The sequence below is a fragment of the Leptotrichia hongkongensis genome, from assembly GCF_041538065.1.
In the GTDB taxonomy this organism is placed as follows: Bacteria; Fusobacteriota; Fusobacteriia; order Fusobacteriales; family Leptotrichiaceae; genus Leptotrichia; species Leptotrichia hongkongensis.
Genome location: NZ_JBGORW010000008.1, coordinates 57,672 through 115,342 on the forward strand (window position 1 = coordinate 57,672; position 57,671 = coordinate 115,342).

The 57,671-nt window shown below is 30.3% G+C and carries 50 protein-coding genes (2 of these 50 cut by a window edge); 14 read left to right on the forward strand and 36 right to left on the reverse strand.

The features are described from left to right. Nucleotides 1-602: the 3' portion of a prolipoprotein diacylglyceryl transferase gene (gene lgt / locus ACEG17_RS07265; protein ID WP_147004979.1), read on the forward strand. Its footprint begins 307 nt before the window's first position; only the last 602 of its 909 coding nucleotides appear in the window; its start codon lies beyond the left edge, outside the window; the stop codon is at nt 600-602. Nucleotides 603-671: 69 nt separating this feature from the next. On the opposite strand, the gene ACEG17_RS07270 is transcribed toward lgt, so the two are convergent. After that, entirely contained in the window at nt 672-1,229 is a 558-nt protein-coding gene (locus ACEG17_RS07270; protein WP_372583172.1) for a helix-turn-helix domain-containing protein, read from the reverse strand. A gap of 126 nt (nt 1,230-1,355) precedes the next feature. Further along, nucleotides 1,356-2,036, reverse strand: a complete 681-nt coding sequence (gene trhA / locus ACEG17_RS07275; RefSeq protein WP_372583173.1) for a PAQR family membrane homeostasis protein TrhA — start codon at nt 2,034-2,036, stop codon at nt 1,356-1,358. A gap of 666 nt (nt 2,037-2,702) precedes the next feature. Between trhA and ACEG17_RS07280 the strand changes: the two genes are divergently transcribed. Continuing rightward, nucleotides 2,703-2,897, forward strand: a complete 195-nt coding sequence (locus ACEG17_RS07280) for a hypothetical protein (protein ID WP_372583174.1) — start codon at nt 2,703-2,705, stop codon at nt 2,895-2,897. A 618-nt stretch (nt 2,898-3,515) separates the two neighbouring features. Here ACEG17_RS07280 and ACEG17_RS07285 read toward each other — a convergent pair. From ACEG17_RS07285 to ACEG17_RS07330, 10 genes are all read right to left on the reverse strand, one after another. Next, nucleotides 3,516-5,864: an LptA/OstA family protein gene (locus ACEG17_RS07285; RefSeq protein ID WP_372583175.1), complete on the reverse strand. Its 2,349-nt coding sequence runs from the start codon at nt 5,862-5,864 to the stop codon at nt 3,516-3,518. 25 nt (nt 5,865-5,889) lie between these two features. After that, nucleotides 5,890-8,577 (reverse strand): DNA mismatch repair protein MutS, encoded by a 2,688-nt coding sequence (gene mutS / locus ACEG17_RS07290; protein ID WP_372583176.1) that lies wholly within the window; start codon nt 8,575-8,577, stop codon nt 5,890-5,892. A gap of 609 nt (nt 8,578-9,186) precedes the next feature. Next, nucleotides 9,187-10,380: a CDP-glycerol glycerophosphotransferase family protein gene (locus tag ACEG17_RS07295; RefSeq protein WP_372583177.1), complete on the reverse strand. Its 1,194-nt coding sequence runs from the start codon at nt 10,378-10,380 to the stop codon at nt 9,187-9,189. Nucleotides 10,381-10,396: 16 nt separating this feature from the next. Next, complete coding sequence (locus tag ACEG17_RS07300; RefSeq protein ID WP_372583178.1) at nt 10,397-11,230, reverse strand: glycosyltransferase family 2 protein; 834 nt, start codon at nt 11,228-11,230, stop codon at nt 10,397-10,399. A gap of 21 nt (nt 11,231-11,251) precedes the next feature. Continuing rightward, entirely contained in the window at nt 11,252-12,025 is a 774-nt protein-coding gene (locus tag ACEG17_RS07305) for an endonuclease/exonuclease/phosphatase family protein (RefSeq protein ID WP_372583179.1), read from the reverse strand. Between the two features lie 164 nt (nt 12,026-12,189). Next, nucleotides 12,190-12,957 (reverse strand): glycosyltransferase, encoded by a 768-nt coding sequence (locus ACEG17_RS07310; protein ID WP_372583180.1) that lies wholly within the window; start codon nt 12,955-12,957, stop codon nt 12,190-12,192. A gap of 9 nt (nt 12,958-12,966) precedes the next feature. Continuing rightward, entirely contained in the window at nt 12,967-13,440 is a 474-nt protein-coding gene (locus tag ACEG17_RS07315) for a GNAT family N-acetyltransferase (RefSeq protein WP_372583181.1), read from the reverse strand. A gap of 21 nt (nt 13,441-13,461) precedes the next feature. Beyond that, on the reverse strand, nt 13,462-14,403 hold the full coding sequence (locus ACEG17_RS07320) for a hypothetical protein (protein WP_372583182.1): 942 nt from the start codon (nt 14,401-14,403) through the stop codon (nt 13,462-13,464). 16 nt (nt 14,404-14,419) lie between these two features. Further along, nucleotides 14,420-15,814 carry an O-antigen polysaccharide polymerase Wzy gene (gene wzy / locus ACEG17_RS07325; RefSeq protein ID WP_372583183.1) on the reverse strand — a complete coding sequence of 465 codons (1,395 nt, stop codon included), beginning with the start codon at nt 15,812-15,814 and terminating at the stop codon, nt 14,420-14,422. Between the two features lie 306 nt (nt 15,815-16,120). Next, the gene (locus ACEG17_RS07330) at nt 16,121-16,459 is read right to left on the reverse strand and encodes an AbrB family transcriptional regulator (protein ID WP_372583184.1); all 339 of its coding nucleotides are present in this window, start codon (nt 16,457-16,459) and stop codon (nt 16,121-16,123) included. A gap of 392 nt (nt 16,460-16,851) precedes the next feature. Between ACEG17_RS07330 and ACEG17_RS07335 the strand changes: the two genes are divergently transcribed. The 4 genes from ACEG17_RS07335 (at nt 16,852) to ACEG17_RS07350 (ending at nt 21,831) form a co-directional block, all read left to right on the forward strand. Further along, on the forward strand, nt 16,852-18,849 hold the full coding sequence (locus tag ACEG17_RS07335) for an elongation factor G (protein WP_372583185.1): 1,998 nt from the start codon (nt 16,852-16,854) through the stop codon (nt 18,847-18,849). Between the two features lie 97 nt (nt 18,850-18,946). Beyond that, entirely contained in the window at nt 18,947-19,534 is a 588-nt protein-coding gene (gene cobU / locus ACEG17_RS07340; protein WP_372583186.1) for a bifunctional adenosylcobinamide kinase/adenosylcobinamide-phosphate guanylyltransferase, read from the forward strand. 39 nt (nt 19,535-19,573) lie between these two features. Further along, nucleotides 19,574-20,155: a 5-formyltetrahydrofolate cyclo-ligase gene (locus tag ACEG17_RS07345; protein ID WP_372583187.1), complete on the forward strand. Its 582-nt coding sequence runs from the start codon at nt 19,574-19,576 to the stop codon at nt 20,153-20,155. Nucleotides 20,156-20,463: 308 nt separating this feature from the next. Further along, on the forward strand, nt 20,464-21,831 hold the full coding sequence (locus ACEG17_RS07350) for a spherulation-specific family 4 protein (protein WP_372583188.1): 1,368 nt from the start codon (nt 20,464-20,466) through the stop codon (nt 21,829-21,831). A gap of 642 nt (nt 21,832-22,473) precedes the next feature. Here the strand turns inward: ACEG17_RS07350 and sufU are convergent. The 5 genes from sufU to sufC all read right to left on the reverse strand — a co-directional run bounded on the left by sufU (nt 22,474) and on the right by sufC (nt 27,607). Further along, entirely contained in the window at nt 22,474-22,914 is a 441-nt protein-coding gene (sufU, locus tag ACEG17_RS07355) for a Fe-S cluster assembly sulfur transfer protein SufU (RefSeq protein WP_026746833.1), read from the reverse strand. Between the two features lie 42 nt (nt 22,915-22,956). After that, a complete protein-coding gene (locus tag ACEG17_RS07360) occupies nt 22,957-24,162 on the reverse strand; it encodes a SufS family cysteine desulfurase (protein ID WP_372583189.1) in 1,206 nt (401 codons plus the stop codon). 88 nt (nt 24,163-24,250) lie between these two features. Further along, entirely contained in the window at nt 24,251-25,378 is a 1,128-nt protein-coding gene (gene sufD / locus ACEG17_RS07365) for a Fe-S cluster assembly protein SufD (protein ID WP_372583190.1), read from the reverse strand. Nucleotides 25,379-25,419: 41 nt separating this feature from the next. Beyond that, a complete protein-coding gene (gene sufB / locus ACEG17_RS07370) occupies nt 25,420-26,832 on the reverse strand; it encodes a Fe-S cluster assembly protein SufB (RefSeq protein ID WP_026746830.1) in 1,413 nt (470 codons plus the stop codon). 28 nt (nt 26,833-26,860) lie between these two features. After that, on the reverse strand, nt 26,861-27,607 hold the full coding sequence (sufC, locus tag ACEG17_RS07375) for a Fe-S cluster assembly ATPase SufC (RefSeq protein ID WP_021744694.1): 747 nt from the start codon (nt 27,605-27,607) through the stop codon (nt 26,861-26,863). 498 nt (nt 27,608-28,105) lie between these two features. Between sufC and adhE the strand changes: the two genes are divergently transcribed. Further along, complete coding sequence (adhE, locus tag ACEG17_RS07380; protein ID WP_147004961.1) at nt 28,106-30,733, forward strand: bifunctional acetaldehyde-CoA/alcohol dehydrogenase; 2,628 nt, start codon at nt 28,106-28,108, stop codon at nt 30,731-30,733. Between the two features lie 71 nt (nt 30,734-30,804). Here adhE and ACEG17_RS07385 read toward each other — a convergent pair whose 3' ends face one another. From ACEG17_RS07385 to ppc, 5 genes are all read right to left on the reverse strand, one after another. Next, complete coding sequence (locus ACEG17_RS07385; RefSeq protein ID WP_372583191.1) at nt 30,805-32,112, reverse strand: sensor histidine kinase; 1,308 nt, start codon at nt 32,110-32,112, stop codon at nt 30,805-30,807. A gap of 98 nt (nt 32,113-32,210) precedes the next feature. Continuing rightward, nucleotides 32,211-32,882, reverse strand: a complete 672-nt coding sequence (locus ACEG17_RS07390) for a response regulator transcription factor (protein ID WP_372583192.1) — start codon at nt 32,880-32,882, stop codon at nt 32,211-32,213. Nucleotides 32,883-33,169: 287 nt separating this feature from the next. Further along, entirely contained in the window at nt 33,170-33,487 is a 318-nt protein-coding gene (locus tag ACEG17_RS07395) for a PepSY domain-containing protein (RefSeq protein WP_006805921.1), read from the reverse strand. 78 nt (nt 33,488-33,565) lie between these two features. Next, a complete protein-coding gene (locus ACEG17_RS07400) occupies nt 33,566-34,141 on the reverse strand; it encodes a PepSY domain-containing protein (protein WP_372583193.1) in 576 nt (191 codons plus the stop codon). A 157-nt stretch (nt 34,142-34,298) separates the two neighbouring features. Then, complete coding sequence (gene ppc / locus ACEG17_RS07405) at nt 34,299-37,100, reverse strand: phosphoenolpyruvate carboxylase (protein WP_372583194.1); 2,802 nt, start codon at nt 37,098-37,100, stop codon at nt 34,299-34,301. A gap of 755 nt (nt 37,101-37,855) precedes the next feature. Here ppc and ACEG17_RS07410 point away from each other — a divergent pair. From ACEG17_RS07410 to ACEG17_RS07440, 7 genes are all read left to right on the forward strand, one after another. After that, nucleotides 37,856-40,195, forward strand: coding sequence for an endonuclease MutS2 (locus ACEG17_RS07410; RefSeq protein WP_372583195.1), 2,340 nt, complete (start codon nt 37,856-37,858; stop codon nt 40,193-40,195). A 146-nt stretch (nt 40,196-40,341) separates the two neighbouring features. Beyond that, nucleotides 40,342-40,836, forward strand: a complete 495-nt coding sequence (locus ACEG17_RS07415) for a hypothetical protein (protein ID WP_372583196.1) — start codon at nt 40,342-40,344, stop codon at nt 40,834-40,836. Between the two features lie 57 nt (nt 40,837-40,893). Next, the gene (gene cysS / locus ACEG17_RS07420; protein WP_372583197.1) at nt 40,894-42,345 is read left to right on the forward strand and encodes a cysteine--tRNA ligase; all 1,452 of its coding nucleotides are present in this window, start codon (nt 40,894-40,896) and stop codon (nt 42,343-42,345) included. Between the two features lie 24 nt (nt 42,346-42,369). Then, nucleotides 42,370-43,575, forward strand: a complete 1,206-nt coding sequence (gene coaBC, locus ACEG17_RS07425) for a bifunctional phosphopantothenoylcysteine decarboxylase/phosphopantothenate--cysteine ligase CoaBC (RefSeq protein WP_372583198.1) — start codon at nt 42,370-42,372, stop codon at nt 43,573-43,575. A gap of 68 nt (nt 43,576-43,643) precedes the next feature. After that, nucleotides 43,644-43,877 (forward strand): DUF7336 domain-containing protein, encoded by a 234-nt coding sequence (locus ACEG17_RS07430; protein ID WP_372583199.1) that lies wholly within the window; start codon nt 43,644-43,646, stop codon nt 43,875-43,877. A 12-nt stretch (nt 43,878-43,889) separates the two neighbouring features. Beyond that, nucleotides 43,890-44,360, forward strand: a complete 471-nt coding sequence (locus tag ACEG17_RS07435) for a hypothetical protein (RefSeq protein ID WP_372583200.1) — start codon at nt 43,890-43,892, stop codon at nt 44,358-44,360. Between the two features lie 39 nt (nt 44,361-44,399). Continuing rightward, complete coding sequence (locus ACEG17_RS07440) at nt 44,400-45,335, forward strand: M23 family metallopeptidase (protein WP_372583201.1); 936 nt, start codon at nt 44,400-44,402, stop codon at nt 45,333-45,335. 88 nt (nt 45,336-45,423) lie between these two features. On the opposite strand, the gene aroC is transcribed toward ACEG17_RS07440, so the two are convergent. The 14 genes from aroC to ACEG17_RS07510 form a co-directional block, all read right to left on the reverse strand. Further along, the gene (gene aroC / locus ACEG17_RS07445; RefSeq protein ID WP_372583202.1) at nt 45,424-46,521 is read right to left on the reverse strand and encodes a chorismate synthase; all 1,098 of its coding nucleotides are present in this window, start codon (nt 46,519-46,521) and stop codon (nt 45,424-45,426) included. 27 nt (nt 46,522-46,548) lie between these two features. Beyond that, a complete protein-coding gene (locus tag ACEG17_RS07450) occupies nt 46,549-47,169 on the reverse strand; it encodes a Type 1 glutamine amidotransferase-like domain-containing protein (RefSeq protein ID WP_372583203.1) in 621 nt (206 codons plus the stop codon). 136 nt (nt 47,170-47,305) lie between these two features. After that, nucleotides 47,306-48,598, reverse strand: a complete 1,293-nt coding sequence (aroA, locus tag ACEG17_RS07455) for a 3-phosphoshikimate 1-carboxyvinyltransferase (RefSeq protein WP_372583204.1) — start codon at nt 48,596-48,598, stop codon at nt 47,306-47,308. 39 nt (nt 48,599-48,637) lie between these two features. Beyond that, nucleotides 48,638-49,168, reverse strand: coding sequence for a DUF2262 domain-containing protein (locus ACEG17_RS07460; protein WP_372583205.1), 531 nt, complete (start codon nt 49,166-49,168; stop codon nt 48,638-48,640). 43 nt (nt 49,169-49,211) lie between these two features. Continuing rightward, nucleotides 49,212-49,739, reverse strand: coding sequence for a DUF2262 domain-containing protein (locus ACEG17_RS07465; protein ID WP_372583206.1), 528 nt, complete (start codon nt 49,737-49,739; stop codon nt 49,212-49,214). Between the two features lie 103 nt (nt 49,740-49,842). Continuing rightward, nucleotides 49,843-50,379: a hypothetical protein gene (locus ACEG17_RS07470; protein ID WP_372583207.1), complete on the reverse strand. Its 537-nt coding sequence runs from the start codon at nt 50,377-50,379 to the stop codon at nt 49,843-49,845. Nucleotides 50,380-50,395: 16 nt separating this feature from the next. Then, complete coding sequence (locus ACEG17_RS07475; protein WP_372583208.1) at nt 50,396-51,172, reverse strand: hypothetical protein; 777 nt, start codon at nt 51,170-51,172, stop codon at nt 50,396-50,398. A gap of 94 nt (nt 51,173-51,266) precedes the next feature. Then, on the reverse strand, nt 51,267-52,358 hold the full coding sequence (aroB, locus tag ACEG17_RS07480; RefSeq protein ID WP_372583209.1) for a 3-dehydroquinate synthase: 1,092 nt from the start codon (nt 52,356-52,358) through the stop codon (nt 51,267-51,269). A 92-nt stretch (nt 52,359-52,450) separates the two neighbouring features. After that, nucleotides 52,451-53,053 (reverse strand): GNAT family N-acetyltransferase, encoded by a 603-nt coding sequence (locus tag ACEG17_RS07485; protein WP_372583210.1) that lies wholly within the window; start codon nt 53,051-53,053, stop codon nt 52,451-52,453. A gap of 25 nt (nt 53,054-53,078) precedes the next feature. Continuing rightward, nucleotides 53,079-53,942: a prephenate dehydrogenase gene (locus ACEG17_RS07490; protein ID WP_299573532.1), complete on the reverse strand. Its 864-nt coding sequence runs from the start codon at nt 53,940-53,942 to the stop codon at nt 53,079-53,081. A gap of 79 nt (nt 53,943-54,021) precedes the next feature. Continuing rightward, nucleotides 54,022-55,023, reverse strand: a complete 1,002-nt coding sequence (locus ACEG17_RS07495; RefSeq protein ID WP_372583211.1) for a tetratricopeptide repeat protein — start codon at nt 55,021-55,023, stop codon at nt 54,022-54,024. Between the two features lie 22 nt (nt 55,024-55,045). Beyond that, nucleotides 55,046-56,065 (reverse strand): 3-deoxy-7-phosphoheptulonate synthase, encoded by a 1,020-nt coding sequence (gene aroF, locus ACEG17_RS07500; protein WP_299571387.1) that lies wholly within the window; start codon nt 56,063-56,065, stop codon nt 55,046-55,048. An 896-nt stretch (nt 56,066-56,961) separates the two neighbouring features. Next, on the reverse strand, nt 56,962-57,201 hold the full coding sequence (locus ACEG17_RS07505; protein WP_006806019.1) for a type B 50S ribosomal protein L31: 240 nt from the start codon (nt 57,199-57,201) through the stop codon (nt 56,962-56,964). A gap of 210 nt (nt 57,202-57,411) precedes the next feature. Further along, a protein-coding gene (locus ACEG17_RS07510) for a hypothetical protein (RefSeq protein ID WP_372583212.1) crosses the window boundary here: on the reverse strand, nt 57,412-57,671 show its end. The gene runs 307 nt beyond the window's last position; the window shows 260 of its 567 coding nt (coding positions 308-567); the start codon falls outside the window, past its right edge; the stop codon is at nt 57,412-57,414.

Here is a 57,671-nt window from a genome sequence, read left to right on the forward strand (position 1 = left end):
CATGTTACTATGCCAAAAAAAATAAAATGAACTTATGGGTTCTTACAGATATGGCTGTTGGCCCTTTACTGTTTGGACAGTTTCTAGGAAGATTTGGAAACTTGGCAAATGGGGAAGTTCATGGAGTACCTACGTTTACTCCACTTAGCGTAATTTTTTCAGGAAAGTTCAATGAATGGTGGGCAAAATACCAGTCATTAAGTGCCACTGCACAAGCTCAGTTTAAACAGCTTGTTCCTTGGGGACTAAGTTTTCCATTAGACACTCCTGCTGGATCAGAATTTCCAAATTTACCGCTGCACCCCGCTATGCTTTATGAAGCGTTCCTGAATTTAATTGGATTTATAATTCTTTGGTTCTATTTTAGAAAAAAAGAATACAATCCAGGAATATTATCAATGATTTATTTAATCATGTATGCAATTATAAGAATGTTTGTAAGTACATTTAGAGCAGAAGATTTATTAATTTTTGGAATAAGACTTCCATATTTGATAAGTATAGTTATGATTATTGTTGCTATTATTGGAATAAAAATTTTTAGCAGTCCAGAAAGAAAATTTGTGCCTGTCAAAAAAGAAGAAGAAACTCAAAAAAATTAATACTAAAAAAACTGTCATTTCTCTAAAAAGATTTGACAGTTTTTTTATTACCATTAAAATTAAATTTTATTATTTTTTGTTTTCTGTTCGTCTTTTTCCACGGTTATCTACCAATGCGTCAATTCCACCTTTTTCAAATTTTTTCACCCAAGAATAAATTTGCTGGTATGAAATACCGTATTTTTTGATAGCCAGATTATAATCATAATCATTTTTTTGACAAAAACGCACGGCTTCAACTTTAGCATCTATAGATTTTCTTACGTGTTTTTTTAATAATGAAAAGTTTCCATTTACATCTATACTTCTTCTATAATCTCTAATCCAGTAATTTAATACACTTACAGATGCAATTTCATATTTTTTACAAATTTCAAATAAAGAACCTTCATTATTTAGATAGCTTTGAACAGCTTTTTCTTTAACTTCACGAGGATAATGCCTATTTTTATCTTCAACCATTATACTTTCTTCACCAATCTCCAGATACTTTTTCTTCCAAGTCATTAATGAAGATTTTGCAATACCATATTCCTTTGCTAATCCTTGAATAGTTCCTTTCCCTTCCAGTATTTTCTTTACAAGCTCAATTTTTAATTCATTAGATATTTTCGATTTTCTTCCCATTAAATTACCCTTTCTAAACAAAATATATTCTTTATTTTTTTAATTTTTATTATTGAAAATTTTTTCAGAAATATAAAACCTAAAATAAAACTAGATTTTATATAATCTGAGATATATTTATATTTTTTATACTAAATAATACACAGCGAAAAAATGCGAGATACTTCCCATAATTACAAAGATATGCCAAATCATATGATTAAATTTGCAAATTTTCCATGAATAAAATATTGTTCCAAGTGAATAGAGAACTCCACCCAAAACTAAATAAATTAATGAAACTCGGTTTATATTATTTATCAAATCATTCCAGGCAAATACAATCATCCATCCCATTATTAAATAAAGCAAGGTAGAAAACAGTTTAAACTTTCCTGTGAAAAATGCTTTAAATAAAATTCCTAAAAAACATACTATCCATTGAATTGCTAATATAACCTTATTCATTGGCGAATTGACAACTAAATATAAAAACGGAGTATAAGAAGCAGCTATCAAAATGTAAATTGCTGAGTGATCAAAAATTTCAAATACCATTTTAGCTGTTCCAGGTTTTAGTCCGTGATATATAGATGACATTGTATAAAGAACAATTAATCCAAAGCCAAATGCCATAAAGGATATTATTGTTCCCACATCACGCACCCAGCTCGCACGTATTGTTAAAATTATAAAAGCTAATATTGATAATCCAGCTCCTACAGTATGACTTACAAAATTAGCAATTTCTTCTCCACGTGAAAACTTTTCTGCTTGTTCGTGTATATCATTTAGTAAATTATTACTTTTCTTAGTTTTTTTAGTCATATCTTTCCTTTCAGATACAAAGATACTTTTTATATTTAAACATGTAACCTTGATTAAAATCATTGCTTAAATACCTTGTTTTTAGGTCATTTAACATACAAAATCAAATTTAAAATAACAACGTTATATTATAAATTCTACCATATAAATTTTAGCAAAATATTTAATTTTACTTATAAATCAATTGGTTTGTTTTGTGTGATTAAATGTATTTAATTTTTTTTAGAAGTATATCACCTGTTATAATACTTTGTTCTATTATAACAGATGTTTTAATTTTATTCAACCCAAAATAAAATTTTTTTTGTATTTTAGTAAAAATTTATACTAAACTCTGTTTAAAAATAGGAATAATTTTTATAATAAGGCTATTTGATAACTAATTTATAATCTTTCAACTAAAATATTTTTTATTACTTTTTAAATATTTTGAATAATAAATATTTTTTCTTTTTTATTTTCGTAGAATTGCTCATCGCTATCCTACAACCTATGGATAGACTCACTTTTCTTTATTCATCAGTCATCAAATAGTCACAGTTGAACCCATCGATTTATGCTCAAACCTATATTAATTTAAACTGCTAAAATTATTATTTTATCTTTCTATCTAAATACTCTACGTTCAAATATATTATACTATGCAAAATTATAAAAAATATAACCATGAAAGTATTAATAAATTCCCCAGCAATTACGCCAAAATTAGAAACCAAGAGTAGCAAGTTAATACCTAGCTCTTCAAAAAGTGAAACTATTGGAAGTAAAAAAATAAATATTGCTGAAAAAGAAAAAATAAGGCAAAGAATACCAGGAAATACCATTTTTAATTTATTTCCTTTAATTAAATGCAAATTATAATCCCAAGATTCTCTTAAATCAAATGGTCTTGCAGAAAATAACGGTATGAAGTAAAATAAGTAAATCCAAAAAATTACTAGCACCACCAAAGACACTGTTCCAAAAACTAAATTAAATTCATCAAAAAACAAAGGGAAAGGCAAATATCGAAATATATAACTAATTATGTAATATATCAAATATAAAAGGAAAAATTTTGAGGCTGATTTATCTAATCTTGAATAATTTTTCTCTTCTATTTTAAAAATTATTTTTTGATAAAACAGAAAAAATGCCAAATAATAACAAAATTTAAAAATTTGAAGTATATTTGTAAATGATGAAATTCCAGTACTCACACTGATAAATCCTATAGTAATTTTGACACAAGATATAAAAAAGAAAAAAAGTATCCACCACACATCATTCCTGTCAAATATAAATTTCCCTAATACAAAAAAAGTATACCTTATTTGTTGAAAAATATTTAAATTCTTTTCTGTTAATTTCTCCTGTAATTCCTTCATATCCATAATTTTTTATAATCCCTTTCTTTTTTAGTTTTATTTAATAAAATCTTAAGTACATATTTAAAGAAAAGTGAGTATTCTCTACCCACTTTTTCCATATTACATATTATTAAAATTGTTTCTGATAAGATGCACCGCCATATCTTAATGTCGCCACATTTCTATCTCCATTTTTACTCCAAGAAATTGGTACATCTATTGTTCCTTTATTTACATTTACTCTTACTGATGAAGGTAAATTTTCGCCATCTTCTGGAACATAAATATTTCTTGCAGCTCTAACAAGCATTTCATGAGCTGATTCGGTAGGAACACTTACATTAAATGTTCTTTCTGCTGTATCTACACCAGCTTTAGCTGTTGCAGTTAAAGTTACTCCTTTACTTCCACCACCATAAAATTGCTTATTAATTCTTCCAGATACTGAAAACAGGCTAGAATTCGAGGAACGCCATCTTATTGCAACTGGAACTCCATTTGAGGCAGTCATTGATTTTGGCAAGTTAATTCCGCCTCTTGTGCTTACTTCTCCTTCAGGAATTGACAATTTTCCAATTACTTCTTGAGTTGCTGCCGCATTTTTAGGGTCTGACTTCCCTTGTTCCTCGTTATTCTGAACTTCATATTGCATTTGGATATTACCTTCATTTTCAAGGATTCTTCTATCTATGTCGTAAATTGCACTTTTAGATGAAATTTGTGTTTTTCCTTGATAAGTTACTACATTTCCATTTAATTTTATTCTTTTATCTTTCAAATAAATTGTAGCCTTGTCGGCACTTGTATTAATCGTTCTGAACTGTGGCAATGTACTTACGATTTTTACATTGTTTCTGGCATACCCTTCCTGCTTATTCATATCCATATAAAGATAATTTGCTGTCATTTTTGTATTATTTTTAAAGTCTACCATAACTTTGTCTCTTGCAAGAATAAGGTTCCTTCCAGAGTCCATCTCATTATATTGAGAATCAAGTGTAATATCCTTATAAGTCATATGCACATTTTCTTTGATTTCACTACGTGTAATACTCATATTACTTCCATTTTTATGTGAAACGAAATAAACTTTGGCAGTATTTCCTATGAAGTTTACTGCTTCTGATTCTACAAGCGGTCTTGGGTCATTTACAAGATCTTTTACATTTCCACGGATTTTACCTTTAACATGCCCATCAAACCTAAATTCCTTTTTCTCAAAACTTCCATGACCTGTATCAGATGTAATTCTATCTCCCTGAACACTTGTCATTTCCATTTTATTGGCAAAAATATCTTTTGAAATTGTGTTCATTGTTCCATTTGCACCATGTACATTAAAGTTTTGCTTTTTCACGTTAAACGGGCCATTCATTCTGGCATCTCCAGTTGGGAACACATATATAAGCCCTGTTCCATCCATTTTATAGTCATCATAATTTGCAGTATAGTAATCATTTGTTGTAAGTGTTTCTGTCTTTAAGTCATAAACTCCACTTCTATATGTTCCAGTAGTTTTTCTTGGTAAATAGTTATAAGTTCCATTTCCATCACCATTTAATATTTTTGCAATTTCATCGTAAAATACATGATCTCCTGTTACTATTAGAGTTGGACTTGTATATTTTACATGTCCTCTTCCATCAACCTGCTTTTTCTTTACAAAATATGATGCAGCATCTGCTGAAATCACACTATTTTTACCAGTGTAAACTACGTTTCCCTGTCCATCTACACGCTCATCCTTCATATAATAATCAACTTTATTTCCAGTCAGTTTATTTTCAGGATCTGTATAAATCACATTTCCTTCTGCATTTCCAATTTTATTTATATCATCGTAACGCATTGTATTGGCACGCAGTTCTCTTTTTGTCTGTTCTTCCTTATAAATTACATGCCCTTCTGCAAACGATACTTTTGTTGGATCATTGTATGTAATCTTGTCTGCTGTTAATGTCTTTTTATCTTTTTTATTATTGTAGCTTGCATTTCCAATTGCTACAATTGTTTCAAATTTTGTTGTCGTTTCAACCCTATCCGCTTCAGAAACCGTGTCATCAACAGTGTTTATTAACTTTGTTCTCACTGGTGAAATTAACGTATCTCCCTGTTTCTTGTATTCCACACGTTCTGTATAAATTTCCCATTTCTTGTCCTTCGTTGTTCCAACAACTTTTTTCATTAATGTAACATCAGATGTCTTAGTGTTGACTTCCCCCTCTTTTCCAGAAATTAACATTTTTTTCTTTATCAGATCTACAATTACATTTTTAAACCTGATAACTTCGTCTCCTTCAGATCCAATCTGTTCATCCGCATAAATGATAGCATCATCTTTTAGCCTATACATAACTTTTTTGGCTTTCATATCTTTTTGCATCTGTTCAAGCGGTGTCGGAATTTTTTTAAAAAATACTGCATATATAAAATATATCAGTAGTAATATAAGTCCTCCATAACCTAGTTTTTTCCACATTATTTTTCTCCTAATTTTACTAATTTTACTTTCTATTTTTCATATTTTCCTTTAATTCAAACAAAAATTTCATTGCATCCATCGGTGTAATATTATTTATGTCATATTTATCTATTTTGCTCACAATTTCTGATAATTTTTCATTTTCTTCCTGAATTTCTACTAATTTTTCTTCATAAATCTGAGTTTTTTCATTGATTTCAAAATCACTTGTAAAATTAGTATCTTCAACTTCTTCAAAATCGTTTTCAAACTCTGAATTTCCTCCAAAAAGTGATAACTGGTGAACATCTACGGTTCTTTCAATCAATTCCTTTTTCTGCTCCAGCCGTTTCAATATTTTCTTGCTTTCAGTCAATATTTCCTTTGGAAGCCCAGCCAATTTCGCCACTTCAATACCATAGGACTTGTCTGCTCCACCTTTTACAATATTTCGTAAAAACATTACTTTTCCCTGCTTTTCATCCACTTCTATACGATAATTTACAATGTGTGCAAATTTATTTTCTAAATCAGTAAGTTCGTGATAATGTGTTGCAAAAACTGTCTTAGCACCAATTTTATCGTGAATATACATTGAAATGGCAGTCGCAATGGAAACACCGTCGGTTGTGGAAGTTCCACGTCCAACTTCATCAAGTATTATCAGGCTTTTTTCAGTCGCATTGTTTAGAATATTGGAAACTTCACTCATTTCCACCATAAATGTACTTTGCCCAGTCAAAATATCATCAGAAGCCCCAATCCGTGTCAAATATTTGTCTATAATTGATAAATTTGCTTTTTTCGCAGGGACAAAAGAACCAATCTGAGCCATTATGGAAATTAATGCGATTTGCTTCATATACGTTGATTTTCCCGACATATTAGGTCCTGTTAGCACAACAAAACTTTCCTTTTCAGTAAAGACTGTATCATTTGAAACATAATCCGTCCTTCCAATCAGCTTTTCCACAACTGGATGCCTTCCGCCCTCAATTTCAAAGGAATACTCCTCATTCATTTCAGGTTTTGCGTAATCATTTTCAATGGCACTTACAGCAAAAGATACCATTACATCAATGTATGCCAGTCTTTCTGCAAGTTCTGACAAAATTTTGCGATGTTCCTTGAGTTTTTCGCTGATTTCCTTGAACAAATGGTATTCCAAATCTTCGATTTTTGCTTTGGAATTTATTATTGTGTCCTCATATTTTTTCAGTTCAGGCGTAATGTATCTCTCTGAATTTGAAAGAGTCTGTTTTCTTATGTAATGTTCTGGCACCATATCCAGATTTGCTTTTGTAATTTCAATAAAGTAACCAAAAACCTTGTTAAACTTTATTTTCATATTTCGAATTCCAGTTGCTTCCCTTTCCCGCTGTTCAATATCCAGCAAAAAGTCCTTCCCAGAATTCATAATATTTCTAATTTCATCCAGTTCCGCATTGTATCCAGATTTTATAATTCCGCCTTCACGTACTGAAAATGGTGCATCTTCTTTTATACTGTCATCAATTATTTTATAACATTCAAATAAAATATTCGCATCAATATCCTTAAAAAAATCAGTATTTCCCAAAATTCTCATTATTTCAACAGCAGATTTTATCGTTTTTTTCAATGCTGTCAAATCTTTTCCATTTTCACTTCCAAAGATTATTTTCCCCAAAAGCCGCTCCAAATCGTAAATATCCTCAAGTTTTTCCCTCAAATCCTCACGAATCAAGATATTATCAATAAAATACTGTACATCTTCCTGTCTTTTCCGTATTTTTTCAATATTTAAAAGTGGATTGTTTATGAATCTTTTTAAAAGCCGTGTTCCCATCGAAGTTTTACACTCGTCCAATACCCACAAAAGCGAGCCATAAACAGTTTTTTCCCTCTGATTTTTCAAAAGTTCCAGATTTCTGCTTGTAATCGCATTTATTTCAGCATAATTGGAAATATTCACAAACTCAATCTTTTCCACAGTCAGCTCATGCTCAACCTGCATAGTAACTGCATAATCAAGTGCCATAGCTGCAGCTCCAATTATCGCCTTTTTATCCTTAATTCCATAACTTTCCAGCGACACAATCTCAAAATAATCCATAAGATACTTTGCACTGTCCCGAACTTTACTCACAAAAGTCACAACTGAATCATTCTTTTGTAAAAAATCATCTAACTTTTCCTTTATTTCTCCATAAAAATCCTCTGTAACAAGCACTTCCTTAGGCTCAATCTTATTAATCTCATTAAATAATTTTACAAAATCATCATCCTTTTCAACTTCCGTTACCTTAAACTCTCCAGTCGTTATATCAATATACGCAATTCCAAATTTATTCTCAATTTTCAAAATACTCATCAAGTAATTATTGCTCTTGGCATCAAGTGCCTCCACATCCACAACTGTCCCCGGCGTTATAATCTTCACAACTTCCCGTTTCACAATTCCTTTTGTTATCTTCGGATCTTCTGTCTGCTCACAAATCGCAACTTTATACCCTTTTGAAACAAGTTTTGTTATATATGAATCTGCCGAATGAAACGGAACTCCCGCAAGCGGTATATCGACATTCTTCTCTTTATTTCTCGAAGTAAGCGTAAGTCCCAGCTCCCGTGACGCTTTCACCGCATCCTCAAAAAACATTTCATAAAAATCACCCAATCTAAAAAACAATATAGAGTCCTCAAAATTTGATTTTATCTCCTTATATTGTTTCATAAGCGGTGTATCTGCCATCTTTATTTTACCTCTGTTCTCTTTATTTTTTTATCTTTAAATTTTATCATAGTTTATTTTCTTTTTCAATTTTTTAAAAAATTAATAAAAATTTTTTCTTTTCCATTTTTATATCAATTTTTTTATTTAATAATTATTGTTATTTACACACTTTATAATCTTTTTTAACGCAGAGGTATCAAACGCCATACCTCTGCACTCCCGCTCTTGAATTTTAATTTTACAGCAAAAGACAAAACTCGCTTTTAATAAAAGTTATTTTAATCTCATGAAGTTGTTCTCAATTCAAATAAAATAGAAAAACTCAAACAAGTTGTCTTTTACCGAAAAATTAAAATCTCAGAAATTTATAATAAATATTTTTTCTTTAACAAAATAAATTTTTTAGTTTAAAAACCGACGGAGCTTTTATTTGACCAACTACGACTGTTTGACGACGAAAGGAGGAGTTTCGGAGTTGGGCAAATAAAAGTCGGAGTCTAGCCATAGGTGCAGGATTTGCGGCAATGAGCAATCCTGCGAAAATAAGTAAAGAAAAAACTTAATAATACAAAGAAAATATTTATTAATAACAACATATGTTATAAATCCTTAGTAAAAAATCAAGTTTTAATTTATTCTTTTTAAAATTTCATTGTAAACTCTTTCACAATTCCCCTTATCCACATACTTCAAAAACTTTTCTCTCAACTTATCAGACTTTTGCTTCATTTCCTTATCATAATGAAAATTATTTTTGGAGATTTCAATGATTTCTTCAACGCATTTTTCTACAGTTTTGGCTTGTTTTCCAAACAAGTCTTTGTCTAAGTCCACATAAGAGCCGACTTTTTCTTCGTATTCACGTTTATCGAACTGGAAGAAGATAATTGGCTTGTTTAGATAGTAAAAATCGTAGGCTACGCTTGAATAATCTGTTATTAATAATTTTGATTTTTGCAGTTCTTCGGTTATGTTTACTTCTTTTGGGAGTATTTTTATATTTTTTCCAAGTTTTATATTTCCAAAGTTTTTTAGATAATCTTGCATTAACTGATGAATGTAAATGTTTAATTTAATATCATTTTTTTCCAAATAGTTATTTAATTTCTTGTCTGTAATTAAATTTGCAATATTTTGAAAATATTTTGTATCTTCAAATTTTTGATTTTCTGAGTTTTCTGACTTTAGCCAGTTTCGCCATGTCGGCATAAAGAATATTTGTTTTTCCATAATTTTTAAATTGTATAATTTATCGTATCTTGGGTAGCCTGTTATAACTGCTGTTTCCTTTGGAACTTCCCACCAAGTTTCTGTTTTTATTTTTTTTTCAAATTCTGAATCGCAAATATTTAAATCATAGGATTTTACAAGTGCTTCTGCTACTTTTGCAGTTTTTGGATTCATTGCCTGTCGAACTTTAAAGCCTACTGTTCCATGATTCAGGAATACTTTGAATACTTTTTTATGAAATTTATTTATTAATGGCACTACAAACAGGTATGGGACAATGTCCGCAGAAATTGAGTGGGAAAATAATGCAACTTTTGCATTCATAAAATACAGATAGCTTTTTACACTTCCTTTTATCAGCTTTTCTCCTGGAATTTTTTTTGCAATTTTGGCATTTCTGTTTATTACCCAGTACACTTCCTCCTGCTGTCTTGACCGTAAATACTCGTACATCGCACGTCCATTATCCACAAAAAGTTCTCCTGCATTTCCGCCCACAAGCCATATATTTCTATTTTTGAATTTTCCTTTATTAAATGGATAAATGAGATAAGCTATTATCATATTTATCAAGCATTTTACCTTATCCATATTTTTCTCCTAATTTTTAAATTTTATATTTTGTATATCCAATTTTTCTACCCTTCATCATAACTCTATGATATGCCCTGTTTCTTGTAACAATCATTCCAGCAAAACTTCTAAATTGCCTCTTCCAGTATTTCAGAATATAAAATCTGTTTTTTCTGCCCTTTACTTCCTTTTTTACCAATGCTCCAAATCCCAATGCATATTTATAAGCACGTTCCAGATCGTTATAATTTCCCTTTTTTGCTGGGTGATAAATTATATCGTTTGCAAAGTATCTTCCCTTATAGCCTTTGTGAAGTAGTGTCAATACATAGTCTGTTTCCTCCCCACTTCCAAAAGTTGCACCAACGCCTAGATTTTCATCAAACAAGACGATATCATCCTTACCATAATTTACAAAAAAAGTTATGGATTTCACAGTTGTATCCACATTATCCTTCGTTATTTCCATGTCCTTTTTCTCCATAACGCCTGTTCCATAGTCTTTTCCTCGTTCAAGTGTACGACACGAATAAATCTGATAATTTTTCTTTCTTTCAAAAAATTCTGCAACTTTTTCAAGTGTATCAGGCTGATATTCACAATCATCATCAGGAAATCCGACAACTTCACCTTTCATCAAGATAAGTCCTCTATTTCTATTCAAGCTTAGCCCTTTTTCATCACTTCTTACATATTTTATCTTAAATTCCTCTTCATAATCTTTCACAATTTCAAAAACTTCATTTCCTTCATTCTGATCCACCACAATCAGCTCAAAATCCTTATAAGTCTGTGCCTTTAGGCTTTTTAGGAATAAATCAAGTTCAGTTGTAACATTAATTGTCGGCATTACAAGGGAAATTTTCATACTCTATGTCTCCTTTTTCTTTTATTTTATATCTAAAATTGTCATATATGGAAGATGATCTGACAATTTTGTCCAGTCCTGCGTTGCATCATTAATAAAATAACTTGATTTTACCTTCCATTTTTTTGACTGGCTTCCAAAAATATAGTCAATACGTGGATCTGAAAGCGTTCTTACACCACCAACATTAGATTCCATGTAAGTATCTCTCCAGCCTTTTGTTATTTCTCCGTAATATTTTGTCGTTGGTAAAAAATTAAAATCTCCACTCAAAAACTTTATATCATCTTTATCAAAAAATTTTGTAAGCAAGTCCAGTGACTCCATTTCTTCAGGCTTTATCTGTTGCTTAAAGTCCAAATGCGTATTCATTACCAGCACCTTTTTCCCAAAAGTCTTTTTAGAAAGCTCCGCAACTATAAGCTGTCTTTTTTCAACCCCTTCCGATGGTAATTCATAAGTATATATTTTCTCAAGGGGATATTTTGAAATAAATGAAATCCCATATTCCCCACCATCATAATCTCTTGATTTCTTAAAGAAATAATAGTCATAACCAAGAACTTTTGCAATATCAGAAGTTATATCACGAAAATTACTTCTTTTCGTAAACTTGTCAACTTCCTGAAGTGATACAAAATCAGGCTCATACGGCTTAATGCTTTCACCTAGTTTTTGACCATTTGTAAGTCTTCCCCCATAAATATTATATGTCATTATCTTAAATTCTTTCGCCCAGCTAACAGTTGCCCCACAAATCATAAGCGACAACAATATTTTTTTTAAATTACTCATTTTTCCAATATTTCTCCTAATCCTTCTTTATTTTCTCAAAATAACAGTCTCTCTAATAAAAATTTATCTGTTATTCCAAATTTTTCATTCAATTATATCACTTTTTTTAGTATCTACCAAACCTTTTTATTTTTACTTTTTTATTTCTATCTAAATACTCCTTATTATCTCTTTTCCTTCAAATAAAACCTCGCAATTATTCTTATCTTTTTAATCATTTTTTTTACTCCTGACAAATGCTTCGTTTCCAAAAACAATCTAGCCTTCAAACTGCTCCAGCTGTCATTCCACCAATGAATTCCGTATGTTTCAGGTTTTATGCAATCATCAGAATAAACTTCCTTAAATCCATAAGGATAAAAATATTCTTTCGGAAAAATAACTATTTCTCCGTTTTTTAAAGTATTTCCCCTTTTCTCGCTCAAATTATATTTTTTCTCAAAAGTATAGGTAAAAATCTTAGGAATCGTCCAAATTGGCTTTTTCCAAATGTCATTCTCGTAAAAATCTTTAATGTCCTTTAACACTTCATTATGCTTCGTTGTCCCAAAAATCCCAACACTTATGTGTTTTTCATCTTCATAGCCAATAAAAAAATTCATCTTCCCATTTTTAGAAAATTCATCTTTTCCTTCCAAAATTGGAGTCAAATCCTTAATTATTTCCATGTCTGTATCCACATAAATTCCAGAATTTTCATACATAAAATGTACTCTCATATAATCTGAAACATATGCCCAAAGCCTTCTTTCGTAACATTCACGAAAAAATCTATTTTTCGCAAGGTGTTTTTCCATATCAAAATTTTTCTCATTTATCTCTATTATTTCAAAATCAGGCAGATTTTTCTTCCACGATTCTAGACATTTATAAAAAATATCTGGCTTTTTGGCGTTTCCAATCCAGACATAATATATTTTTTTTTCTATCATTATTTTCTCCTATTTTTCATCTTTTTTCATAATCATCATATACTTTTTCATCGGATTTTCAGTAACATTCACAACTTTAAATCCAACTTTCTCATACAATTTCTTTGCCCCCGCATTATAATCGAACACATTTAACGTAATTGAATTCACGTTCTCATCTTGAAAAATTAAATTTATAAACTCTATCAAAGCCTTTTTTCCAAGCCCTCTTCCAGTAAGTTCAGGATTAATCAAAAATCTTCCAATATGGATATTATCTATTTCTTTTCGTATTTTCTGAATAACTCCTATAAACTCATTTTTACAAAAAATCGAATAAATATCCTTCAAATCATCAATCTGACTTTCTGTAAGTGGAAAATCAAGACTTGCTCCAGCCCATTGTTCAAGGAAATCTTTTCCTTTTTCATTAGTCCATTTGACTATATTATTTTTATTATTGTCATTTATTCCGTCTATTATTTTTATATTTTCTACTTCCATCAATATTAAACTCCTATTTTTCTACATCAACTCATATTCAATCTCATTTTTAATACAAAATTTCACTATTTCTTCATAAAGACTTTCATAATTTTCATAAATCATATCTTTTCTGAAATTTTTAAATTCAGAATTTGGACAAGCTCCCAATGTGAATATTCTTTTTCCAAATTTTCCTGTTATTTTTAATCTTCTGGTTTTAAAAAGCGTTGTTAAAGTAACTATGTCTGAATTAGTAACTTTAATTTCTTTTATATCAGATTTGTTGTATTCTACATTATCAATAATAATCACATCTTTTATAATTTTTATAGTTCTAGGTGTAAGTTTATTTAATTTTATTAGAGAAAATACATTTAAACCAACAATGACCAAATAAGCAATTAAAAAGAATGCTCTATTATTTATATTAGCTGCTGCCAATATTAACAATAAAAATGTAACGATTGTATCAACAATAAAATTTCCAAATTTTTCTTTAATTAATCTTTCCCTAGGAATTGTAAATAATCTGTTTTTTATTACTGTGTTATTTTTTTTATATTGAATTTCATATATTGCTTTCTCAAGTTCTATACTAGCTTTAAGTCCAAGGGAATAAATAGGGATTTCAAATTTATTTATCGACATATACTTACATTTGTACCTGCTTCTATAAGCTCTTTTTTCCTTATAGTACGTTTTGATATTGCTTCCAGTTATCTTTGCACGATGGCATTCTCTTCCATCTTCATAATAAACTAAAATATCTTTTAAAATTACTACTTTCCGATTAAACTCAAAATTTACCTTTAACAAAACTACTACACCAACCAATAATATTATCAAAAAAAGCTGGTCAAATATCTCACTTCCTTTAAATAAAAAAACTATTAATCCTATCAAAAAAATTGCTATTCCAAGCTTTATCAATTTTTCACTCCACAGCATTTTAAACTCTTGAATTTTCTCATTCAATCCCATTCAACTCCCTAAAAAATCAAATTAATTCCTTCTTTTCCGCAATTTTCCTATACATGTAGTCAAAACTGAAAATTATCACATAAACTGCTATTAACATTGCCATATTTTTTATTAGACCTTCCCCGAAGAATGAGCCTCTTGGGATATAAAATAAATTTGGTATGAAGTAATAGCTTGTTAGTAATAAAAATCTATTTTTTACAACATATTTTTCATATTTTATAATAAAAATTCCAAGCAGAATTGAGATTATAATTAACCAGAAGTAGCCTAAATCATACATTTCTGCAATATAGTTTGAGCCGATTCCTTCTCCTTTCAAATAAGCACCTGAATTTAGGTAATATGTTAATTTATCCGCAATGGAGTTGGTTGTGGCAAGTGTTTCAAGCGACTGTGGCTTAAAGCCGAACATTCCCTGCAAGATGTAGGGATAACTTCCGTTCCCAACAATGCTGTGCTTAAAATTGATTGTGTAGCCAAGCACAAGATAACTTACTCCTTGAGAAAATAGAAAATTAAAAATTGTGTTTACCAAATCCAGACTGAATATTTTTTTACTTCGCACAGATACCAGAATTTGTGAAAAAATCACGGTAAAGCCTACTAATTTTACCATTGTCTTGGCTTTTATCCTGATTCCATAGACTTTTGCGTAATACCACATTATAAAAAGCAGCTGTGTCAAAAATATTGCTCTTGCCCCCTTGAACGAATCCAGCAGTTTTACCATAAGATAAAGTGAAGAAATTGTCAAAAATTTTCTTTTGGATGGAATTGAAATTAAAAATATCAAAAATCCAATTGTCATAACTGTACCAGAGCCTTTTGTAAATGCAGGATAATCAACCCCTTTTAAAATTCCAGTATAATAAGCCTCGTATCCAGCCCGCAAAATAACCCTTAGCTGAATAAACATCTTGTAGGCTAAAGCTGGCAATGAAATTATAAACAGAGCCATTCCGACATTCGTAAACAGCCTTCTGCTTTCAAGCATAACACTGCTTCTAATCTCATTAATCTTCTCATTTGAAATCGCAATGAAAAATCCTAGATGCGTAAACAGTAATACTAGCAGAAAAACATTTATTATCTCATTTCTCACATCATAAAAAAAATAAAAATTAGCAAACTTCGTAGCCCATCCAAACTCCCTATAATTCACAATATCCAAAAATATCCTTGTAAAATTAAACAAAAACAGCGTATACAAAAAAATCATATACGAATTTAGCCACTCCAAATAAATTTTCGCCGTAAAAAACGTATAAATATAAACACCCATAAGCAGACATTCCAAAAATTTCATCTCCAGCGCCTCATTCTGAAAAGTAACTACATTTTTCAAAAACAGCACAAACGCAATAAAAAATATATGAAATATCAAAAACCCAATTTTATCTTTTTTCATCAATTTACCTCTATTTTTCAAAATTTTTTCTTATATTATTTTCTTCTAAAATTTTATCATATCGGTATTAAAACTTCAATCAGAAATGTTGTATTTTAATATAAAATCTATCTTTTAGATTATTTAATTTTTTTACTTTAAAATAGTTTGATGAATAATAGTTCACATTTACTAAATAAAAAAAATCAAATCTTTCACAAATTAATTGAAAAACTTGACTTTTTTCTTACTCTATTTTATTGTGACTTTAAATATTTTTTTTAAGTTTTGCCGCACCAGTGGATATAATCACTTCCGTTTCCATTATTAATCCTCCCCAAATACATCCTCATAACTTACTCCGTTTTTTTCTGTGTCTGATATTAATTTCTGAATTGCAGGCTTGACATTATTTTTTCTTACTTTAAATTCTTTTAGAAGTTCTTCTCCTGAATATCCTTCCTTTATCAAGTCCTCCAAAATCAAATCTGAAAATTCCATATCTTCATTTTCTTTTACAGGCGTTACAATCAAAGAGCCTTTGCTAACCTTTATTTTTGCCTCTTTTGTAAAACCTAGATATTCCATAACTTTTTTAGGAATTGTAATCTGATTTTTAGAAGAAATCGAGATTGTCTTATTTATTTCCAAAATATTACTTTCCATAAAAATCTCCTTTTTTGGTTTCTTTGTTTCTTGGTAAAATTATAAACCTAATTTCAGATTTTGTCAATTTAAATTTCAGATCAAAAATATCAATCAAATATTTATAATTAGTCTATGTTGAGTAAATTAAAGTATCGGTCTAATCATAAGTATTGTAAAATAATTTTAATTATCAGGATAAAGATTTAAAGTAATGAGTAAATCCGTAAAAAAATATAATAAAATAGTAAAAGCTGCCACTAAACAAAACAGTCTGATGCTAAACCCAATTATATAATGAAAATACATTTTAAATATAAAGAAAATTAACTTGATTTTTTCTAATTTCAAGTTAAAATTTAATATAGGATAGAATTTCTTAAAAATGGAAATATATATAGGGAGGAAATGTTATGAGAATATATGACAGCAGTAACATTAGAAACATTGGTATTTTGGGACATAGCGGTTCTGGAAAAAGTAATATGGTGGAAGGTCTTGAATTTACAGCAGGGCTTGCCAGCCGTATTACAGGTAATGAAAATGATACTAAAATTACAAGTTCTCTCAGCCTTCATACCATAGAATATCAAGGGACAAAATATAATTTTGTAGATATTCCAGGCTATAGTGATTTTTTTGGAGAAGTTGAATCTGGACTTGCGGCAGTTGATGGAGCTATTATTATTGTTGATGGGACTACTGATTTGACAGTTGGGACTGAAACGGCTCTTGAACTTACAGACAGCAGAAATATTCCACGATTTATCTTTGTAAACAAAATTGACAATGAAAAGGCAGACTATGAAAAGATTCTTTCACAATTAAGAGAAAAATATGGAAAACGAATTGCTCCATTTCATGTGGCTTGGGGAAAAGGAAATGGATTTAGAGGTCATATTAATGTAGTTGATATGTTTGCAAGAGAGTTTGATAAAGGAAAAAATGAGTGCAAGACTGTAGATATGCCAGCTGATATGGACAATCAGATAAATCCTGTTCGTGAAATGCTGTTAGAGGCTGTTGCAGAAACAGATGAGGAATTAATGGATAAATATTTTAATGGGATTGAATTTACAACAGCTGAAATTCATCGTGGACTTAGACAGGGAGTGCTTGACTGTTCAGTAATTCCTGTTATTTGTGGTTCAACTTTAAAAAATATCGGACTTCATACAGCTTTTGATATTGTAAAGGACTTTTTGCCATCGCCTTCTGATAATCAAAAGATACAGCCTGAAAAAAATGAGTTCGTTTGCCAGATTTTCAAGACAACTATAGATTCTTTCCTTGGAAAAGTTTCTTATGCCAAAATTTATTCTGGTGAAATCAAGCAAGATAGCGATGTTTTTAACATTAATAAAAAAACGAAAGAAAAAATTGGGAAAATAAATACATTTGTAACAAATAAAATGGAAGAAATTCAAAAAGGAATTGCAGGAGACATTGTCGTATTCTCAAAATTTAACAGCACAGGTACTTCTGATACATTATCAGCAAGTGAGAAGGAAACTTCATTAAAGGATATAACTTTTCCAAAACCGCAGTTATTTGTGGCAATAGAGCCTATAAATAAAAATGATGATGAAAAAATGTCATTAGGACTCAATCGTCTAATGGAAGAAGATCCAGCATTCAGATGGCACAGAAACCTTGAAACAAACCAGACAATTCTCGGAGTACAAGGAGAGCTGCATTGTGCCACAGTTATCGAAAAATTAAAAGCAAAATTCGGAATAACAATAAAAACTGTAGAATTAAAAGTTCCGTACAGGGAAACAATTAAAGGTACTTCTGATGTTCAGGGAAAACATAAGAAACAGTCTGGAGGGCATGGACAATATGGAGATGTATTAATTAAATTTTCACATATCAACGATGAAGATTTTGTCTTTGAAGAAACAATCACAGGAGGAAGCGTTCCAAAATCATATATTCCAGCGGTAGAAAAAGGATTAAGGGAATCTCTTAAGGAAGGGGTGCTGGCAGGATATCCTGTAACGAATATAAAAGCAGTTTTATACGACGGATCGTATCACGATGTTGATTCTTCTGAACTAGCCTTCAAAATTGCAGCAAACTTGGCTTTCAAGAAAGGAATGCTTGAGGCAAAACCTATATTGCTCGAACCAATTATGGAGCTTACAATCATCGTTCCAGAAGAATATATTGGAGATATAATAGGAGATATTAACAAAAAACGTGGAAAAGTAATGGGAATGGAGGCTCACAAAGGAACAAAACAAAAAATTACTGCCGAAGCTCCAATGTCTGAAACTTTCAAATATGCCAACGAATTAAAGGCAATCACGCAGGGACGGGGATACTTTGAAATGAAACTCATAAGATACGAAGAATTAATGGGAGATTTGGCACAAAAAGTAATTGAAAGCAGAAAAAATAGAAACTAACTAAAATTTTTTCAGAAAAAGAGAGAAATTAAACAATATATTTTTCTCTTTTTTTGAATATCAAACTACTAAATTATTAATACGAAAAGGAGAAAAAATGGGATTAATTTTTGTTACTGGCGGAGCTAAAAGCGGAAAGAGCAAGTTTGCAGAAGAAATGCTGTTAAAATTAAATAATGGAAAACAAAAAAATGTATATTTAGCTACTTCAATTGTCTTTGATGAGGAAATGAAGGAAAAGGTGAGACTACACAAAGAAAGACGTGAAAACAATTGGGTTACCGTCGAAACTTACAAAAATTTTGAAATTTCATTAAATGATTTTTTTAAAAATAATAATGAAATACAGCACAACATGCTTGTAGACTGCCTTACAAATATGGTTACTAATATAATTTTTGAAGAAAGAGATATTGACTGGGATAATTTTGATAAAAATTTATATGTTCAAATTGTGGAAAAATTAAATAAAAATGTGGAAAATTCAGTAAATGAACTTCTTAAAGTCAGTCAAAATTTTGAAAATGTAATAATTGTATCAAATGAACTGGGAATGGGGCTTGTTCCTAGTTATCCTCTTGGAAGGTATTTTCGTGAAATTGCTGGAAAAATGAATCAGATTGTTGCAGAAAAGGCAGATGAGGTATATTTTGTAGTTTCTGGAATTCCAATGAAAATAAAATAATTTAATAATAGGCGGGATTTTATAAAGGAGAATTTCCATATGAAAAAAACAAAAACAGATTTACAGATAAAAAAAGATAAAATTAGAAAAGAAATTCTGGCAAAAAGGAATATTCTTTCTGATAAAGATATTAATGAAAAAAGTGATTTAATCATAAAAAATTTGGCTTCATATATTGAGAATGTTCAAAATATAATGATTTTTATGGATATGAAAACCGAAGTGAAAATCACAAAGCTACTAGAACTTTATCCCAAGAAAAATTTTTTTATTTCTAAAATTACAAATAGCAAGAATAGAGAAATGAAAATCAATAAATATAATAAAAATGAACTTATTTTACACAAATTTGGATATTATGAATCTTCTTCCAACGATTTTTATGATGAAGAAATATTGGATGTTGTCATCGTTCCTGCTCTTGCCTTTGATTCTAAGAAAAATCGGATTGGGTTTGGTGGAGGATATTATGACACTTTTTTGGAAAAAGTCAGACAGAAAAATAATAAAGCTCTATTTATTGGAGTTTGTTATGATTTTCAGATAATTGATAACATTCCAACTGAAAAACATGATGTAACTTTAGATTTTGTAGTTAGTGAAAATAAAATTATAATCTAACTCTGTTCTCGTTTTAAAATAGAATTGCTATATATAATTTTTGAAAAAAATATAAAAAAATAAATTTTTTTCCTTGAAATTATAAAAAAAAAATGATACTATATATTGCTAAAAAATGAAAAGATTTGAATAGTGTAACATTAAAATATAAACTCTATTAGATAAGTTGGATACATTTAAGGATTAGAGCATATTTCAATTCGGACTACAACTAAAACTGAATCAGTCCGAATTTATTATTTTAAAATTTTTTATTGGTCATAAAAAAGTCTTTTAAGAAGGCTAAAATTTTAGAAAGGAGAGTTATTATGAAAAAAAAGTTGAAAAATAATAATTTTTTGATTCCATCCTTTTTAGCAGGCATAACGGGCTTGGGCTTTGGAAAAGCAGTAAACTCGAATAATAATCCATCCATAAATATTTCAAGCGGCAATTCATTTTCAAATAAACAAAACTTGTTGAATAACGAAAATATTGAATTTTCAAAAAATGAAGAAATTTACGATATTATAAAAAGTAATTTAAAAAATGAAAACGAATTTAAAGTGGATTTTGGCTATACAGATGGTTTTCATAAAAGCAAGGATGATGATAAAAAAAATAATCATATTATAGATAATGACTTTGCAGAAAATGAAGCAACGATTCCTTACGTCATTATCAATCCTGCAAATGGTCCTTCTGACAAGGCTGATTATGACTATGTTGTTCAAATTAAAAAAAACAAGGAGCTTGGAATTAAAAATCTTGGATATGTAACCACAAATGAATATACTAAAAGTATCAAAAAAGTATGTTCTGAAATTGACAAATATATACATTTTTATGGCTCTGATAATATTTCTGGAATTTTCCTTGATGAAGTTTCATCAGGTACAAATCCATTAGAAATCGATTACATGGCACAAATATATAATTATATAAAAAATAAGTATCCCGACTCAATCATAGTCGCAAATCCTGGAGGAACAGTAACAGATGAAATGTCCAAATATTCTGATTTATGGCTAACGAGTGAAGTATCTGCAAATAACTATATCAATCATTGGACTCCAAGAACTTACAATTTTGAAAATAATCCTGAAAATGCAAGCCGTATTGTCCATGTTGTTCACTCTGCAGCACCAGAACAATATGAAACATTACTAAAATTGTCAAAAGAACGAAATGCAGGATTTTTGATGATTACAACCGATGTTCCAAACGTTCCTTATGAAAATTTGCCACAAAATTTTGAAAACTTAATATTATCAATAAACAATCCTGAACTTGAAAATCTTTCAAATATAAGAAATGATTTAACTGAAACATCAATATTAGATAATTCATACATAAAATCCGAATCTATTGATTCAAAAAATTCTACATCCGAACAAATTGTGAATAATACCCAAACAGAAAGCTACAATCATAATTCAGACCAGTTTGTATCTTCTGGAAAATACAGTATCGCTGGAAATCTTGAAATATCGAGCCTTGATTTTTGGAAACTTTTGGATTTTCATTATAAAGACAACGTAAAAAACTTCTCCAAAAATGTATTCAATCCCCATTTTAACTTTGGATACAATATTTTAGAAGAATTTATCATAAATGCTTCAAATAAAATAAGTGAATCTGGAGATTTTGAAATTGATACTAAACTCTATTTAAAAAATAGCAATAAAATTATATAATAGTTAATTTGATAGATTTGTTAAAAAAATCAACTCTAATTTTTAAGTATTCGTATAAAAGATTTTTGTTTAGACTTTGAAAAACTGTTTATTATTAATAAATATTTTTTCATAATCATATGTTTTTTCTTTTTATATATACAAGGGAAATCAGTCGCCATTTCCCTTGCATCCCTGGCTTGTCTAAGCATTTTTTTAGAATAAAAACGAAACTCGCTACGCTCAAACAGTCGTTTTTATTCTAAAAAAATCACGACATTCTGCATTAAATCATAAAGATTATATATTTAAGCTCTTAAATTGAGAAAATATTAAACAAGCAAAATTTCGTTAAAGGAAAAATAACTGTCCGAGCGTAGTTTTTACGAAGCGAGTTTTATTTTTTCTTTATAAGAAAGTTTTGCGTTAAGCGGGGTTGTAAGGGCATGGCGTTTGATGCCCTTACGTTAAAAAACATATAAATAAAATAAGAAAAAATATTCATTAGTTATAATATTTATAAATAAAATTACAAAAGGCTTTAATTACATAAATTTTCTGATTTCTACCATTATAGTATAACTTTAAAGAGTAATGTAGTATTTAATAAAAAAAATTAGCTGTTTCATAAATATCATGATACAGCTTTTTTATATTATTATTCTACTTTTCACTCTTATCCACAATTACTTTTAATGAATGCCAGCTAAGTGTCGCACATTTTACTCTTGCAGGCATTTGAGCCACATATTCCATAAGAACAGCATCTCCTAATTTTTTACTTTCTTCACTTGTCAATTTTTCTTCCTGCTTCATCATTTTGAAAAACAAATTTACTTTTTCCTTTGCTTCTTCCATTGTCTTCCCTTTTACCAAGTCAATCAGCATAGCCATAGAAGCCGTTGAAATGGCACATCCGCTTCCAATAAAAGCGGCATCTGTTATTACTCCGTTTTCATCAGTTTTTATTTCAAGTGTCAAGTCATCACCACAGTTTGGATTATGCCCACGTTCTGCAAATGTGGGATTTTCAATTTCACGGTTTAGTTCCTTACGTCTGCTGTATTCCAATATTGTCTGCTGATATATTTTTTCTAAATTCATATTAAACCTCCTTTTCAAATTTTTTTCTTTTATTTATTTTTCCTATAATTCAAAAACTTCCTTCACTTTTAAAAGCCCTTCTATCAGTTTATCAATATCCTCTTCATTGTTGTAAATGCTAAAACTTGCACGGCAGCACGAAGGCACTCCTAAATACTTCATTAAAGGCTGTGCACAATGATGTCCTGAACGAACTGCCACATTATACGAGTCAAGTATAAATGCCACATCGTGAGAATGCACATTTTTTACATTAAAGGCAATAATTCCAGCACGCTCAACATCTTTTGTAAAATATGTTTCTACAAAATCTAACTTTTTCAATTTTTCTAAAGCAATTTCCGTAAGAGAGTTTTCAATTTCATTAATTTTCTCATAACTAATTTCTTCAATAAAATTAATTGCCTCTTCCAGAGTTACTGCCCCTTCCACATTCTGAGTCCCGCCTTCAAATTTATTTGGAAGTGGTGCAAACGTTGATTCCTGTTCTGTTACAAATTCAATCATATCTCCACCGTATAAGAAAGGCGGCATTTCGTCAAGAATATCCTTTTTCCCGTACATAACTCCAATTCCCATTGGTGTAAATAATTTATGTCCTGAAAATACAAGAAAATCTGTATCCAATTTTTGAACATCGTGTTTAAAATGCAGCATCGACTGTGCAGCATCCACAAGAATGCGTATATTTTTATTTTTGTTTCGTGCAATTTCAATAATTTCCTTTATTGGCTGAATAACTCCTGTAACATTTACCACAGCAGAAACAGCTATAAATTTTGTTTTATCTGACAATTTATTTTTAAAATCTTCAATATCAAATTGCCCATTTTCAGTGAGATAAACAAATTTTATCTTAGCATTTTTCTTTTTAGCTACAAACTGCCAAGGGACAATATTTGCGTGATGATTTGAAATTCCTAGAATTATTTCATCATTTTCGTTTATAAATTCCATTCCGTAAGAATAGGCTATCAAATTGATTGATTCTGTCGTACTTTTTGTAAAAATCACTTCTTCAGGATATTTTGCATTGATAAACTTCTGTACAGTTTTACGTGCATTTGCCATCAAGTTTGAGGCTTCCATTGATAAAGTATGCGAACCACGCCCTGGATTACCGTTATATTTTTCATAATATTCCATAATTTTATCCAGCACTCTTTTAGGCTTTTGTGAAGTTGCCGCTGTATCAAGATAGTGATTATTTCTATTCTTAAATATTGGAAATTCTTTTCTGTAGTCCATTTTTCCCTCCCTATACAAATTTTACCCACAAGCAATACAAAAATTATATCACTTAGTGGGTATTTTTTCAAATTCATATTCTATTCTTTTAGATTCTTCTTTCCAGCTCTTCAAATAATTTTTCTCTTAACTTTTCGTCATCGATGTTATCCATTATTGGACGGAATGAAGATTCTACTATTAATTTTTTGGCTCTTCCTTCAGAAAGTCCACGGCTCATTAGATAAAATAATTTTGATTCATCAACTTTTCCGACAGAAGCAGCGTGTTCTCCGATAACATCATCTTCACTACAGAATAATGTTGGAATAGAGTCAGCCTTTATTTTATCATTTAATAATATAGCAAATTCTCCTTCACGACCTTCAGACTTGCTCGAACCTTGCTTAAAGTATAGGTTTCCACGAAATACTTTTTTAGCTGTATCTTTTACAGCTCCTCTTCCTTGAAGCTCACCAACTGTTCTACGTCCACGGAATACTACTGAATACTCCAAGTCCAGCTTTCTGTCCTCATCAGCAAGGTATGCAGGCCATACATAAACTTCTGCTGAATCTTCCTCAAGATAAGATTTATGACTTATTGCATTAATCTTTCCACCTAGTTCAACGCTGTAATATTGAGTTTTTCCTTGACCCAAAGTTTCAATTTTTGATGACTCAAAATTAGAACTTTTTGTATTTAAAGTTTGTATTTTTATAATTTTTACTTCTGCATTTCTCCCAGTGAACACTTTTATAATTCCATTGTGATAAACTGGTGTGTCGTCTTCTGAATCGTAAGTAATAATTACCGTAACTTTTGCAAAGTCTTCTACTTCAATAACATTGTAGTCAACTAGAAAATTATTTTCTTTATTTGCACGATAATTTAAGTAAATTGGCTTTTCAATTTTTTTTCTTTCAGCAATTTTTAGGTACTTCCCTTCATTACAAAAAGCAAGATTCTGTGTCTTAAAAAAGTCTCCTAGTCCATATTCATTATCATTTTTTAATCTTTCCAGCTCATCTATTGAGTCACTAATATTTTTTATAGCAACTCCTTCCTGATTTCCATGCTTTATTTCCAGATTATTAAATTTCTTAAATGTTTCAGGCTCTTCGTATTGATAGCCTACTCTTGTCCAATTAACTTTTTCAAGCTTTTTATATTGTTCAAACTTTTCCAGTCTGTATTCACTATTTTCAAGATTTTGTATGCTTGATTTTTCTAACATTTTTGCTCCTTCCATTTTTCAGCAATTTGAGTTTTGCCTATTTATCCGATTGTTCCTTCCAGTTCCAGCTCTATCAATTTATTAAGCTCTACAGCATATTCAAGCGGCAGTTCCTTAGAAATTGGCTCAACAAATCCTCTTACAATCATCGCCTTTGCTTCATCTTCGCTTATACCTCTTGACATAAGATAAAATATTGCCTCGTCACTTATTCTTCCGATTTTTGCTTCATGTCCAATATCTACGCTATCGTTATTTATATCAATTATTGGTATAGTATCTGATGTTGATTCATTATCTAGCATCAGTGATTCACATTCTACAGTTGATCTTGCTCCAGTTGCTTCCGGCAATACTTTTAAAAGCCCTCTATAAAATGCTGTTCCTCCATTTTTGGAAATTGATTTTGAATGAACTGTCGAACTTGTCTGTTTTCCTTGATGAATAATTTTACATCCTGTATCCAAATATTGTCCAGCCGCTGCAAATGTAACTCCTGTAAATTCACATCTTGAACGATCACCTTTCAGAATACTCATTGGGTAAAGCATCGAAACTCTTGATCCAAATGATCCAGAAATCCACTCAACTACTCCATCATCTTCCACTATTGCTCTTTTTGTATTAAGATTGTACATATTTCTTGACCAGTTCTCAATTGTTGAATATCTTAATCTTGCCCCTTTTCTTACAAATAATTCAACCGCTCCTGCATGCAATGCATTTTTTTGATATTTTGGAGCAGAACATCCCTCGATATAATGCAAATCAGCTCCTTCGTCCACAATAATAAGCGTATGCTCAAATTGTCCTGCTTCAGGTGCATTCAATCTAAAATATGATTGTAAAGGCATATTTACCTTTACTCCTTTTGGAACGTAGATAAACGATCCTCCAGACCATACTGCCCCATGTAATGCCGCAAATTTGTGATCATTAACTGTAATTAATGTCATAAAATATTCCTTTAGCATATCTTCATATTCTACCATTGCAGTTTCAATATCTGTATAAATTACACCTTGTTCTTTCAATTCTTTATGAATGCTGTGATAAACTACTTCCGAATCATATTGTGCTCCTACTCCTGCAAGTGACTGCTTTTCAGCCTCAGGAATCCCAAGTCTGTCAAATGTATCTCTTATATAACTTGGTACATCATCCCAGTTTTCATTCATTGGTGCCGAATCAGGTTCCAAATAATGCACAATATCATTTACATCAAGATCTGATAAATCTGGACCCCAGTCAGTCATAGGTTTTGAATTGTAAACTTCTAATGCCTTTAATCTAAATTCTTTCATCCACTCAGGCTCATTTTTTCTTTCTGAAATTTTTTTGATAATTTCAGGAGTAAGTCCCTTTTCAGCCTTATATTTATAACGTCCTTCGTCTTTTATATCATAGACACCACGTTCAATGTCTGCAACATATGTTTTTTTTCTATTTTCCATTATTCCCACACTTTCTATTCTGTATTAATTATAATCCTAATTCTTCCTTCATTTTAGCATAACCATCTTTTTCAATGCTTTCAACTAATTCCTGCCCACCTGTCTTAACAATTTTTCCATTCATCAAAATATGAACAAAATCAGGCTTTAAATAATCCAGCACTTTATCATAGTGTGTAATTATAAGTAAAGCTGTATCTTTAGTCTTTAATTTTTGAACACCTTCAAATACAACTTTTGTAGCGTCAATATCAAGTCCAGAATCAGTTTCATCCAGAATAGCCAATTTTGGCTCTAAAACTGCCATCTGTAAAATTTCATTCTTTTTCTTTTCTCCACCAGAAAACCCGACATTTAAATGTCTATCTGCATATTCAGGATTAATGTGAAGCTTTTCCATTTTTTCCACTAATTCATTATGAAATTGCATCAAATATTGCTTTTCCCCAGTAACAGCCTCTTTTGCCGTTCTCAAAAAGTCCTCTACAGTAAGCCCTGGTATTTCTTCAGGATATTGAAATGATAGGAAAATTCCTTTTTTGGCTCTTTCATCCACAGCATCTTCATTAATATTCTCTCCATCCAAAATAATTTCTCCATCAACTAATTCGTGTTTTGGATGTCCCACAAGAATACTTGCAAGCGTAGATTTTCCAGCTCCATTAGGCCCCATAATTACATGAACTTCTCCTTTGTTTATAGTCAAGTTCAATCCTTTTAGAATCTCTTTCCCTTCTACTTCAGATTTTACATTTTTCAATTCTAACAAACTCATGTTAATTTTACCTCCAAAATATTTTATATATAAATTTATTTGTTTTACAAATTAAATTACACTTTATATTCTATCAAAAATTTGTAATAAAATCAATTATGAAAATTTTACTATTCTCAAATTACAATACTTTATTACACAAATATAATGCTAAAATTTCATCTAATTATTATAAATTTTTCAATCCAAATACAAAAATCTAATATTTTCAAATATTTAAAATATAATTTCAGCAAATCAATGAAGTTTTTATACAGCTACAAGTATCCAAAATTTATTAAACATTCAATATTTAACTCACAAACAAAATAAATTATAGCCAATTAACTTAAAATTTGAATCATATATATAAAAGTCAACGAAATTTCTTTTCATTTTATACTGAAATTACCATAAAATAAGAAAGTGAAAAAAAACACTTGAGTTTTTTGATAAAATAGAGTATTATATAAATTGTAAAGAATGTAACAAAATATATGCTTTATTTTAGGAGGAAAAATGGCAGTAGTTAAGGATTTAGAAAGTTTAAAGGAACTTATTCAAAGAGTTAGAAAAGCTCAAGAAGAATTTGCAACATTTGATCAGGAAAGAGTCGACAAAATTTTTAGAAAAGTGGCTCAAAAAATGAATGACGAAAGAATTACTCTGGCAAATTTGGCAGTAGCAGAAACTGGAATGGGAATTGTGGAAGATAAAGTTATAAAAAATCACTTTGCTTCTGAATATATTTACAATAAATACAAAGACGAAAAAACTTGTGGAGTGCTGGAAGACGACAGATCTTACGGAGTTAAGAAAATTGCAACTCCAATAGGGATTATTGCAGGTATTGTACCAACAACAAACCCGACTTCAACAGCAATGTTCAAAACATTAATATCATTAAAAACAAGAAATGCAATAATATTTTCACCGCACCCAAGAGCAAAGCAGGCGACTATTGAAACAGCTAAAATTGCTTTGGAAACAGCAGTAAAATACGGAGCGCCAAAAGATATAATCGGATGGATTGACGAACCAAGCGTAGAACTATCAAGAGAACTTATGGCAAGTGCTGACTTAATACTTGCGACAGGTGGACCGGGAATGGTTAAATCTGCTTATTCATCAGGAACTCCTGCAATTGGAGTTGGAGCCGGAAATACGCCAGTTGTAATTGACAAATCGGCAGATATAAAAATGACTGTAAACTATATTTTAATGTCTAAAACATTTGATAACGGAGTAATCTGTGCAACAGAGCAATCTGTAATTATAGACAAAGAAATTTATGACAAAGTTAAAGCCGAATTTTTGAACAGAGGAGCCTATATCCTTAACGACGAAGAACTAAATAAAGTAAGAGAAGTATTATTTATAAATGGAAATCTAAACGCTGATATAGTTGGAAAAAGTGCGTATGTTATTGCAGGTATGGCGGGATTTGAAATTCCAAAAAGTTCAAAAGTGTTAATTGGGGAAGTTGAGTCTACTGGAATTGAGGAACCATTTGCACACGAAAAATTATCGCCAGTGCTTGCAATGTATAAATCAGAAGATTTTGAAGATGGACTAAAAAAAGCTGATGAATTAGTAAAACTTGGTGGATTGGGACATACATCTTCATTATATATTAATTTAGCTGAAAAAGAAAAAATAGATAAATTCGGAAGATTGATGAAAACAGGACGTACATTAATCAATATGCCAGCATCACTTGGAGCAATCGGAGATGTATTCAACTTTAAATTAGAGCCGTCATTAACACTTGGATGCGGTTCATGGGGAGGAAATTCTGTGTCAGAAAATGTAGGAGTAAAACACTTATTAAACGTAAAAACAATTGCAGAAAGAAGAGAAAATATGTTATGGTTCAAAGTTCCTGAAAAAATTTATTTCAAATACGGATCACTTCCGACAGCTTTAGAAGAATTGAAAGGAAACCACAAAAAAGCATTTATCGTAACGGATAAAGTATTGGCTGAACTAGGATATACAGAACATATTACAAAAGTGCTTGACAGCATACATATCGATTATAGAATATTCTCAGAAGTAAAAGAGGATCCAACATTAAGTTCAGCTCAGGCTGGAGCAAAAGCAATGCTTGAATATAACCCTGACATTGTTATCGCTCTTGGTGGAGGTTCTGCAATGGACGCCGCTAAAATTATGTGGGTATTGTATGAACATCCAGAACTTCGATTTAGAGATTTGGCAATGAGATTTATGGATATTAGAAAGAGAATTGTTGAATTCCCTGAAATGGGTAAAAAAGCTAAATTTGTTGCAGTAGCAACATCGGCTGGAACTGGTTCGGAAGTAACTCCATTTTCTGTAATTACAGATGATGAAACTGGAATCAAATACCCTCTTGCAGATTATGCATTGACACCGAACGTAGCAATTAACGATCCTGAACTTATGCTTACAATGCCAAAAGGTCTTACAGTAGCTTCTGGAATTGACGTATTTACACATGCTCTTGAATCTTATGTTTCAGTTATGGCGACAGAATACACAAAACCTTATTCAAAAGAAGCAGCTAGACTTGTATTCAAATACTTGCCAGAATCAGTAGAATTAGGTTCAAAAGCAATTAAAGCAAAAGAAAAAATGGCAAATGCTTCATGTCTTGCAGGAATGGCTTTCGCAAATGCATTCTTAGGAATAAATCACTCGCTTGCACACAAACTTGGAGGAAAATTCCACGTTCCACACGGTATCGCAAATGCTATGCTTCTTGAAGAGGTTATCCGTTTCAATGCAGCTGAGGCTCCAACAAAGATGGGATTATTCCCTCAATACAGATATCCTGATGCAATGCAAAGATACGCTGAAATGAATGATTATCTAGGATTTGGCGGAAATACTAAAGAAGAAAAAGTAGAAAATTTAATTAAAGGAATTAATGAATTAAATAAAAAAATAGGAATCCCAGCAAGCATTAAAGAATGGGGAGTACCTGAAAAGGACTTCTTGGAAGCTGTAGACGAAATGTCGCTAGACGCTTTCGATGATCAATGTACTCCAGCTAACCCAAGATACCCGCTAATGGATGAATTAAGAGAAATTTACTTGAAAGCTTACTACGGAAAAGAATGGGAAAATGAAAAAGAAAGAGTTGGAAAAATTTTAGGGTTCTAATCTATGTTTATGAAAAAAATAAAGTAAAAAAATAAGGGATTTTCTCAAAATAGAGATTATCCCTTTTTAAATTATTCAGATTTCATAAATTTAGCAATAAATCTTGTTCCTTGGTTCAACTCACTTTCAACATCAATACTTGCATTATGCTGCTCAATAATTTTTGCAACTAATGAAAGTCCTAATCCAAAACCTTTATTTACTTTTTTGTTTCGTGAGTCATTTACTTGGTAAAATCTATCCCAAATAAGCTTTTTATCCTCTTCTGGTATTCCAATTCCATTGTCTTCAATTTCCATAACACAATTTTCATTTTCCGAATATAATTTTACATTTATTTTATCTTTTGTAAATTTCATTGCATTATTAAGTAAATTGTCAAGCAATCTTTCAATCATTACTTTATCTGCGTTTATAAATATATTTTGTTCAATATCTTTTGAAACTTTTATATTTTTCTCGCTTAAAAGATTTTTATAATCTTCTAATATTTTTTCCATTGTTTCTGAAAAATTTATTTTTTGCAATTCAATAACAGTCTGCTTTTCTATTTTGGAAAGTTCCATTATTTGATTTATCAGTTCTGACATTCTTTTTGCCTGACGCTGAATCACAGAAAAGGAATCCTTTGCTTCTTCCACAGTGTCTGCATATTCCAGCGAATACTGGCTTTCTGTAAGTATAACGCTCACAGGTGTCCGAAGTTCGTGCGAAACATCTGAACTGAACTGTTTTTCACGTGTATAGGAATTTTCAAGCGAATTTAGCATTTCATTAAAGGTACCTGCCATCCTGTGTATTTCATCTTTTCCTTCATCAATTTTGATTCTTTTGGAAAAATCACCGTTTTTTTGAATTTCTGAAGCTGTATCTGATATTTTGGCTACAGGATTTAGAGCTTTTTTTACAATTCTGTATCCGCCATAAACTATTATTAGTAATAATAGTGGACTTAAAATTAAAATTATAATAAGCAGTTTGCTTACTTCATCAGATAGCTGATTTACTGGAACAATCCCTCTAACCCATTCTCCTTCAGAATTGTCTATTTTTTTATCGAAATAATAATATTTTTCTCCATTCTTTTCATAAGTTCTGACAGTGTTTTCTTTATATTTTAATGTCAAATCAAATCCTCGTGGCGACATTCCGCCCATTTCTATTCCTTCGCTATTGTACTTAACAAAGTAAATCCCGTCATCAAATTCGTCAAACTCATTAGGATTTGAAACCATTTCAACAGTCATTTCAATCACAGCCTCCATCAATTCTCGATGGTTCAAGTCTCCTGTCATCTTATTTGCAACGGTAAATGATACTGTTAGCATAATCGAAATTAAGATTACCACAAAAACAGTATACCAAAGAGTTACCTTCACAGTAATTGGAAAGTCCCCCCAAATTTTATTTAATTTATTTTTCAAAACTCAATTATTCCTTTCTTTTCAAAAAATTCCTAATAATTAATTTATTTGAACTAATCCTCTTTTATAACATATCCAAGTCCTCTTTTTGTATAAATTATCTGTTTTCCATTTTCTATATCTATTTTTTTCCTAATATTTTTTATCAAAACGTCAATTATATTAGAATCTCCTTCATAATCAAAGTCCCACACATGCTCCTTAATCTGATCTCTGCTTAAAATCCGATTTTTGCTTTGCATGAGATATTCCAAAACTTCGTATTCTTTTCCTGTTAATTCTATCTGCTTTCCAGCTCTTGTTACTGATTTTTCTGAAGTATCCAAAATCAAATCTCCTATCACAAGCTTATTTGAACTATTTCCATATTTTCTTCTCACGACTGCCCTAATTCTTGCCAAAAGCTCATTAAAGTCAAATGGTTTTACAATATAATCATCAGCTCCCAAATCAAGCCCTTTTACTTTATCATCTGCACTATCCCTTGCAGTAAGCATAAGAACAGAAGTATGATTTCTTTTATCCCTAAGTTTTTTTATAACTTCAAATCCATCTACTTTTGGCATCATAATATCCAGAATTACTAAATCGTATTCACTATATTCCAGATAATCTAACGCTTCTTCCCCGTCTAGCACGCTATCTACACTATATCCATTTTTTTTTAGATACCTAGTTACAACATTATTCAAATCTACTTCATCTTCTGCCAGCAAAATTTTCATATTTAATTCTCTCCTGTATTATTTTTAGCAAATGCTAAAATCTTAAGTTTCTATTATTCTAATATATACTCAAACCTATTTAAAATCAAACTACTAAAAATTATATAAATTTAGGGTTTGAGTAAAATAGTCATAACTTTTGAGTTTTGTTTTAAAGCAGTTTTACTATAAAAACTATAGAAATTTTACTATAATATATCACAAATTCCAAAAAATAAAAAGAGAGCAAACTGAAAACAGTAAATTTTCAATTAACCCTCTGCAAGAATATTTTTTAATTTATTTTATTAATCTCTTTCTGCTTTCCATTTTACAATGGCTCCAGTTACTGCGTCAATATCAAATTCGTATTCCCATCCATTGTGGTAGATTTCTCCTTCATAGACCATTCTTCCATTTTCTCTATCCAAATGGATTTCTTTTACGTGAGAACTGTTCGCTCCTGGCACTTTTTTCAATGCAATGTTCATTGCCCTGTTTACTCCAATGTAGCTGTTTGAAGAAACGTTTCTGTTATATTTGTGTTTGCTTTTTGCGTTTGCAGTCACTGATACTCCTAATACCATGATTCCTAATAATGCGATACTTAAAATTTTCTTTTTCATAATTTTTCTCCTTCTTTTTCATTTAATTTTGTTTTTTGATTTAAAAATTTTTACAAGATTTTTTATTTATATTGTATTTTAATAATTTTTATTATAATGCTTTACTTCAGTTCCAATGATTTCTCCTGTTGAAGCGTCTATATCAAATTCGTATTTTGAATTATTGTAAAATATTTCGATTTCATAAACTGCTCTTCCATGATCATGATCTAATTCTATTTTTCCAAAATGGCTTTGATTAGCTCCTGGCACTTGTGCAAGTGCAATTGATTTTGCTTTTTCCATTGTTATAGTTTGCGAATTGTTCACATTATTCTTAATGTAACCAGAATTATTTGAAATTTCATCTACTTTCCATTTTACAACATCGCCAGTTACAGCATCAATATCAAATTCATATTCCTGTCCGTTATAATAAATTTCCCCTTCGTAAACCATTCTTCCATTTTCTCTGTCTAAATTGATTTTTTTCACGTGAGAATTGCTTGCTCCTGGTACTTTTTTCAATGCAATGTTCATTGCTCTGTTTATTCCAATGTAATTATTTGAAGAAACATTTCTGTTGTATTTATTTCTGCTCTTTGCATTTACAGCTACTGATACTCCTAATACCAGGATTCCTAATAATGTAATACTTAAAATTTTCTTTTTCATCTTTCTTTCTCCTTTAATATTCATTTATTTTTTTACTTTTCTCTCTTATCTTGAATACATTATAAAACAGTTTTATGAATATAAAATGAATGGAAAAAAATTTTTATAAAAAAAGGAACAGTCCTAATTTTAATTAGAAATATTCCTTTTATTTGTATTATCCACTATTACGAAGTCCTGTTGCAAGTCCATTTATTGAAATGTGAATGGCTTTTCTCAGTTCTTCTGAATCGTCTCCAGCTCTTGAACGTTTTATTAATTCAATTTGTAAATAATTCATCGAATCAAAATATGGCAGACGATTTCTTAGACTGCTTACTAACTCTGGATTATCTGCCAGTAAAACATCATTTCCTGTAATTTTTTTCAAGATATCAATTGTTAAAATCCACTCTTTTTCTATTTCCTTAAAAATTTTTTGTGCTGTTTCCTGATCACTTGCCAGTTTTACATATTCTGCGAAAATTGATAAATCTGTTTTTGATAGAACCATGTCAACATTTGAAATTGTTGAACGGAAGAATGGCCATTCCTTATACATTTTCTGCAAAATTTCCAATTTTTTATCATCATTGTCAATCCATTTTGTAAACGCTGTTCCAACACCGTACCATCCTGGAAGCATTATTCTTGCTTGCGACCAAGAGAATACCCATGGGATTGCTCTTAGGCTGTCTAGTGATTGTGTTTTTTTACGTGAAGACGGTCTTGAACCAATATTCAGCCCTGAAATAAAGTTTATTGGCGTAACTTCAAAGAAAAAGTCTGAAAATCCGTCTGTATTGTAAACTAAGTCACGGTAAGCATAGTAACTTAATTCTGAAACATTTTCTATTATTTTTTCATATTCTTCCCAGTCCGCATCTTCCTCTGTCAATGCACTTGATTCAAGCGCTGCTGAAACCAATGCCTCCAGATTTTTTAATCCTAAATCAGGATTTCCGTATTTGGCACCAATTACTTCTCCCTGTTCTGTAAGTCTGATTGTTCCGTCTGTACTTCCTTCAGGCTGTGCTAAAATGGCTTCGTAACTTGGACCTCCACCACGTCCTACTGTTCCTCCACGTCCATGAAAGAATGAGATTTCCACATCAAATTCACGTCCGATTGCAGTCAGCTCTTTTTGCGCCTTGTATAAAGACCAGCTTGAACTTAGGTATCCACCATCTTTGTTACTATCTGAATATCCTAGCATAACTTCCTGTTTTCGACCTTTTTTATCCATCCATTTTTTGACTAACGGCAAATTAAACCATTTTCTCAAAATATCAGGAGCCGCAATTAAATCTTCCACTGTTTCAAAAAGCGGAACAATTTGTAAATCGCAAAATTCATTTCCTTCATTTCCTTTTGCAAGGTTAGCTTCTTTTAGTAAAATAGCTATCTCTAGCATATCTGAAACACTTGTTGCATGAGAAATCAGATTTTTTTCAATAATTTTACTTCCAAAACGTTCTCTCAAAGATTTTGCCTTTCTGTAAATTGCAAGTTCTGAGGCCAGTATTTCACTTTGTGGAATTGTCGGATCACTTAAAATTCTAGGATCGTGTTCCAATTCCCGCAGTAAAATTTCACATCTTGCGTCTTCTGACAGGCTCAAGTAATCTCCTAAAATATTTGCACTTTTCAAAAGTTCGGCAACACATATTTCATGAACGCTGGAATCTTGTCTTAAGTCAATTGTTGCAAGGTGAAATCCAAATATTTTCGTAGCACTGATTAGATTGTTTAATTTTCCTTGCGTTAAAAATTCACTATTATTCTTTTTAAGTGATTCTGCCACAATCACCAAATCGTTTGTAAATTCATTAGCTGACTTGTAAGGAAGATCAATTCCATTTTTTCTTTTTGGCGGTAATAAGTCACGGTTGTAATCACACAATTTGTAGGCTGTTGCAAGCAGTCTGTCTGTTATTGTTGTCAATGCACGACGATATGGCTCGTGTGTTCGATGCGGCGAAACTTGTCCTGAAGCCTCTGCCAAGTTTTGCAGTTCTTCAGTTACATTTGTCATTGAAATAGACATTGATAGATCTCTGTAAATTTCACGAACTACATCCAGATAATGCTGGAACAATTTTATAGCCTGCTCTTGTGCCGACTGCTCCAGTGTATTTACTGTAACATAAGGATTTCCGTCTCTATCTCCACCAATCCACATTCCCATAGTAAGTGGAAGCAGAGCTTGAGATTTTACTTCAGAATTTCCTAATGTTTTTGAAATTTCCTGAAATTTATTCATAAGCCTTGGAATTTCATTAAAAAATGTAATGTTGTAATAACTTAGAGCATTGCTTATTTCATCTGTTACACGTAATTTACTAGCTCTCAACATTGCAGTTTGCCACCAGATTTGAATACCACGGTTTAGGTCATTAAGCCATTCATTTTCATCAATTTGATGAGATTTTACATTTTCATATTTATCCAGAATATCAGTTAATTTTTTTGTCAAATCCAAAATACTTTTTCTTTGAACTTGCGTTGGATGTGCTGTTAAAACTGGAACAATTGAGACCTTTTCCATAGCCTTCAATATTTTATCTTGACTGATTCCCTTTTTCTTCAAATTTTTTAGTGATTTTTCAAGAGATCCAATTTGTGGCTTGTTGGAAATTTTTGCATATCGCTGTTCATGAGTCTGATACACATCTTCAGCAATATTCGCAAGTGCCGAAAAAATCGAAAAACCTCTTATTACACGCAAAATTTCCGCATCAGTAAGATCCGAACAAAAAGACGATAAATTTTTTCTAGCTTCCTGTTTTTGTGTTTTATAATATTTACTGGAAGCTTCTTTCAATTTTTCAGTAACCTCATAAATATGTAAACCCGCATATCTAAAAATCGTTTCACCTAGAAGAGTTGCAAAAAGTTCGTTATGAATGAGCAAATCCTCCTGATGCTTATCAAGTTTTACTGACGGTAAAGGAGTTATCGGTAAATTTTTTAAATCCATTTATTTCACACTCTCTTTCTTTTTTAACAATTATATATTTATCATTTATTCTCCAATTTTTTAAATATTTCATCTGTTAAATTATACCATAAAAAAGCCTTAGATTAAATAGCGATTTCAAATTATTACAAAATGTGATATAATTTTAACAAAATAAGACAAGGCAAGGGGGAACAATCGCCATTCCCCTTGCATCCCCGAATTGTCTAAGTATTTTTTTGAAATATTCCCAAATTTTATTTGGGAAAGTAGTCTAAACATTTATTATTTGAATAAACCTGGATTACTACGAAATTGAAACTCCCTTTTTAACAAAGGTTATTACAATTCCTTAAACCAATTATAGTCTAAAAATTTTGAAAAAGCTCAGACAGTCAATTTCATTAAAAAAAAATCACGACGTTTTTAGTTTGATTATAATAATTAATTTGATTAAAACAAATGTGAAAAAATTAAAAAATTGTTATAAATTTCCGAGATTTTAATTTTTCAGTAAAAGACAACTTGTTTGAGCTTTTCTAATGTACTTAAATTGATAATAACTTTATGAGATGAAAATAACTTTTGTTAAAAGCGAGTTTTGTCTTTTGCTGTAAAATTGAAATTCGAGAAGCCGGAGTGCAGAGGTATGGCGACTGATACCTCTGCTTAAAATAAACTTTAATATAAATAAAAAAGAAAAAATTATAGAGTATTTTATTGAAAAACTATAAGGATAGGATTTAAAAATAGGAAAGAAAGAAAAGAGGAAGAAAATGAAAAAAAATTATGATGTATTAGAATTTTATAAAATAATTAATGAACTTATTAATTTATCAAGATTGGAGAAAACGAAAGAAAAGTTTCTGGATATTGATATTATAAAGGAAAAATCAGTTTTAGATAAGGAACTTATGCTTATGATGGAGATGATTGACTTTTATAAGTATGATGACGGACTGGAACTTGCAGGGCTTGCAGATATTACTAAGATGATGAATTCTATTGATATTATTGGGTCTTATTTGAGTGCTGAGGATTTGGCAGTTCTGAAGAAGAATTTGACGATTTTTAGAATTTCTAAAAGCAGGGCTAAGAATGTCAGGGATAAATATAGAACGATTTGGAATCTGTTTAGTGATGTTGAGGAAGTTAAAGATATTGAGAACTTTATTTCAGAAGCAATTAATGATGAAGGAGTATTAAAGGATGAGGCTTCGATTGGACTTCGTGATGTGAGAAGGCAGAAGCAGAATATTAATGCGAATATTAAAGAAAAATTTGATGAGCTGATTTCTAATAAAAGTACGCAAAATGCGATTCAGGAAAGAATAATAACACAAAGAAACGACAGATACGTAATTGCTGTAAAGACAGATTTTAAAGGGCTTATTAAAGGAATAGAACACGATAGGTCTGCAACAGGAAGCACAGTTTACATCGAGCCTTTAAATATTGTTTCATTAAATAATAAATTGCGTGAATATGAGGCTCGCGAGCGTGAGGAAATTAGAAAAATACTGCTTAGAATTACAGAACTTGTAAAAACTAAAAAGGAAGAAATTCTGGAAATTAAAGAAATTTTGGAAAGACTGGACTTTATTGATGCAAAAACAACTTATTCAGTTAATAAGAAATGTATTGTTCCGAAAATTATTAACAAGGAATATTTGAAACTGGTTGAAGCAAGACATCCGCTAATTGATGAAAATACAGTTGTACCAATTAATTTTGAACTTGGAAATCCTGAAAATATAATGCTTATTACAGGGCCTAATACTGGAGGGAAGACAGTAACATTGAAAGTGGCTGGACTTCTTACAATTATGGCATTGTCTGGTATCCCAATTCCTGCGAATGAAAAAACTGAAATTGGATATTTTCACAATGTACTGGCTGACATTGGGGACGAACAAAGTCTTGAGCAAAATTTATCCTCATTTTCAGGGCATGTGAGCAAAATAAAAGATATAATTGAAAATGCAAACAGTAAATCACTTGTATTAATGGATGAATTGGGAAGTGGAACTGATCCAATGGAAGGGGCAGCTTTTGCAATGGCAATCATTGATTACTTGAACAAAAAACACGTAACTTCAATAATCACAACCCATTACAGCGAAGTAAAAGCATACGCCTTTAACACAACAGGAATTAAAAGTGCCTCAATGGAATTTGATGTGGAAACATTGTCTCCAACGTACAGACTGCTGGAAGGAATACCGGGAGAAAGTAATGCCCTTATAATTGCAAGAAAATACGGAATTAGTGAAGAAGTAATTGAAAATGCAAAAAGTTACATAAGTGAAGACAATCAGCGTGTCGAAGAAATGCTAAAATCAATAAAGGAAAAAAATGATGAGCTGGAAACAATGCAGGCACAATTAGAAGCAACAAGAACTGAACTTGACAAGCAAAAAAGCATTTATGAGCAAAATATGATAAAACTTGAAAATGAAAAAAATGAAATTATAAAACATGCCTATGAGGAAGCTGACAATTACTTGAAAAACATGCAGGCAAAAGCCAAAAACCTAATTGACAAAATTAACAGCGAGGAATCTAAAAAAGAAGATGCCAAAAATGCTCAAAGAAGCCTGAATATGCTACGTGAATCATTCATTACAGATAAAAAGAAAAATGTAAAAGAAAAGAAAGTTGTTACTCAAAACGTAGATTTTGCTGTTGGGGAAGAAGTGCTTGTAAAAACAATGAACCAAAATGGAAAGATTTTAAAAATAATGCCAAACAACCGTATTCAAGTGCAAACTGGAATATTAAAGCTGGTTGTATCAACTGACGACATTGTAAAAATTCAAAAGAAAAAAACAAACAAATTCAAAAACTTCGCCTCATTAAAACGAACTTCCCAAGTACGAGGAGAAATCGACTTGCGTGGAATGAATGCCGATGAAGCAATCGCTGAACTAGAAACATACATGGACAGAGCAATGCTCACAGGCTATCACGAAATCTACATAATTCATGGAAAAGGAACAATGGTACTAAGAAAAAAAATCCACGAATACCTAAGAACTTCAAAATATGTAACAGAATTTAAGGATGCCAATCAGAATGAAGGTGGAATTGGGTGTACAGTGGCTACTTTGAAGTAGGACATTTGATTTAAAGAACTTTGGCTATGAAAATGTTATTACAGGATGTCTTAATATTGAGAGAAATATCTGAAGATTTTGATTTTCCAACATTGAGAAATTTTTTAGTTGAGAGTTTTAAATAATGTAAAAATCGAGGTTTAATTATGGGAAAAGTAACTATAATATTTTTATTATTTGGAACATTGCTTTTTTCAGAAAATTATCCAAAAGAAAAAATAATACAAATTATTGAAAAAAATGAAAAATATGAATGTATTCCTGATAAAAAAGTAAGAAAAATTGGATGGGAATTAAATGGACAATCTTTTATTGGGCATTTAGATGAAAAGGATGAACAATATGGAGAGTTTAGGGAAGCAGATGATGATACTCTTAGAGAATGCCGTTTAGAAGATGAATATATTAATTATTATAAAAATCGATATTTTTATAAGGAAAATAAAAAAATATCATTAATTATCAGTTATGGTGAGAAAAAAGATAACATTCAGTTAATATTAAAAAATGAAAAAAATATAAGAAAAGTATATTTTTTTGAGCGAAAAGGCAAGAAATATAAAAAGAAAAATTTGATAATAACATTTGATCCAGCTATTATCTTTTATCCTAATGATTTAATAAAAGAAAAATTGGAATAACTAAAATTAAATGAACCTAAATAAATTAAAAGTTTTCAAAAGTAGGGAGAATAAAAAATGAAACTTTACAACACAATGACGAATAAAATTGAAGAATTTAAGACAATAGAAGAAAATAAGGTAAAAATGTATGTTTGCGGGCCTACTGTCTATAATTACATACATTTGGGGAATGCGCGTCCGATTGTGGTTTTTGATACGTTGGCACGGTATTTTGAGCATAAGGGGATGGAAATTGAGTTTGTGCAGAATTTTACGGATGTGGATGATAAAATTATAAATAAGTCTATGGAAGAAGGTACTTCTGCGAGTGAGGTTTCAGAAAAATATATAAAATATTTTTTTGAGGATATTAGCAAGCTGAATATTCTTGAGAGCGTGAAAAGACCTAAGGTTACTGAGAATATGGCGGAAATTATTGAGATTATTCAAAAATTAATTGATAATGGGTTTGCTTATGAGAAAGATGGGGATGTTTATTTTGAAGTGAAAAAGTATAAGGATTATGGGAAATTGTCGAATCAGAAAATTGAGGAGCTGGAACTTGGGGCTAGGATTGATGTCTCAGAAATTAAGAAAAATCCAGTAGACTTTGCACTTTGGAAGAAAAAGAAGGATGGGGAGCCATTTTGGGAATCGCCTTGGGGACAGGGACGTCCTGGATGGCATATAGAATGTAGTGCGATGGCAAAAAAATATCTAGGGGATACATTTGATATTCACGGTGGCGGACAAGATTTAGTTTTTCCGCATCACGAAAATGAGATTGCTCAAAGCAAGTGTGCTTATGACGGAAATTTTGCAAATTATTGGCTTCACAACGGATTTATTCAGATAAATGGCGACAAGATGTCAAAATCGCTAGGAAATTTCTTTTTGCTTCGTGAAATACTTGAAAAATTTTCTGGAAATGTAGTAAGACTTTTTATTCTTAGCACTCATTACAGAAAGCCAATTAACTTTTCATTCGAGAATATGGAGGATACAAAAAAAGCCTTGCAAAATATTGTAAAATCAATGAATAAATTTGAAAATATTGTTGAAGAATATAAGAATGAAAAAATAGAAAGTGTTAAAAATTCAGAGTTTTCTCAAAAAATTGATGAATTTGATAAAAAATTTGAAGATGCGATGGATGAGGATATGAACACACCGCAGGCATTAGCGACTATTTTTGACCAAATTAGGGAAACAAATAAACTTATTTCCACAAATGAAAGTGAGTTTTCCACAATTTATTATGAAATAAAAAAATCTTACGATTCTTTGAAGAAGAAAATAAAAAATGTATTTGGAATAGCACTTGAAGCGGAAAATGCTGTGAAGGAAGAAGATGGAGAAAATATGGAATTGACAAAAAAATTAATTGAATTGCTGATAAAATTACGAAGTGAGGCAAGAAGTGAGAAAAATTTCAAGTTATCTGATGAAATTCGGGATGAGTTGAAGAAACTTGGCGTGGAAATTAAGGATAATAAGGATGGAAGTACAGATTATAATTTATTGTAATTTTTGATTTAAAAAGAGGGAAAAATGAAAAATATTTTAGTAGGAGTTACAGGAGGAATTGCAGCATACAAATCGGCTGGAATTGTATCGCTTTTGAAAAAGAAAGGATATAATGTGAAAGTTGTGATGACTGAAAATGCTACAAAAATCATTGGACCTTTGACTCTTGAAACTTTATCAAGAAATAGGATTTATGTGGATATGTGGGACAGCAATCCGCATTATGAAGTGGAGCATATTTCACTTGCAGATTGGGCAGATATGGTTTTGATTGCACCTGCGACTTATAATATAATTGGAAAAGTTTCAAACGGGATTGCAGATGATATGCTTACGACAATCCTTTCTGCTGTTTCGGTAAGAAAGCCAGTATTTTTTGCCTTGGCAATGAATGTGAATATGTACGAAAATCCGATTTTAAAAGAAAATATTGATAAACTCTCATCTTTTGGGTATAGGTTTATTGATGCAGAAGAAGGTTTGCTTGCCTGCAATTATAGTGCAAAGGGGAGAATGAGCGAGCCAGAAGATATTGTCGATGAAATAGAAAGATACAGTATTTTTTCAAAAATAGAAAATTTTGATACTGCACTAAAAGGCAAAAAAATTCTTATAACAAGCGGACGAACAAAGGAAAATGTTGATCCAATCAGATATTTGTCAAATAATTCAAGCGGAAAAATGGGATATTCACTTGCTCAGGCAGCTATTGATATGGGAGCAGAAGTAACATTAGTTAGTGGGCCTACGGACTTAAAAATTCCAAATGACCTTAAAAATTTTATTTCTGTGGAATCGGCGTTGGAAATGTATGAGAAAGTGGATGAGTATTTTAAAAATACTGACATTTTCATAGCTTGTGCGGCAGTTGCAGATTACAGACCAAAGGAATACAAAAAGGAAAAAATAAAGAAATCTGATTCAGATTTGGTTATGGAATTGGTTAGAAATCCTGATATTTTGCTAGAGATGAGCAAGAAAAAAGAAAAACAGCTATTAGTTGGATTTGCCGCAGAAACTAATGATATAAGGGAAAATGCATTAAAAAAGCTGGAAAAGAAAAATTTGGATATTATAGTGGCAAATAATGCGTCTGTAATGGGCAGCGATGAAAATGTGATTGAGATTATTAAAAAAGATAGGACTTCGGTGGAAATTAGTCAGAAAAGTAAGATGGAGCTGGCTTATGATATTTTGAGTGAAGTTATTTTTGAGTTGAAAAAGAGATAAAGTTTTTTGAAATTATGAATGTGTAGATTTTTATAAGTTCATTGATTTTGTAAAAGGGAGAATAAATTATGAAATCTGAAAAACAAAAGATAAAAAAAGTGTACATGTTGTATCATAGAGATGAAAAGGATGTCGATAAATTAATAGGATTTTTTTCAACAAAGGAAAAGGCATTGGAAATTGTTGATAAATGGAAAGAAATGAAAGGTTTTAGGGATTTTCCTGAAGGATTTAAAATTAAAACCATGATAATTGGGAAAGATTACTACACAAAAGGGTTTAAATCTAAAAGCCTTAAATAATTAGGAGAAACTATGGAAATATGGATTTTATCACATGGATATGATTATGGAGATGTCTATGATAAATATAAGTGGAATGACGAAGCAAGGTTTTTAGGTGCCTATTATACAAAGGAAGAGGGATTGAAGGCACTGGAAAAATATAAAAAAATCAAAGGATTTTGTTCACATTTGGATGGGTTCTGGCTAGAAAAATGTCATTTGGATAAATACGCTGGATGGGAAGGCGGTTATGTTACTTATTATAAAGAAGATGAGGTAAAAATTGATAATTCAAAAAATCAAAAATTATATGTACTTTCTCATTTTTATTATACTGATAAAGATAAAATAAAAGAAAAACATCGAATTTTATCAGTATGTTTGTCAAAATTAGAAGCTAGGAAGAAAATAAAGGAATATCAGAAAATAGAAGGATTTTCTTCACATATTTCTAATTTTTACATTGAAGAATATATTTTGGATGAAGAAAAAAATAAATAAAAGAAGGAGAGGCTATAAAAATTTAGCAAATTAAATGTTATGGATAATGAAAATAAGAATTTAGACAATAAAATTGAAGAAAAGCATGAAGTGAAAAATTCAAAATTTAGCAAGAAAAAAGGGATAATTTGGGGAATAATAGCTTTATTAATTTTAGGGATTATTGTTTTCGGAATGATGTTTAGCAGAAAAAATATTAGTTCTGGGAAAAATATTGTGAATGAAGAGGAAGATGACAAAATTTTTAGGATTAATCCAGTAAAAAATCCGCAAGTTACCTATTATAATTTTCGTGGTGAAGTTTATCCTGACTGGGCTAAATTTGGACTTACTCGAAGTAACGGAGCGAGAGGACATCAAGGAATTGATATTTTTGCATTGCCAGGGTCAGATGTTTATGCTGTGCTGGATGGTAAAATTGTGGATATGTATGTGGATAAAACTGGATATGGATTAAATTTCTACTTGGAAGTCGATCCAAAGGAACTTGAAAAAATAAAAAGAAAAAATTATAAACCTAAAGAAAGTGCAAGAGAATGGGCATACAGCCCAAATTATGATCCTAATACAATGCAAGTAAAATACATTAGATATTGCCATTTAAGTGAAGTGAATATAAAAATCGGAGATACAGTAAAGGCTGGGCAAGTGATTGCCAAAACAGGTACAACTGGAAATGCAAGTGGAACACACGCTCCTCATCTGCATTTTGAGATAGCCTTTGAAATGAGAGGAAAAGGACTTATAAACAGAGTTGATCCAGAAATGTACTTTAAAATAAAAAATGGAGACAAAATGACAAAACAAGAGATAAATGTCCAGACTGAAGCAGCTAAAACAGAATGGTTTGAAACAAAGGGCTATGATACTGGATTTAGAGATAAAAGTATATTTTTAGAAAATAAAAGTACTCTTGAAAATGATAAAAAAACAATTATTAAACATAAAATAAAACAAAGAAAAAAATTTAAGTAAAAAATTAAAGCAAGTGGCTAATATTCTAACCTCTTGCTTATTTTTTATTTTCTACGATAATTCAATATCAATTTTTTTAATAATATTTTTACAATCCTCTCTTTTTCCCTTCCAAAATTCTATCCAAAATTACAATTGCCGTAGCCGCCTCCAGTACTGGCACTACTCTCGGTACTATTATTGGATCATGTCTTCCTCGTACTTCTAAAATATCATTTTGCTTTGTTTCAAGATTTACAGTTTTTTGTGCTTTTTCTATTGAAGCTGTGGGTTTTATTGCCACCTTGAATGATATTGGCATTCCAGTCGTTATTCCACCTATGATTCCACCGTTATTATTTGTAAATGATTTTATATTTCCTTTTTCATCGTAAAACATCTCATCATTTGCTTCGTACCCTGTCATTTCTGTAATTCCAAAGCCTGCTCCAAATTCTATTCCCTTTGTAGCTGGCACCGAGAAAATCATTCTCGAAAGTTCGCTTTCCATTGATTCAAAATATGGATCTCCTATTCCCGCAGTAAGTCCTGTAACCATAAGTTCTACAATTCCACCAAGTGAATTCTTTTCTTCCCTAGTTTTTTCTACAGCCTTTTCAATTTTTTCTACAATTTCCTCATTCAAGACAGGTAAAGTCATATTTCTGAGTTTATTAATATTTTCTTCTGTAATATCGCTTTCCACAAAATCTCTATCTTCAATATCCTTTACCGATTTGATGTGTGCTGCAATTAAAATCCCCTGCTCCTTCAAAATTTGTTTTGCAATTGCTCCAGCAAATACCAATGAAGCTGTTATTCTCCCAGAAAAATGTCCGCTTCCACGAATATCATTAAATCCGTTATATCTGTTAAATCCGCTCCAGTCTGCATGTCCCGGTCTTGGCTTTCTTTTTAATTCACTGTAATCCTTTGAACGCTGGTTTGAATTTCTAATAATCATCGCAAGTGGCGTTCCTGTAGTTTTTCCATCAAAAAATCCGCTCAAAATCTCAAATTCATCCTTTTCCACTCTAGGTGTTGTCAATTTTGATCTTCCTGGCGCTCTTCTTCTCATTTCCTGCGAAATAAATTCCAAATTTAGCTCCGTTCCTGCCGGAATTCCGTCAATATTTACTCCCAATGCACTACCATGTGATTCACCAAAAATTGATATTTTATAATTTTTTCCAAAATTTGCTGCCATTTTTTTTCTTTCTATTTTCCCACATTTTTATTTATCATCATTTTTTACAACAAAATCTTTTCCATTTACAAAAACTGCCTCACTATTGCTTATTGGAAGTAAATTTAATTTACTTCCATAAATTTTTATAGTTTCTTTTGTACTTTCGACAAATGGAAATTCATTATTATGTGGCACAATATAAAAATCTGTAATATTCATTGCTTCATAATTATCCAAATCAGGAGCAATTTCCTTATTATCCATTATCTGAGTGTATTCTATATTTTTAGAAGGAATAATCGCTCCAGCCGATTCTCCTATATAAAGCATTCCATTTGATATTTTGTCTTTGATAGTATCTAAAATTTTTTTACGTTTTAGTTCCTGCAATAGATAAAATATATTTCCACCTGATACATACAAAATTTTTGTATCTTTCAATATATTTTCTATTTTTTGTTTTTCTGTTTTTGAAATATCTAAAATATTTATTGAAAATCCCAATTTCAAAAATGCTTGCTTAGCTTCGTCTACATATCCTTTATAATCTTCAGGGTTTGAAGCAGTAGGAACAAACGTAATTTCTTTTTCTGGTACATCTTTTAAAAATTCTTTCACTAAATTTTTCGTTCCTGCTAAATATGATGTCAAAAATAATTTACTCATATAAATTCCTTTCCTAACGGTCTCAATAAAATTTAATTAAATTTTACATCCGCATATTCTATTAATTTTCTATCTCATTAATTTAGATTTTACCATTTTTAACTTATTTATCAATTATAAATAAATTTTATCTTTCTTAGCAATCTTTCTCTATTTCTCCACCCATTTTCACAAAATCATCCCAAAAATGCGGATAAGATTTTCTAACACTTTCAGCCTCTTCCAGAATTATTTCCTTTTCACATCTTGTCGAAGCAATCGCAAGCGACATTGCAATTCTATGGTCATTCCATGCATTTACTGTAACTCCACCTTTAAATCCTTCTACACCTTGAATTATTAAACTGTCCCCTTCCTCAGCTACATTCGCTCCGAGTTTATTCAGTTCTGTCTTTATTGAAGTTATTCTATCTGACTCCTTTATTCTAAGTCTTTCCCCATTAATAATTCTAGTTTCCCCTTCACTCAAGGCTCCTAATACTGTCAAAATTGGCCCAATATCAGGACATTGCGAAATATCAATTACTGTTCCTTTAGTTTTAGAAGGTCTCACAAGTACATAATTATCGAAAATCTCGATATTTGCTCCCATTCTTTTAACAATTTCTATTATTTCCCTGTCGCCTTGTAGCGAATTCTTATTCACATGCAGACATTTCACTTCATTATCCTTATTTGCAGAAATTATTCCAGCCACAATCCAAAACGCCACTTGCGAGTAATCCCCCTCAACAGTATAATCAAACGGCCTATAAATTTGATTTCCCTTTATATCAAAACTCTTATAGTTATTGTTCACAATCTCAATTCCTGCCAGTTTCAATATTTCCAATGTCAAATCAATATATCCCTTAGACTCCAAATTCTTATTAATAGTCAGCTTTGAATCTCCGTCCAAGAGTGGCAAGGCATACAAAAGTCCAGTAATAAACTGTGAACTTATATTTCCATCAATTTCATAATTCCCTGCCTTCAATTTTCCATTTACTGTAAGAGGCAATTTTCCATTCTCATTTTTATAAAAAATTCCCTGCTTATCAAAAATCCTATAATACGAGTCAAGCGGTCTGTCTACTAGTTTCCCTTTTCCATCAAAAATCAGTTCATTTTCATCTGTAATCCCAATCGGTATCAAAAACCTGATTGTAGATCCCGATTCATTACATTGCACATACTTATCCTTTGGAATGACTTTTCCGCCATTTCCAATAATTTCAAGAGAACTTTCCTCTTGATTGATTTTCGCTCCCCAGTTTTCCATAATATCCGTTGTTGTTGTAATATCCACCGAGAACTTCAAATTATCAATCTTTGACTTCTTCCCGCCTTCAGCTAATGCAGCCGCAATCACCGCTCTGTGCGAATAACTTTTAGATGGTGGAATTTCTATTTTTCCATTTAATATGCTTGGTTTTATTTTTATTTTCATAAATTTTTTCTCCTTTTTATTCATTCTACTTTAAAAATTTTATCCTACTTCACCATCACAATTCAACTCTCCATTAATATTTCCACTTAACATAATAGCATGTCCAAGAAAAAATATGTCATTGTCATAATAAAATGCTGTAAAATCTCCATCAGCAGTTACCCATAAACCTTGCAAATAAATACAACTTCTAAATACTCTTTCAGGAACTATTTCTCTCTTCAATTCTTCAATTTCTTCCTCTGATAATTCAATCTCTGAATTTTCATGAATATTCTCAATAAATTCTTCCAATTCTTCTTCATCGTCAACACAAAGCCAATCCATAACTCCGTCTTTCCCATAATCACTTACCAAATCTTTCATTTTTGTGTCCCATTCTTTTTGATTGAGATACATAATTTTAAATTGTTCAACCGCCTCTTTAACTTCCTCTACTTTTTTCTCTTCATTCCAATCACTCTCAATTCCACCATCAAAACTCACACTTATTTTTCTCCCAAGCCACTCAACTTCAGTTTCAAAATTTTTTATTTCTCCAAAAATTTCATCTATAATTGCTTTACACACACTAATCCTCCACTTTATTATTTTTTTATTTCATAAAATTATCCTACAATTTCGCTTTATATTTAAACTCCCCACTAATATTTCCCATTAATTCAATCCCATGGCCTGCAAAAAACACTTCATTATCATAATAGTACACCGAAAAATCTCCATTAGAAGTTATACGCACCCCTTCAAGATAAATCCCATTTTTAAAAACTTCTTTTGAAACTTTCAGTTCTTTTAACTCTTCCTTTTCTTTTTTCGTAAATTTAGAATTTGAATTTTTTTCAAGTATTTCTATCATTTCATCAACATCTTCCTCATCTACTGAAGAAAACCAATCTTCCGCTAACCAATGCAAATCTTCCACAATTCTATCCCTTATTCTCTCATCCCGTTCTTTTTGATTGAGATACATAATTTTAAATTGTTCAATTGCCCCTTTAACTTCTTCTACTTTTTTCTCTTCACTCCAATTATGCCCAATTCCATCATCAAAACTCACACCTATTTTTCTCCCAAGCCACTCAACTTCAGTTTCAAAATTTTTTATTTCTCCAAAAACTTCATCTTTTATAGCATCACTCATATTAGTCCTCCATTTTATTCTTTTTTAATCCCAAATAAATTCATCAGACACTGTCTGACGAATTCCATTTTTTGAATAAACTATATAAAATCTAATTTCCCTCTTAATTCTCCTTACTCATCTGTTCCTTTTTCTCAGCTTTTATAAAAGCAACTACAGATACAATCGCAACTAAAATTATCCAAACCCAATCTTTATATATTTCACTACTTATTTTAAAAACTCCCATCCACGAATAAGATAAACCTTCTAAAAATGGTAGATTTTGTTCTCTTTTTAAATAATAAGCTACCAAAACTACATCAACAAAGTATACTGCAATCATGGAAAAAATTGTAATTACAGGAATTCCTTTTGTAATATCCCTCATTGACAAAGCCTCATATTTTGGATTTAGCAAATTTTCATTTTTAGCATTTGCTCCAAATTTACTTTGACGTATAGGTTTGGCAATATTTTTACTTTCTGTCTCTGTCTTTTTAATTTTTATTCCAAATATCCAGCCAAAAAAAACTATAAAAAATATAATTATAGAAATTATTTTATATCCTAAAAAAATCATCGAAAATCCTAAGCAAATCATAACTGCAACAATAGAACTTAACCCTGCAAATAAAATTCCATTTAAATATCTCTTCATAAATAATCCCTTTCATCTAATTTTTATTCAGTTTTTCTATTAAAAAGACTAGCAGATTTTCACAGAAAATCTCCATTTCATTTCCAAAAGCTAAAATAATATTATTATTTAAATCCTTTACAAATATCACTCCATCTGCTACACCAATTATATATTCTTCCCAGTTATATATTTCATCATCAAATGTAATATTTTCTTTCGAAACTTTTATTTTCTTTAAATTATCAAAATTCTCAATTTGCTTCTTGTCTGAGAAAAGACTGAAACTCAATTTATGTGATTTTCTAAATGAAAATTCCTCATTTCCTCCATTTTCAATATTTTCTAATGCACTCGGATAATTCTGTTTTACAAAATCTTCTTGAAATAAATCAAAAGCATCTTTTCTATATCCGCCTGCATTGATTTTTTCCCACTTTCCTTCGTTAGATTTGAAAAAAATGGCTGTAAATGTATTTCCCACCATGTATACTTCCTTTGAAAGAAAATATTGCAAATTTTTATAATAATTTTTTTCATTTTTTCCTACACTAAAACCATCATCGTAAAAATAAATGTTTGGATATTTCTTTTTATAATACGAAAACACAAAGAAATCTACTATACCCAATATAATTAATAAAACTATAAAAATCACAACAGTAGAAATATAAAAATTTCTGCTAATTTCAACTGTAAATAATAAAACTACTCCTATATTTAATACCAGCAAAGAAATTAAAAATTTTGCTGAATTAAAAATAATTTTTAACCAGTTCGCCTTTTCCACTTTTTTAAAATTTTCCTGTAACATATTTTTTCACTCCTTCACTATTTCAAATAGGTCAGACACTGTCTGACCTTTTCAGTTCCTTTACTTAACTATTTTCATTTTTACAACCTAAAATTTACTCAAAAATCTCCTTTTCCCCAATCTTCATAATCTTAACTTTCCCAATTTCCTTTAGAATTACAAAATTAATTCCATCACTTGTACTTTTCTTATCTCTTTTCATAATTTCAGAAATCTTGTCTTTCGGATATTCAATCTCAGTCGGTAAATTCAATGCCTTCAACAATTTTTCAATTTTTAAAAATTCATCCTTTTTAGTAAACCCTTTTTTCTCCCCAATTTTTGTAATGTCCATCATTCCAGCAGAGATTGCTTCTCCATGGGAGTATTTCTCATAATTTGTAAACTGCTCTATTGCATGTCCGATAGTATGCCCAAAATTCAATATCATTCTCAAATTGCTTTCCTTCTCATCTTTTTCCACAACTTCCTTTTTTATCTCACATGAACGGTAAACAATCTCATTCACATACTTCATCAGATGCTCACGTAATTTCTGTTTATAATTTTCATCATCATAGGAAACGCCTACTGTTTCTACAATTTCCACAAGTCTGTCAAAAAACTTCTTATCATAAATACATCCATATTTCACAATTTCAGCAAATCCGTCGTAAAAATATCTGTCTGTCAATGTATTCAAAAAATAATTGTCAATTAAAACAAGTTTCGGCTGATGAAACGCCCCAACAAGATTTTTCCCTTCAGGCAAGTCAACTCCAACTTTTCCTCCAACACTGCTGTCAACCTGTGAAACAATCGTCGTCGGTATCTGTATAAATCCAATCCCACGCATATAACTGGCAGCTGCAAATCCGGCAATATCTCCAACAACTCCGCCACCAAATGCAACAACCATATCCTTTCTCGTAAGCCCTGCATTTACCATTGCAGAATAAATTCCTGGCATTATCCCAATATGCTTATTTTTCTCTCCAGCTTCCAGCACATAAATTGCATAATCAAAGCCTTTAAACATCTTCTTATATTGATTCCTATAAATTTTATCCACATTAGAATCAGTAATTACAAATAATTTTTTGCCATTATAAATTTTTTCGATATATTCAGGAAATTTCTCAAAAAAATTTTTTCCAATTACAATATCATAAGAATTTTCTCCTAATCCAACATTCAATATTTCCATAATTTTCTCCATTTCCTCTTCTTTATGTGTATATTAAAATATAGCAAAACCATTAAATTCTGTCATTTAAAATGATTTTACTATATAAATTTTTATTTCAAATTATATCTTTTTTCAAGTTCCCTTTTTATATAAACCGACTGAAATTCTTCTTTTAACATATCCATTATAATCACATCATAAGTTTTTCCCATAATCTCAACTGCTTTACGCAATCTTCCAACTTCCTTAAAACCAGCTTTTTTATATAAATTATAAGCTGCTTCGTTATATTCAAATACACTTAATGATATATTTCTCAAATTTAAAAATGAAAAGCCATAGTCAAGTATTAATTTTACAGCTTCTATTCCATATCCTTTTCTTTGATAATTAGAATTTCCAAGCATAATTCCCATTGTTGCCGTACGATTTAGCAAATCTACTGAATTAAATCCAATATTTCCCAAAAGATCATCATTTTCAAGTAGCCTAACAGCAAACATTTTTTCTTTTTTTACTGAAATTAAAAATTCCTTTTCACTTTCGAAATCTATGATATTAGTATAAGAAAGATAGCCCAAACCAACCGAAACTTTTATATCATTAACCATTTCAGCGTATTTTTCAACATCATCAAGAGAAATTGGCGAAAGATAAACATTGTCACCAACTAATGTTTTTAAATATTTTTTATTTTCAAAATTGTTTTCCATTTTATTCCTCCTGAATCAATTTCCTTTAGTCAATCTTTTCTCGCCGTTTTGTTGAAATTATAAATTTTTCCTTTAAAGTTCCTAAATCATTATCATTCAATGCATCTTTTATTACATCTAGCTCTCTTTCAAACTGCTGTATCATCTTTAAGAGATTTTTTTTATTACCTATAAAAAGTTCTGCCCACAAATCCTCGTTTATTTTCGCAATTCTCGTCAAATCCCGATAAGAATCCCCAATAAAACGATTCGTATCGTACTTTTCACTATCACTATTTACAAGCGAAACCGCAATTGCGTGGGTAAGCTGGCTCGTAAACGCAATAATCTCATCGTGTTCCTGTGCCGTAAGAAAACTGACTTTCTTAAAACCCATGCATTTTACAATTTCTGAGAACAGTTCTAGATTTTCTTTTTTATTTTTTTCATCCTTAATAATTATATAATTGGCATCTTTAAACACTCTACTATCTGCAAAATCAATCCCACGTTTCTCACGTCCTGCCATAGGATGTCCAAAAATGAAGTCAATATTTCTTCCACTCTTCTCAATAATTGGATCAATATCTTTAATAATTTTCTCTTTAATTCCAACAACATCCGTAATTATGGCATTTTCCTTAAAATAATTAATATTATTCACAAAAAACGACTTCATCAAATTTGGATAAAGAGTAATTACCACAAAATCTGACTTTTCCAAAGGTTCTTTAGTTTCTAGAAATCCTTTGTTTATAATATTTTTCTCTTCTGCCTTCTTTATCGTTTCCTCATCAATATCAATTCCATAAACAGTCTTAATACCAATTTCCTTAAAACTTTGTGCAAAAGCTGCTCCAATTACTCCGAGTCCTACTATTGTTACTGTTAAATTTTCTATTTTTTTCAAAATTGTAAACACCCCTTTTTACAAATTTTCTTATAAACAGCTACTTCAATTTAAATATTATATGAAAAATATCAAAATTTTAATTATTCCACCAGCTTTTATTTTGCTTTTCCAATTTTTTCATTTCCTCTGTTCTTCCTTGCGACTTATAAATTTCTATTAACATATTTCGCTCGTATGTTTTACCATCAGTTGCATGCTTAAATGCCATAGAATTTTTATACGCCTTTTCAGCTTCAATAAAATTACCTTGTAAAAAATACATATCTCCTATTCTAATCCAATAATCTCTAGCATCAAATTTTTGAGTTTTATTCGATATTTTTTCTATTGCCAATTTGTAATACTTTATGGCATTTTCATAATTTTGAGTTTTATAATCATACATTTGGGCTAATGAAGCATAATCAGGTTGATAGTCTTCTAATTCAATTAACTGTAAATAAGTTTTTTCTGCTAAATCATATTTTTTTAAACTTACATAAGAATATGCTAACATTCTCAAATCTCTAACATCACCTGTTTCCTTATAATTATTTTCATATTCTTGTAATTTTTGTTCACCAAAACTTTTATCTTTCTTCTGTCTTTCTAAAGTTTCTTGAGCTGGTTTATATCCTTTATCAGCAGCTTCTTTTAACAATTTATTTCCTTTTTCATCTTGTTTTATCCAAATATAAAATTCTCCCAGATCATTTAACGCTTTTATATCACCAGATTTTATTAATTCATTATACCGTTCAATAATTTTTTCTTCTAATTCTTTAGTTTTCTCTATATTTACTTTTAAAACTGAAAGCACTATTGAATCTCTCCAATACCTATAGAATGAAATAATTTTTTCTTTTGTTTCTCTACTATTTCCTAAGTTATTATTTTCTTTTTCATATTTTAATAATAATTTTTCAGATTCTTCAAATTTTCTATTTCGCAAATAATAATCACTTAATTTTAACAGTGAATCCTTATCTCCTTTTTCAATTTGCTTTAAATATTGTTTTTCTTCTTTAGTATAAGTTTCTTTAGAAAAAGAATTAATCGAAAAAATTAAAATTAGTAATAATAGCCATTTTCCTTTCATTTTTTACAACCTTCTAATAAATTTATTTAAAACTTTTCCCCAACACATTCGCAATCTTCTCCACATCCTGCATCAAGTCATCAAACACTTCAAATTTCAATGATTGAGGCCCATCTGACAATGCCTTGTCTGGCTCAGGATGTACTTCTACCATTAATCCATCTGCTCCAACAGCAATTCCTGCCATCGCAAGAGGTTTTACCATCCAGTATTTCCCAGTTGCATGAGCTGAATCTACAATTATTGGCAAATGTGTCAATTTTTTAATCATAGGTACTGCATTCAAGTCTAATACATTTCTGTATGCTGTTTCATAAGTTCTGATTCCTCTTTCACAAAGAACTACATTTTCATTTCCGCCAGCCAAAATGTATTCTGCCGACATTAACCATTCTTCAATTGTTGCACTCAATCCTCTTTTTAACAGTACTGGAATATTTGTTTTCCCAACTTCTTTCAGCAAATCAAAATTTTGCATATTTCTCGCACCTAACTGAATCATATCAAGATGTGGACCAAATTCATGCAATTGAGCAATTGACATAACTTCGCATATTATTGGAAGTCCTGTTTCTTCTTTTGCTTTTTTCATCAATTCAATACCTTCCATCCCTAATCCTTGAAAGGCATAAGGCGACGTTCTAGGTTTAACAACTCCACCTCTTAAGATATTTGCTCCAGCAGCTTTTACAGCTTTTGCTGTATCAATAATTTGTTTTTCGTTTTCCACAGAACAAGGTCCTGCCATCATCACAAGGCTATTTCCCCCAATTTCTACATTTCCCACTTTTACAATAGTGTCTTCTGGTTTAAATTTTCTACTTGCTCTCTTATAAGGCTCTTGTACTCTTTGTACATCCAGCACATAATCTAGCGACTGGATATGTTTTATATCGATTGTGCTGATATCTCCAACTAATCCTAAAATTGAATATTCTTTGCCATTAATTAATTTAACACTCACATTATTCTCCGTTTCCAATCTATTTACTAAATTTTCCAAGATTTTTTCACTTATTCCACCGTCTACTTTAATAATCATCATTTTTTCTCCTATCTTATTTTTGATTTTTTATTTATAAAACTTTTTTTGAATAAATTTCAAACTATACCACAACTACAGCTTTTCCGTTATAAATTACCATAAAAACATCTCATTATCCGCTATTAACACTTCATATTCTACTTTTATGCTAACTATAAAATTTGCTAATTGTAGCTTTATTCTTAATTTTTTACAAAGCATATTCTCGTACACTTTAATATTTTCCTAAAATTTTTTGTAAACTTACTTCGCATTTTTAAATATATTTGCTTCAAAAATAACTTCTTCAAAGTTAATTCCTTTGTATTTCATAATTTTCTTGCTCTGAAACTCAAGTAACTATATTTTACCTTTTTTATGTATTTCCTAATTTTTTAACTAAATTTTTGTAAAAAAAAACTCTCTTAAAACAACTTTAGGAGAGGATAATATTTATACATAATATTTATTTCTACATTTTACGATACTTTAATAGTTTATTCACATAGTTAAAATTTATAAAATTTACTTAAATAAGTCAAAATTACAAAAATATTTTTAAATTATCAAGCAATTATTATACTTTAAACCTCTACATCCAGCAATTACACTTAATTAATCTCAAATCTTATATTTTTTCAAAATTACTTAAAATCAATTAACTATAAAATCTCTATTCTTTTGTAAATCCTTCAAATCTTCAACACTACTACTTTTTTAAACTACTAAATTACCTTTTAAAATTTTTATTTTTCAATAAATTTAATCTCCTACTATCCTGCTATCCTACTAATTATTTCATATATCATAACAAATATTAAATATATTGTCAACCATTAAAATTATATTAACAGAAAAATCAAGTTAAATAAAAAACAGAGAATAAGTTATCCCTGTTTTCAATATTTTCAAAATTATAAGTTGTATTTTTTCTTAAATTTATCAACTCTTCCAGTTTCATCAACAAATTTAGATTTTCCAGTATAGAATGGGTGAGAAGTTGAACTTGTTGCAACTTTTATTACTGGATATTCTTGCCCTTCAAAAGTTGTAGTTTCTTTAGAAGTTTTAGTTGATTTTCCTAAGAATTTTTCTCCGTTACTTGTATCTTCAAATACTACAAATCCGTATGATGGATGTAAATCTTTTTTCATAATTGCCTATGCTCCTTTCTATTTATAACTATGATTATTTTCAATATTTCATATAATAATACCATATTTTTCTTTAATTTTCAAGTCTCGATATTGTAAAAATTTAGAGGAAATATTAAGATCCTATTTTTCTATATTTTGAAAACATTCAATCACATCTTCAAGCATTTATATTACATTTTTTCAATTTTACAATTAATCGGCTCTTTTTTATTCATCCCAAAATAATTCATCTATTTTATTTTTTATCTCCATTATTTTACTAATTTCTGCCAAAACTTCCTTATTTTCTGGCAATATATCTTCATAAGGCAAACTTATCATTATATCATCCATTACTTTTTTGCTCCCAAATTTTTCAAAAAAGATATGAATATTTCCATCATCAAATAAATACTCCCCAAAAAATTTATCTTCTTCATATTTAAAATTCAAATTTTTATTGTTTCTTTTAAGATATTTCCTTATTT

Coding starts and splice junctions, on each gene's coding strand:
- ACEG17_RS07270 (WP_372583172.1), bottom strand. CDS start 1,229: ATGGGAAGAAAATCGAAAATATCTAATGAATTAAAAATTGAGCTTGTA.
- trhA (WP_372583173.1), bottom strand. CDS start 2,036: ATGACTAAAAAAACTAAGAAAAGTAATAATTTACTAAATGATATACAC.
- ACEG17_RS07280 (WP_372583174.1), top strand. CDS start 2,703: ATGAAAGTATTAATAAATTCCCCAGCAATTACGCCAAAATTAGAAACC.
- ACEG17_RS07285 (WP_372583175.1), bottom strand. CDS start 5,864: ATGTGGAAAAAACTAGGTTATGGAGGACTTATATTACTACTGATATAT.
- mutS (WP_372583176.1), bottom strand. CDS start 8,577: ATGGCAGATACACCGCTTATGAAACAATATAAGGAGATAAAATCAAAT.
- ACEG17_RS07295 (WP_372583177.1), bottom strand. CDS start 10,380: ATGGATAAGGTAAAATGCTTGATAAATATGATAATAGCTTATCTCATT.
- ACEG17_RS07300 (WP_372583178.1), bottom strand. CDS start 11,230: ATGAAAATTTCCCTTGTAATGCCGACAATTAATGTTACAACTGAACTT.
- ACEG17_RS07305 (WP_372583179.1), bottom strand. CDS start 12,025: ATGAGTAATTTAAAAAAAATATTGTTGTCGCTTATGATTTGTGGGGCA.
- ACEG17_RS07310 (WP_372583180.1), bottom strand. CDS start 12,957: ATGATAGAAAAAAAAATATATTATGTCTGGATTGGAAACGCCAAAAAG.
- ACEG17_RS07315 (WP_372583181.1), bottom strand. CDS start 13,440: ATGGAAGTAGAAAATATAAAAATAATAGACGGAATAAATGACAATAAT.
- ACEG17_RS07320 (WP_372583182.1), bottom strand. CDS start 14,403: ATGGGATTGAATGAGAAAATTCAAGAGTTTAAAATGCTGTGGAGTGAA.
- wzy (WP_372583183.1), bottom strand. CDS start 15,814: ATGAAAAAAGATAAAATTGGGTTTTTGATATTTCATATATTTTTTATT.
- ACEG17_RS07330 (WP_372583184.1), bottom strand. CDS start 16,459: ATGGAAAGTAATATTTTGGAAATAAATAAGACAATCTCGATTTCTTCT.
- ACEG17_RS07335 (WP_372583185.1), top strand. CDS start 16,852: ATGAGAATATATGACAGCAGTAACATTAGAAACATTGGTATTTTGGGA.
- cobU (WP_372583186.1), top strand. CDS start 18,947: ATGGGATTAATTTTTGTTACTGGCGGAGCTAAAAGCGGAAAGAGCAAG.
- ACEG17_RS07345 (WP_372583187.1), top strand. CDS start 19,574: ATGAAAAAAACAAAAACAGATTTACAGATAAAAAAAGATAAAATTAGA.
- ACEG17_RS07350 (WP_372583188.1), top strand. CDS start 20,464: ATGAAAAAAAAGTTGAAAAATAATAATTTTTTGATTCCATCCTTTTTA.
- sufU (WP_026746833.1), bottom strand. CDS start 22,914: ATGAATTTAGAAAAAATATATCAGCAGACAATATTGGAATACAGCAGA.
- ACEG17_RS07360 (WP_372583189.1), bottom strand. CDS start 24,162: ATGGACTACAGAAAAGAATTTCCAATATTTAAGAATAGAAATAATCAC.
- sufD (WP_372583190.1), bottom strand. CDS start 25,378: ATGTTAGAAAAATCAAGCATACAAAATCTTGAAAATAGTGAATACAGA.
- sufB (WP_026746830.1), bottom strand. CDS start 26,832: ATGGAAAATAGAAAAAAAACATATGTTGCAGACATTGAACGTGGTGTC.
- sufC (WP_021744694.1), bottom strand. CDS start 27,607: ATGAGTTTGTTAGAATTGAAAAATGTAAAATCTGAAGTAGAAGGGAAA.
- adhE (WP_147004961.1), top strand. CDS start 28,106: ATGGCAGTAGTTAAGGATTTAGAAAGTTTAAAGGAACTTATTCAAAGA.
- ACEG17_RS07390 (WP_372583192.1), bottom strand. CDS start 32,882: ATGAAAATTTTGCTGGCAGAAGATGAAGTAGATTTGAATAATGTTGTA.
- ACEG17_RS07395 (WP_006805921.1), bottom strand. CDS start 33,487: ATGAAAAAGAAAATTTTAAGTATCGCATTATTAGGAATCATGGTATTA.
- ACEG17_RS07400 (WP_372583193.1), bottom strand. CDS start 34,141: ATGAAAAAGAAAATTTTAAGTATTACATTATTAGGAATCCTGGTATTA.
- ppc (WP_372583194.1), bottom strand. CDS start 37,100: ATGGATTTAAAAAATTTACCGATAACTCCTTTACCGTCAGTAAAACTT.
- ACEG17_RS07410 (WP_372583195.1), top strand. CDS start 37,856: ATGAAAAAAAATTATGATGTATTAGAATTTTATAAAATAATTAATGAA.
- ACEG17_RS07415 (WP_372583196.1), top strand. CDS start 40,342: ATGGGAAAAGTAACTATAATATTTTTATTATTTGGAACATTGCTTTTT.
- cysS (WP_372583197.1), top strand. CDS start 40,894: ATGAAACTTTACAACACAATGACGAATAAAATTGAAGAATTTAAGACA.
- coaBC (WP_372583198.1), top strand. CDS start 42,370: ATGAAAAATATTTTAGTAGGAGTTACAGGAGGAATTGCAGCATACAAA.
- ACEG17_RS07430 (WP_372583199.1), top strand. CDS start 43,644: ATGAAATCTGAAAAACAAAAGATAAAAAAAGTGTACATGTTGTATCAT.
- ACEG17_RS07435 (WP_372583200.1), top strand. CDS start 43,890: ATGGAAATATGGATTTTATCACATGGATATGATTATGGAGATGTCTAT.
- ACEG17_RS07440 (WP_372583201.1), top strand. CDS start 44,400: ATGGATAATGAAAATAAGAATTTAGACAATAAAATTGAAGAAAAGCAT.
- aroC (WP_372583202.1), bottom strand. CDS start 46,521: ATGGCAGCAAATTTTGGAAAAAATTATAAAATATCAATTTTTGGTGAA.
- ACEG17_RS07450 (WP_372583203.1), bottom strand. CDS start 47,169: ATGAGTAAATTATTTTTGACATCATATTTAGCAGGAACGAAAAATTTA.
- aroA (WP_372583204.1), bottom strand. CDS start 48,598: ATGAAAATAAAAATAAAACCAAGCATATTAAATGGAAAAATAGAAATT.
- ACEG17_RS07465 (WP_372583206.1), bottom strand. CDS start 49,739: ATGAGTGATGCTATAAAAGATGAAGTTTTTGGAGAAATAAAAAATTTT.
- ACEG17_RS07470 (WP_372583207.1), bottom strand. CDS start 50,379: ATGAAGAGATATTTAAATGGAATTTTATTTGCAGGGTTAAGTTCTATT.
- ACEG17_RS07475 (WP_372583208.1), bottom strand. CDS start 51,172: ATGTTACAGGAAAATTTTAAAAAAGTGGAAAAGGCGAACTGGTTAAAA.
- aroB (WP_372583209.1), bottom strand. CDS start 52,358: ATGGAAATATTGAATGTTGGATTAGGAGAAAATTCTTATGATATTGTA.
- ACEG17_RS07485 (WP_372583210.1), bottom strand. CDS start 53,053: ATGGAAAACAATTTTGAAAATAAAAAATATTTAAAAACATTAGTTGGT.
- ACEG17_RS07495 (WP_372583211.1), bottom strand. CDS start 55,023: ATGAAAGGAAAATGGCTATTATTACTAATTTTAATTTTTTCGATTAAT.
- aroF (WP_299571387.1), bottom strand. CDS start 56,065: ATGATTATTAAAGTAGACGGTGGAATAAGTGAAAAAATCTTGGAAAAT.
- ACEG17_RS07505 (WP_006806019.1), bottom strand. CDS start 57,201: ATGAAAAAAGATTTACATCCATCATACGGATTTGTAGTATTTGAAGAT.